Raw genomic sequence first — 57,671 nt, forward strand, 5'->3', positions numbered from 1 at the left:
TGTCGCGTTGGCTTCAATATAGCCGTGCTTTAGTGGCATAAACAGGCGTGTCAGCGTCCATTTTCCTTGTTCGCTATTCATTTCAACTACGGGTTGAACACTGACAATATTTTGATAGCTTGCATCGTTGGCGCTAACCATCAACTTGCCTTGCCACAGCCCTAACTTTCTCTGTTGCAGCAGCTGAACCTGATGTCCTTCTACATGCAGCCCTGAGACCTGCCAGTAGGGTTTGGTTGCGAGTTGGATAAGTTGGCTACGTTCTATATTAAGTCTGTCAATAGAGGCTTGCTGAAGCTGTGTCAGCCAAGGCAATAGGCGAGCGGATGGTAGAACTTTATTTTTGCTTTCCGTAATCCACTTTATGCCTTGCAGGTCGAGCTGCGCTAATTGAATGCTGTTAGGGGTTACTTCGCCATTAAGTTGAATAGTGCCTTGTAATAATTGAGTATAGAAATCTTCAATCAGAATCTGGTTCGGATCTAAATTGAGCTTGATACTTGGCTCTATGAACATGTCATCATCAATGGTCACTCCCTCTGCTTGCAGAGAGAAAATGGCCTTCTGTTGCTTCCACAGCTCAAAAGGCAGTTGGATATTTTCTAGTGACGCATCAAAAGCGGTTAAGTGGCCATCTTGCCATTCCACGTCGCTGCGCAGAATATCTAAGCTATTGATGTGATTGATCTGAATACCTGCTATATCCCACTCTTTGCTTAGTAGGCTTTGGGTCTGTTTCTGATTGAGTCGTAAGCTATCGACGGTCACATTCACCAACGACCAATCTTGCTGATACTGCTCTGCTTGTCCTGAAATCTTGGCACCGCGCCAGTCAAATGAAGCGCCATAAAGCGTGCTGTCGCTAGGTTTTAAGTCTAGGTCAAACAACAGGTTATCGAAGGCTTCTCCTTGCCAATACAGCTGCGTGGCTGAGAGTTGGATTTTGCCATAAGGCAGCAATGCGTTGTTGTCATCCCACGTTGGATCGGAGATCTGGAGGTCGATGCCTCGCGCATTAAAGTCTGGGGTCGAAAAGTCGAGATTATTGATGGCTAGCTGATGGAGCTTGATGTTTGGTTGGGTGAATAACGGCGTGAATGTCTCTAGATCGCTTACCTCCAACTGTAGGCCACTGATCAAGACGGAGTCCAAGACCAGTTTAGCTTCTGTAATCGAGCTGGGACTGAACCAAAGATCGATCTTGTCGATATAGAGAGGTTTTTGTTTATCAGGTTGGCTTTGGGTAATGCCCATCAAGGTGATGTGATAAGGCGCCTGATACTCAACGTCTTCAATGAGTACAGGTTGTTCAAGCGTATGCTTGATAAAAAAGTTAGCAACATCCGATCGGTATTGAGTTTGTAGGCTTAATAACAACGCTGCGATAGTCGCAACGATGATTGCCACCACAATGCCAATCACCATGAATACCTTTTTCATTCCCTGAAAGCCTTAAATTTCAATAGTCTCAAAACAGAGTGGAACAAAAAGGGGCAAGCAGCAACAAAAAAGCCCCTCAAAAGAGGGGCTTGCTACAAAAATATCACTTTAAATTGGGCGTTCGCTTTTGGCTTGGCCCGAGCAGATGTTGGGTTAGTCTAGTTGAGGGCCTGCCGCAACCAGTGACTTACCTTCAGCATTGTCTGTGTACTTATCAAAGTTGTTGATGAAGCGCTCTGCTAGATCTTTCGCTTTGCTTTCCCATTGTAGTGGGTCAGTGTAAGTATCACGTGGGTCAAGAATCGCTGGGTCAACATCGTGCAACGCTAGCGGTACTTCTAGGTTAAACATAGGGATAACCTTAGTTTCAGCTTGGTCGATTGAGCCATCTAGGATAGCGTCGATGATGCCACGAGTATCTTGGATTGAGATACGTTTACCTGTGCCATTCCAACCTGTGTTCACTAGGTAAGCTTCAGCGCCAGCTGCTTCCATACGCTTCACAAGCACTTCAGCGTACTGAGTTGGGTGAAGAGTTAAGAATGCCGCACCAAATGCCGCAGAGAACGTTGGTGTTGGTTCAGTAATACCGCGCTCTGTACCTGCTAGCTTAGCTGTGAAGCCAGATAGGAAGTGGTACTTAGTTTGCTCCGGAGTCAGCTTAGATACTGGTGGTAGCACACCAAACGCATCCGCTGTTAGGAAGATAACTTTTTGAGCGTGACCTGCTTTTGATACTGGCTTAACAATGTTGTCGATGTGGTGAATCGGGTAAGAAACACGAGTGTTCTCTGTTTTTGAACCGTCATCGAAATCGATAGAACCATCACCACGAACCGTTACGTTTTCTAGCAGAGCATCGCGACGGATTGCATTGTAGATTTCTGGTTCTGCTTCTTTAGATAGACGAATCGTCTTCGCGTAACAACCACCTTCGAAGTTGAAGATACCATCGTCATCCCAACCGTGCTCATCATCACCGATTAGCTCACGCTTAGGATCGGTTGATAGGGTTGTTTTACCTGTACCAGACAGGCCGAAGAAGATGGCTACATCGCCTTTCTCGCCAACGTTTGCACTACAGTGCATTGAAGCAATGCCTTGCAGAGGAAGCAGGTAGTTCATCATTGCGAACATGCCTTTCTTCATCTCACCGCCGTACCAAGTACCACCGATGATTTGAACGCGCTCTGTTAGGTTGAAAGCAACGAAGTTTTCAGAGTTTAGACCCTGCTTTTCCCAGTTAGGGTTAGTTGTTTTAGCACCGTTCATTACCACGAAATCAGGTTCGAACGTTGCTAGCTCTTCGTCAGTTGGACGAATGAACATGTTCTTAACGAAGTGCGCTTGCCACGCTACTTCAGTGATAATACGCACACTTAAACGCGTATCTGGGTTAGCACCACAATAACCGTCGATGACAAACAGGCGCTTGCCAGATAGCTGAGTTGTCACAAGCTCTTTCAGCTCACTCCAAACTTCAGTTGTAATCGGTTTGTTGTCATTTTTGCCTTGATCTGACCACCACATGGTATCGCGCGTAGTGTCATCTTTAACAATGTACTTATCTTTTGGTGAGCGGCCAGTAAAGATACCAGTGTCAACCGCAACAGAGCCTAGTTCCGTTACTACGCCTTTTTCGTAGCCTTCCAAACCTGGCAGTGTCTCTTCAACGAATAACTGCTCGTAGCTAGGATTACGAAGAACTTCAGTAACGCCAGTCAGTCCGTGCTTAGTTAGATCAATTTGTGCAGCCTTAGTATGTTCCATAACGGTCATAGGTGCTCCTTGTAGGATATTTTGTAGGGATTTTGTATTAATTTTTTATTGTTATCTGCTCACCATGCTAGCAACGAGACTCTGGGGAAACAGGGATACAGCTCAAAAAGTATCCATATTAATCTTGGGGTTTTAAGCGTCTCGTCACATATTGGCCTAACTAGTCTATCCTGTACGCAAACCTTTGCGCTAGGGGCGAGAACATTATTAATTGATTAAAATTAAGCGGTGATTTTATTACGAGATGTTACGGAGTTTGCGCTATTTTGATCACAAAAAAGGCCAGCTTAGTGCTGACCTTTTTGGGGTAAATTACGTGTTTTTGGTACGCTGTAAATTAATGAACCGTATTGTCGCCTTTATCTGCTGCTTCTGCGTACAGTGCATCAACGTCGCCCTTATCGAACGAGTAGTTTGTGCCACAGTAATCACAGTGAAGAGCAACACTACCTTCCGTACTCAGGATGTCGTAGATCTCCTCTTGAGCAACGGTAATGATAGCGGCACCACTGCGTTCACGAGAACAACCACAGAAGAACTCGACAGGTTGAGGGGTAAATACCTGAACCTTCTCTTGGTTATATAGGCGGTATAACAAATCATTTGCTTCTAGAGAGAATAGCTCTTCGTTTTTAACCGTGTCAGTTAACTGCTCCAGGTGCTCGAAGTCATCTGGCGTGCCGGTGCCGTCTGGCATAACCTGCAGTAACATACCTGCAGCGTGTGCTTTGCCTTCATGTTCACCCGTACGTAGCCACAGACGAGTCTTAAGCTGTTCTGAGTTAGCAAAGTAACCTTCAAGAACGTCAGCAAGTGTTTCGCCTTCAAGACCAACGATACCTTGGTAACGCTCACCTTTTTTAGGATCGATAGTGATCACTAGGTGGCCTTTACCTATAAGGTCGTGCAGGCCAGCGTCGTCAGCAATATCACCGTCAAAGCGCGCAACACCACGAATCTTCTGATCGTTATCGCCATTAATAACAGCGAGAGTTACTGGGCCATCACCTTGCAGTTGCATCGTGATAGAGCCTTCAAACTTTAGGGTCGCCGTTAGCAGCGTCGTTGAAACCAGTAGCTCACCCAACAGCTTTTGTACTGGCGCTGGGTATTCCTTGCTAGAAATAATCTGTTGGTACGCTTCGTCCATCTGTACCAATTCACCACGTACTGATAGGTCTTCAAATAGGTAGCGATTTAAAACATTACTTGTAGACATTGGGTCTGCCATTTGGCTATTCCTTCTAGCTTATTGAGTCTTGAACTTGATGATGTCACGACGTTGCTTTTTATCTGGACGACGTTCTGGTGCTGGGCTATGAGCATTTAGCTTGCGTTGTTGTGCAAACTCTTCTCTTTTTGCCAAGCTTTCGGTGGTTTCTTCATAGAGGGTTTGAGCGACTGGCGCTCCGCCGCGGTGTGCGGATATTTTCTCTATGGTGACCGTCTTTTCTTCATTCCCTTGGCGCAGGGTAATCACTGCCCCAAGTTCTACGATTTTGCTGGGTTTGCTGCGCTGACCATTATAGTGGACTTTACCACCATCGACCATGTTGCGAGCAATTGAACGAGTTTTATAAAAGCGTGCTGCCCACAACCATTTATCGAGTCTGACAGCTTCATTAGTCGTTTTCATATAGGACAGTGCCTTTTCAGTTAGAAATGATGCGGTTTAACTGTTATTCACAGCATGCAACTTATGTTGTTTGATGACGCTTATCACACTTAGTAGAAGCTTATGTGGAGGCGATTGGCTTTTTTTTCAAGGAAGATTACAAAATAGCTCAGGTAATGCCGATTTATAGATTTGCTATGATATAGTTCAGGATCTTATGCTTTCAATAAGCAGGAACAGAATGTATGAACAAAAAAGCTGATAGTTTAGTAGGTTACAGCTTTATTCGTTATAGAAAGGGTTAGGGAACGTGAACTTTTTAGAGCTCAAACTTCGCATGGATAACTCTCCGGTGCTGAGCCGATTTTTAGAGAATGGATTTTTACTCCAGCAGAAACTGAGCCTTGTTCTTTGTTGTGTGTTGATCGCAGCTTCCGCATGGATTTTAGGACAGCTTGCATGGTTTATTGAACCTGCTGAGCAAACCGTCGTGCCATGGGCAGCAACGGTTTCATCGTCTTCAACGCCTCAATCGACTCTTGATATCTCTTCTTTGCAGCAGAGCAACATGTTTGGTGCTTATAACCCAACCACGCCTGCTGTGGTTGAGCAGCAAGTTATCCAAGATGCGCCAAAGACGCGACTGAACCTCGTTTTAGTGGGTGCAGTAGCCAGTTCTAATCCAAAACTGAGCTTGGCGGTGATTGCCAATCGCGGCACACAAGCGACCTACGGAATTAACGAAGAGATTGAAGGCACTAGAGCTAAGCTCAAGGCCGTATTGGTCGATCGTGTGATCATCGATAACTCTGGGCGAGACGAAACCCTGATGCTTGAAGGTATTGAGTACAAGCGTTTGTCTGTATCAGCGCCTGCGCCACCTCGTACCTCTTCTTCTGTGCGTGGCAACAACCCAGCTTCTGCAGAAGAGAAGCTAGATGAAATTAAAGCGAAGATAATGAAAGATCCGCAACAAATCTTCCAATATGTTCGACTGTCTCAGGTGAAACGCGACGATAAAGTAATTGGTTATCGCGTGAGCCCTGGCAAAGATTCAGAACTTTTTAACTCTGTTGGGCTCCAAAACGGAGATATTGCCACTCAGTTAAATGGACAAGACCTGACAGACCCAGCCGCTATGGGCAACATATTCCGTTCTATCTCAGAGCTGACAGAGCTAAACCTCGTCGTCGAGAGAGATGGTCAACAACATGAAGTGTTTATTGAATTTTAAAACTTTGCGTCTAACGAAGGACGAAAGTGTAGGAGAAGTACGTGAAGCATTGGTTTAAGAAAAGTGCATGGTTATTGGCAGGAAGCTTAATCTGCACACCCGCAGCCATCGCGAGTGATTTTAGTGCCAGCTTTAAAGGCACGGATATTCAAGAGTTTATTAATATTGTTGGTCGTAACCTAGAGAAGACGATCATCGTTGACCCTTCGGTGCGCGGAAAAATCGATGTACGCAGCTACGACGTACTCAATGAAGAGCAATATTACAGCTTCTTCCTAAACGTATTGGAAGTGTATGGCTACGCGGTTGTCGAAATGGACTCAGGTGTTCTTAAGATCATCAAAGCCAAGGATTCGAAAACATCAGCAATTCCAGTCGTTGGAGACAGTGACACGATCAAAGGCGACAACGTGGTGACACGTGTTGTGACGGTTCGTAATGTTTCAGTACGTGAACTTTCTCCTCTGCTTCGTCAACTAAACGACAATGCAGGCGCGGGTAACGTTGTGCATTACGACCCAGCCAACATCATCCTTATTACGGGCCGAGCGGCGGTAGTAAACCGTTTAGCTGAAATCATCAAGCGCGTTGACCAAGCGGGTGATAAAGAGATTGAAGTCGTTGAGCTAAAGAATGCCTCTGCGGCAGAAATGGTACGTATTGTTGATGCGTTAAGCAAAACCACAGATGCTAAAAACACACCTGCCTTCCTACAACCTAAATTAGTTGCTGATGAGCGTACCAATGCGATTCTTATCTCAGGCGACCCTAAAGTACGTAGCCGTTTAAGAAGGCTGATTGAACAGCTTGATGTTGAAATGGCGACCAAAGGCAACAACCAAGTTATTTATCTTAAGTACGCAAAAGCAGAAGACTTAGTCGATGTGCTTAAAGGCGTGTCGGACAACCTGCAATCAGAAAAGCAATCTTCAACCAAAGGCAGCTCATCGCAACGCAACCAAGTGATGATCTCCGCTCACAGCGATACCAACTCTCTGGTTATTACCGCTCAGCCGGACATTATGAACGCGCTGCAGGATGTGATCGCACAGTTGGATATTCGTCGTGCTCAAGTCTTGATTGAAGCTCTGATTGTTGAAATGGCTGAAGGCGACGGCGTTAATCTTGGTGTGCAATGGGGTAACCTAGAAACGGGTGCCATGATTCAGTACAGCAACACTGGTGCATCGATTGGCGGCGTAATGGTTGGTTTGGAAGAAGCAAAAGATCAAACGAGTACTGAATACTACACTGACAATAATGGTAATCGAGTCCCTTATAGCGTGACCGAATCCGGTGACTACTCATCTTTAGCTTCTGCACTTTCTGGCGTTAATGGCGCCGCAATGAGCGTAGTGATGGGCGACTGGACTGCATTGATCAGTGCGGTAGCAACCGATTCAAATTCAAATATCCTATCTTCTCCAAGTATCACCGTGATGGATAACGGCGAAGCGTCGTTCATTGTGGGTGAAGAGGTGCCTGTTTTAACTGGCTCGACCGCAGGTTCAAGCAACGACAACCCATTCCAAACGGTTGAACGTAAAGAAGTGGGTATCAAGCTGAAAGTGGTGCCACAAATCAATGAAGGTGACTCGGTTCAGCTGCAAATAGAACAAGAAGTATCGAACGTATTAGGCGCCAATGGTGCGGTTGATGTGCGTTTTGCTAAGCGTCAGTTAAATACGTCAGTGATTGTTCAAGACGGTCAAATGCTGGTGTTGGGTGGTCTGATTGACGAGCGAGCATTGGAAAGTGAATCTAAGGTGCCGTTCTTGGGTGATATCCCTGTTCTAGGGCACCTGTTCAAATCAACCAGTACTCAGGTTGAGAAAAAGAACCTAATGGTCTTCATCAAACCAACCATTATTCGTGATGGTATGACAGCCGATGGTATCACGCAGCGTAAATACAACTTCATCCGTGCTGAGCAGTTGTACAAGGCTGAGCAAGGACTGAAATTAATGGCAGACGATAACATCCCTGTATTGCCTAAATTTGGTGCCGACATGAATCACCCGGCTGAAATTCAAGCCTTCATCGATCAAATGGAACAAGAATAATGGCTGAATTGGTAGGGGCGGCAAGTACTTATCAGCGCTTGCCGTTTAGCTTTGCGAATCGCTATAAGATGGTGTTGGAGTATCAACATCCAGAGCGCGCACCGATACTTTATTATGTTGAGCCACTGAAATCGGCGGCGATCATTGAAGTGAGTCGAGTGGTGAAAAATGGTTTCACGCCACAAGCGATTACTCTCGATGAGTTTGATAAAAAACTGACCGATGCTTATCAGCGTGACTCTTCAGAAGCTCGTCAGCTCATGGAAGACATTGGTGCTGATAGTGATGATTTCTTCTCACTAGCGGAAGAACTGCCTCAAGACGAAGACTTACTTGAATCAGAAGATGATGCACCAATCATCAAGTTAATCAATGCGATGCTGGGTGAGGCGATCAAAGAGGGTGCTTCGGATATACACATCGAAACCTTTGAGAAGTCGTTGTCGATTCGTTTCCGTGTTGATGGTGTGCTGCGTGATGTTTTAGCGCCAAGCCGTAAACTGGCTCCGTTATTGGTTTCGCGTGTCAAGGTTATGGCTAAATTGGACATTGCGGAAAAACGCGTGCCACAGGATGGTCGTATTTCTCTGCGTATTGGTGGCCGAGCGGTTGATGTTCGTGTTTCAACCATGCCTTCTTCGCACGGTGAGCGTGTGGTAATGCGTCTGTTGGACAAAAACGCCACTCGTCTAGACTTGCACAGTTTAGGTATGACAGCAGAAAACCATGAAAACTTCCGTAAGCTGATTCAGCGCCCACACGGCATTATCTTGGTGACCGGCCCGACAGGTTCAGGTAAATCGACGACCTTGTATGCTGGCCTGCAAGAACTCAACAGTAATGAACGAAACATTTTAACCGTTGAAGACCCAATCGAATTCGATATCGATGGCATTGGTCAAACACAAGTGAACCCTAAGGTTGATATGACCTTTGCGCGAGGCTTACGTGCCATTCTTCGTCAAGATCCTGATGTGGTTATGATTGGTGAGATCCGTGATTTGGAGACCGCTGAGATCGCTGTTCAAGCTTCTTTAACGGGTCACTTAGTTATGTCGACCCTTCATACCAATACAGCAATCGGTGCGATCACGCGTCTGCGTGATATGGGCATTGAACCTTTCTTAATCTCTTCTTCGCTGCTGGGTGTTTTGGCTCAGCGCTTGGTTCGTACTTTATGTAACGAATGTAAAGAACCTTATGAAGCCGATAAAGAGCAGAAGAAACTGTTTGGGTTGAAGAAGAAAGAAAGCCTGACGCTTTACCATGCCAAAGGTTGTGAAGAGTGTGGCCATAAGGGATACAGAGGCCGTACCGGTATTCATGAGCTGCTGATGATTGATGACTCAGTACAAGAGTTGATTCACAGTGAAGCGGGTGAACAGGCGATTGAAAAAGCAATTCGTGGCACAACACCAAGTATTCGAGATGATGGCTTGAGCAAAGTTCTGAAAGGGGTAACGTCCCTAGAAGAAGTGATGCGTGTGACCAAGGAAGTCTAGTATGGCGGCATTTGAATACAAAGCACTGGATGCCAAAGGCAAAAGTAAAAAAGGCTCAATTGAAGCAGATAATGCTCGTCAGGCTCGCCAAAGAATCAAAGAACTTGGCTTGATGCCGGTTGAGATGACCGAGGCTAAGGCAAAGACAGCAAAAGGTGCTCAGCCATCGACCAGCTTTAAACGCGGCATCAGCACGCCTGATCTTGCGCTTATTACTCGTCAAATATCCACGCTCGTTCAATCTGGTATGCCGTTGGAAGAGTGCTTGAAAGCCGTTGCCGAACAGTCTGAGAAACCTCGTATTCGCACCATGCTACTCGCGGTGAGATCTAAGGTGACTGAAGGTTATTCGTTAGCAGATAGCTTGTCTGATTATCCCCATATCTTCGATGAGCTATTCAGAGCCATGGTTGCTGCTGGTGAGAAGTCAGGGCACCTAGATGCGGTATTGGAACGATTGGCTGACTACGCAGAAAACCGTCAGAAGATGCGTTCTAAGTTGCTGCAAGCGATGATCTACCCAATCGTGCTGGTGGTGTTTGCGGTGACGATTGTGTCGTTCTTACTGGCAACGGTAGTGCCTAAAATCGTTGAGCCGATTATTCAGATGGGCCAAGAACTTCCTCAATCGACACAATTTTTATTAGCATCGAGTGAATTTATCCAGAATTGGGGCATCCAATTACTGTTGTTGACCATTGGTGTGATTGTTCTGGTTAAGACCGCGCTGAAAAAACCGGGCGTTCGCATGAGCTGGGATCGCAAATTATTGAGCATCCCGTTGATCGGCAAGATAGCGAAAGGGATCAACACCTCTCGCTTTGCACGAACACTTTCTATCTGTACCTCTAGTGCTATTCCTATCCTTGAAGGGATGAAGGTCGCGGTAGATGTGATGTCGAATCATCACGTGAAACAGCAAGTACTGCAGGCATCAGACAGCGTTAGAGAAGGGGCAAGCCTGCGTAAAGCGCTTGATCAAACCAAACTCTTTCCCCCGATGATGCTGCATATGATCGCCAGTGGTGAGCAGAGTGGCCAGTTGGAGCAGATGCTGACAAGAGCGGCTGATAACCAAGACCAAAGTTTTGAGTCGACCGTAAACATCGCCTTAGGCATTTTTACCCCAGCCCTTATCGCTTTGATGGCAGGCTTAGTGCTGTTCATTGTGATGGCGACGCTGATGCCGATGCTTGAAATGAATAATTTGATGAGCGGTTAATCAGTCGCTCATAGGACGTTAGTTTTTGGATTATCGAGACGAAGGACATCATTACCTTCAACTCGCTGTCTGTAATTTGGAGAAAATAATGAAAAATAAAATGAAGAAACAGTCAGGCTTTACCCTATTAGAAGTCATGGTTGTTGTCGTTATCCTTGGTGTTTTAGCAAGTTTTGTTGTGCCTAACCTGTTGGGCAACAAAGAGAAGGCGGATCAACAAAAAGCCATCACTGATATCGTGGCGCTAGAGAACGCGCTCGACATGTACAAACTGGATAACAGCGTTTATCCGACAACGGATCAAGGCCTTGATGGATTAGTTTCTAAGCCAAGCAGCCCAGAGCCTCGTAACTACCGTGACGGTGGTTACATCAAGCGTCTGCCTAACGACCCATGGGGTAACGAGTACCAATACCTAAGTCCTGGCGATAACGGCACAATTGATATCTTCACTCTTGGCGCTGATGGTCAAGAAGGTGGTGAAGGTATTGCTGCGGATATCGGCAACTGGAACATGCAGGACTTCCAATAAGCTTCGGCTTGTTGTCGGTTGATACGTTCCTGTTGTTTGATTCGTTATTGTCGCTTGATACGTTATTGATGGTAGTACGCAAAAAATGGAGTCTACAAGGTGAAAACTAAGCAAACACAGCCAGGTTTCACCTTGATTGAGATTCTTTTGGTGTTGGTATTACTGTCAGTATCGGCGGTCGCGGTGATCTCGACCATCCCTACCAATAGCAAAGATGTTGCTAAAAAATACGCTCAAAGCTTTTATCAGCGAATTCAGCTACTCAATGAAGAGGCTATTTTGAGTGGCTTAGATTTTGGTGTTCGTGTTGATGAAAAAAAATCGACTTACGTTCTGATGACTTTGAAGTCTGATGGCTGGCAAGAAACTGAGTTCGAAAAGATCCCTTCTTCAACTGAATTACCGGAAGAACTGGCACTGTCGCTGACATTAGGTGGTGGCGCGTGGGAAGACGATGATCGTCTTTTTAATCCGGGAAGCTTATTTGATGAAGACATGTTTGCGGATCTGGAAGAGGAAAAGAAGCCCAAGCCACCACAGGTCTACATCTTGTCGAGTGCTGAAATGACGCCATTTGTATTGTCGTTTTACCCTAACACGGGTGACACAATACAAGATGGTTGGCGCATTCGAGTGTTGGATAATGGTGAGATTCGATTACTTGAGCCGGGAGAAGAAGATGAAGAAGAATAACCGTTCTCCTTATCGTTCTCGCAGTATGCTTCTTGGTTCTCGAGGAATGACTCTGCTTGAAGTATTAGTTGCGCTGGCTATTTTTGCGACGGCGGCGATCAGTGTGATTCGTGCTGTTACTCAGCACATCAATACACTCAGTTATCTCGAAGAAAAGACCTTCGCGGCGATGGTCGTTGATAATCAGATGGCCTTAGTCATGCTGCATCCTGAGAAGCTAAAAAAAGCGCAGGGCACGCAAGAGTTAGCGGGAAGAGAGTGGTTCTGGAAGGTGACTCCCATCGATACAAGTGATGATTTGTTAAAGGCATTTGATGTGAGTGCGGCAACCAGCAAGAAAGCGTCTCCAGTCGTTACGGTGCGCAGTTATGTGGTTAATTAAGAGAATGTGGTTAACTAAGATCGTGTCGCTAACTAAAAGCATGTCGGCAAATAAGCGTACGCCGCGTAAACAAGGTCTATCTTCCAAAGGGAGAGGCTTTACCTTAATTGAAGTCTTGGTCTCGATCGCTATCTTTGCCACGTTAAGTATGGCGGCTTATCAGGTGGTTAATCAGGTGCAGCGAAGCAACGAGATCTCGATTGAGCGCAGTGCTCGTTTGAACCAACTGCAACGCAGTTTAGTCATTTTAGATAATGATTTTCGCCAGATGGCGGTGCGAAAATTTCGTACCAACGGTGAAGAAGCATCATCTAAGCTGATTTTAATGAAAGAGTATTTACTGGATTCCGATAGTATTGGCATCATGTTTACTCGCCTTGGTTGGCATAACCCGCAACAGCAGTTTCCTCGAGGTGAGGTGACGAAAGTGGGTTACCGCCTCAAAGAAGAAACACTTGAGCGAGTGTGGTGGCGCTATCCCGATACACCAGCAGGCCAGCAAGGCGTAATTACTCCTCTGCTTGATGATGTCGAAAGCTTGGAATTTGAGTTTTATGACGGCAGTCGTTGGGGTGAAGAGTGGCAAACCGATAAATCATTGCCTAAAGCTGTACGACTAAAGCTGACCTTGAAAGATTATGGTGAGATAGAACGTGTTTATCTCACGCCAAGTGGTACGTTAGACCAAGCCGATGACGCTGATGACTCTTCAAATAGTGAGGGGAATAATGGCTAATCGAATCAATCGCCTTACTAAGAGAAGCTCTGCCTTAGGTCGTAAGCAGCGTGGTGTGGCACTGATCGTGATCCTGATGCTACTGGCGATCATGGCCACCATTGCGGGCAGTATGTCCGAGCGTTTGTTTACCCAATTCAAGCGCGTTGGCAACCAACTGAATTACCAACAAGCTTACTGGTATAGCATTGGTGTAGAAGCGTTGGTGCAAGACGGTATTAGGCAAAGTTACAAAGACAGTGATACCGTGAACCTAAGCCAACCATGGGCGTTAGAAGAGCAGGTATACCCATTGGATTATGGCCAAGTCAAAGGTCGTATCGTGGATGCACAGGCTTGCTTTAATCTTAATGCCTTAGCCGGAGTGACGACCACTTCAAGTAACCAGGCTCCTTATTTAATCACGGTTTGGCAAACCTTACTGGAAAACCAAGACGTTGATCCTTATCAGGCTGAGGTTATCGCAAATTCAACGTGGGAGTTTGTTGATGCTGATACACGAACTACCTCTTCGTCTGGCGTAGAAGACAGCACCTATGAAGCGATGAAGCCCTCTTATTTAGCGGCGAATGGCTTGATGGCCGATGAATCCGAGTTACGAGCGGTTTATCAGGTCACTGGTGAGGTGATGAATAAGGTTCGCCCCTTTGTTTGCGCTCTGCCAACCGATGATTTCCGTTTGAACGTGAATACACTCACGGAAAAGCAAGCGCCTTTATTGGAAGCGATGTTTGCGCCGGGCTTAAGTGAGTCGGATGCCAAACAGCTGATAGACAAACGCCCATTTGATGGCTGGGATACGGTGGATGCTTTTATGGCTGAATCTGCCATTGTTGGTGTAAGTGCCGAAGTCAGCAAGAAAGCGAAAGCATATTTAACTGTAGATAGCGCCTATTTTGAGCTAGATGCAGAGGTATTAGTTGAGCAGTCACGTGTACGTATACGGACGCTTTTCTATAGTAGTAATCGAGAAACAGTGACGGTAGTACGCCGTCGTTTTGGAGGAATCAGTGAGCGAGTTTCTGACCGTTCGACTGAGTAGCGAACCACAGAGCCCTGTGCAGTGGTTAGTTTGGTCGACAAGCCAACAAGAAGTGATAGCAAGCGGTGAACTGTCTAGCTGGGAACAGCTTGACGAGTTAACGCCTTACGCTGAGAAGCGCAGCTGTATCGCTTTATTGCCGGGAAATGAATGCTTAATTAAGCGTGTTGAGATCCCTAAAGGTGCTGCTCGCCAGTTCGACTCTATGCTGCCGTTTTTGTTAGAAGACGAAGTCGCACAAGATATCGAAGACTTACATCTGACCATTTTAGATAAAGATGCCACTCACGCTACCGTGTGTGGTGTGGATCGTGAATGGTTAAAACAAGCTTTAGACCTGTTTCGCGAAGCCAATATAATCTTCCGCAAGGTGCTACCAGATACACTAGCCGTGCCTTTTGAAGAACAAGGCATCAGTGCATTACAGATCGACCAACATTGGTTATTACGCCAAGGTCACTCTCAACGTCAAGGTAACTATCAAGCCGTATCAATCAGCGAAGCATGGTTACCGATGTTTTTGCAAAGTGATTGGGTTGTCGCTGGTGAGGAAGAGCAAGCGACGACTATCTTCAGCTATACCGCGATGCCGAGCGACGACGTTCAACAGCAAAGCGGTCTCGAGTGGCAAGCAAAGCCTGCCGAGTTGGTGATGTCTTTATTGAGTCAGCAAGCGATCACAAGCGGCGTAAATTTACTGACTGGCACCTTTAAAACCAAATCTTCATTCAGTAAATATTGGCGTGTTTGGCAGAAAGTGGCGATTGCTGCTTGTTTGCTGGTGGCCGTGATTGTGACTCAACAAGTGTTGAAGGTTCAGCAATACGAAGCGCAAGCACAAGCCTACCGCATGGAGAGTGAGCGTATCTTTAGAGCGGTGCTGCCTGGTAAACAACGCATTCCGACCGTGAGTTACCTCAAGCGTCAGATGAGCGACGAAGCCAAAAAATACGGTGGTTCAGGCGAAGGTGATTCCTTACTTGGTTGGTTAGCTTTGCTGCCTGAAACCTTAGGGCAAGTGAAGACGATCGAAGTTGAAAGCATTCGCTACGATGGCAACCGTTCTGAGGTTCGACTGCAGGCTAAAAGTTCTGACTTCCAACACTTTGAGACCGCAAGGGTGAAACTCGAAGAGAAGTTTGTCGTTGAGCAAGGGCCATTGAACCGCAATGGCGATGCCGTATTTGGCAGTTTTACTCTTAAACCCCATCAATAACCTGCGTAAGGAGATCAGTGATGAGAAATATGATTGAACCACTCCAGGCGTGGTGGACTTCAATAAGTCAAAGAGAGCAACGATTAGTTGTTGGTTGCTCAGTTTTATTGGTGTTGGGTGTCGTTTATTGGGGGTTATTACAGCCACTCAGTCAGCGAGCTGAACTTGCACAAAGTCGTATTCAAAGTGAGAAGCAGCTTCTTGCTTGGGTAACGGACAAAGCGAATCAAGTGGTTGAGCTACGAGGCAGTGGTGGCATCAGTGCGAGCCAGCCTTTGAACCAATCTGTGCCTGCTTCTATGCGCCGTTTTAATATCGAGCTGATACGCGTGCAACCACGTGGTGAGATGCTGCAAGTGTGGATTAAGCCTGTGCCCTTTAATAAGTTCGTTGACTGGCTGACATACCTGAAAGAAAAGCAGGGTGTTGAGGTTGAGTTTATGGATATTGATCGCTCTGATAGCCCTGGGGTTATTGAGATCAACCGACTACAGTTTAAACGAGGTTAATGTGAAACTCGGTTTATCTTTCAAATATGGCCTGTTATTCAGCGTCATTTTTATCGTTTTTTTCTCGGTAAGCTTGTTGCTGCATTTGCCTGCCGCTTTTGCTCTCAAGCATGCACCCGTCGTGCGTGGTTTAAGCATTGAAGGTGTTGAGGGTACAGTTTGGCAAGGTCGCGCTAACAATATTGCGTGGCAGCGTGTCAATTATGGCTCAGTGCAGTGGGACTTCCAGTTCTCGAAACTATTCCAAGCCAAAGCAGAACTGGCGGTTCGCTTTGGCCGTAACAGCGACATGAACTTATCAGGTAAAGGACGTGTCGGATATAGCATGAGCGGTGCTTACGCGGAAAACTTAGTGGCATCAATGCCTGCCAGCAACGTGATGAAATATGCGCCTACTATCCCAGTGCCAGTGTCTATTGCAGGGCAAGTTGAACTGACAATCAAACATGCTGTTCATGCTCAACCTTGGTGCCAATCGGGCGAAGGTACGCTTGCTTGGTCTGGTGCAGCTGTCGACTCGCCAGTGGGTTCATTAGACCTTGGTCCTGTGATTGCGGACATAACCTGTGAAGACAACACAATTGCAGCCAAAGGCATTCAGAAGAGCGAGCAAGTGGACAGTGAGTTTTCCGCGAGCGTAACGCCTAACCAACGCTACACATCAGCGGCGTGGTTTAAACCTGGTGCTGAGTTCCCTCCCGCGATGCAGAGTCAGCTTAAGTGGTTGGGCAACTCTGATAGCCAAGGTAAATACCAATTTACTTATCAAGGCCGCTTTTAGCCCGGAATCTACTTCTGAGCTAGTATCTGTTGGTTAGTACATTTGGCGATCAAATCGCAAGATATAAAAATGGGCACCTCACTGAGGTGCCCGTTTTTTTTGTTCTGAGAATCTAGAGGATATCTGACGGTTAAAGAGAGCAAACTCGCCTAATCTTTACCTTGTAAGATCTCTGCCCAAGGTAAGTCTGCATCACCAAGAACAATGAAGTTCGGGTTCTCAAGCGTCTCTCTTTCATTGTACGAGAGTGGTTCTAATTGAGTGCTTAGGATTCGGCCTCCCGCTTCTTCAACAATGCATTGGGTTGCCGCGGTATCCCACTCTCCGGTTGGTCCAATACGTAGATAACAGTCCACAGCGCCTTCGGCAACCAAGCATGCCTTCAGCGCTGCTGAACCTAGAGGAACCAAATCATAGTTCCAAGCAGAGCTCATACGGTTAGTGATGCGATTGATGTCTTGGCGACGGCTGATTGCCATCGCGATGGATTGGTTTGGCAGCTCGTGACGATGCGTTTTGATTTTTACACTGTCATTGAGGTCTGGGATCTTCCAAGCGCCTTTGCCACTGTAAGCGTAATAGCTCACGCCTGAAACAGGTGCGTACACGACGCCCATTACCGGCTTGTTATGCTCAATTAAGGCGATGATTGTTGCAAAGTCGCCACTTCTTGCGATGAACTCCTGCGTGCCATCGAGTGGGTCAACCAACCAGTAGCGATCCCATTGAGAGCGTTGCTCTAGGCTGATGTCGGCGTCTTCTTCGGATAATACGGGAATATCAGGCGTCAATTCACTGAGTTTTTTTAATATCAGCTTATGTGCTGCAAGATCAGCACTGGTTACTGGAGTGTCATCACTCTTGGTGAACTCTTCGTAATCCTTTTTCTCGTAGATCTCTAAGATGAGTTGGCCTGCAGATCGAGCAATCTCAATGATAGAGGGTAGGAGGTGAGACAAATCTTTTGTTATTGGCATAAATATTCTCTTACTCTTCGAGCGAGCCTAAATGTTCTAATTATTGTTTAATACACGAAGGGCTAATAGTAGGGCTGTAATACTGCGAGCCTCACAGAAGTCGAGATGCGTTAACAGTTCTTCTGCTTGAGCAAGTGGCCAGCGCACAATATCTAGTGGCTCTGGCTCATCACCTTCTAGTTTCTCTGGGTAGAGTTCTTCTGCGATAAACAGCGTCATTTTGCTAGAGAAATAAGAGGGTGCAAGGATCACTTCTTTAAGAGGAGTGAGCTTGTTGGCACCGAAGCCAATCTCTTCTTTTAGTTCACGAACGGCGGCTTGATTGGGCTGCTCACCTGGATCAATTAGCCCTTTTGGGAAGCCGAGTTCATAGCGCTCTGTGCCCGCTGCGTATTCACGCACTAACAGAATATCGCCTTGTTCAGTAATCGGAACCATCATTACTGCGTTGCGGCCGCTGGGCTTCATGCGTTCGTAGGTACGCTCTACACCGTTGGAAAAGCGTAAATCGAGGGACTCGATAGAGAATAGTTTTGATTGAGCGACAGTTTGTTGAGCCAAAATTTCTGGCTTGGTCCTTTTTGTCATTGCGCTCGCTCCTTAGCTCATTGGAATTCTTTCTTATAAAGTCATTCTAATATAGGGGAAATAGAGTTGAGTTCCTAGATCCGAGTTTTCATATCCTGGAATTATTGGATCAGGAACCGATTGCGATCACTTGAATACCTTACTGCAAATGGTAACGCGCCCGTCATTATTGGCATTGAACGAGAAATAGACGGTTCGGAAGTGCTCTGCTGTTTTAAACATAAAAAAAGGTTGATGCTTGCGCATCAACCTTTTGATTGAATCTTTAACTTTCTACTGGCTAAGACTTCATGAGTACTTAGTCGTAGTAGCACTTAGTTGTAAGGCACTTGGTTGTGAAGTAGCTAGTCATGAAGTACCTAGTCGTAAAGTGATTAGTAGTAAGAGTGCTCACCGCGATCGTGCTCAGTTGCATCACGAACGGCCGTCAATTCACCTTCGAATTGTTGAAGAAGTTCTTTCTCGATGCCTTCTTTAAGCGTTACGTCAACCATAGAACAACCGTTACAACCGCCGCCGAATGCAACGATAGCTGCGCCTTCTTCAGTGATCTCTACTAGGCTAACGTGACCGCCGTGGCCAGCAAGCTGTGGGTTCACTTGTGTTTGGATTGCATACTCAACACGCTCTATCAGAGTTGCGTCGTCTGATACTTTACGCATTTTAGCGTTTGGTGCTTTTAGCGTGAGTTGAGAGCCCATTTTGTCAGTTACGAAGTCAATCTCAGCTTCGTCTAGGAATGGTAGGCTTAGCTCATCAACGTATGCCGAGAAAGCGTCGAAAGAAAGCTTAGTGTCAGATGCTTCGATAGCATCTGTTGGGCAGTAAGAAACACCACACTCAGCGTTTTGTGTGCCTGGGTTTACCACGAACACACGAATGTTTGTACCTTCAGGCTGCTGTGACAGCAGATTGGCAAAGTGAGTTTGAGCTGTTTCTGTAATAGTAATATTTGACACGACGAATACCTGAGTAGATTTGTAGGTTATTAGCGCCATTCTACTCCTGTCAGATTTGTAATTCAGCCCTTTTTTGTTGGATTGCTGTACAAGTAGCGATTCACAGCAATTATCCAGAGGGCTCAGGAGTGCGGCAGATGCAGTAAATATCAATTCTTTTCACGCCCACTTCAAGTAGTAATTGGCATAATTGATACACTGTACTGCCTGTGGTTACAACATCATCAATTATCGCGATGTGAGAAGGGACAGTTCCTTGAAAGTCTTGTTTTCGAAGCGTAAAAGCGCTCTTTAGATTATGTAAGCGTGCGGATTTAGTCAGCCCTTGCTGAGAAGCGGTTGAGCGAATTCGACGGAACAGCACCTCATCTTTAACGCCAAGTTCTTGAGCTGTGTAATTAGCGAGCAGCTGACTTTGATTAAAGCCTCGATGAATATATCGACGCCAATGTAGAGGTACGCTGGTGATCAGCGGAGCAGGATGCTCGATACGTGAAGCCAATAACTTTGATAGATCACGTGCAAACCAAAACTTATCGGCGTACTTCATTTGTTGAATGTAACGTGCTGTTGGAAAGGTGTAGTCCCCAACGCAATAGAGACGATGCCAAGGTGGAGGTTGAGATAAGCACTGACCACATTGCTCGACGGTAGTTAGGGTTTTTAAGCCACACTGCTGGCAACGCGGCACTGGCTCGAAGAGATTAAGGCAATCATTACACCATCGCGGATGATCATCATGAGAGGATTTATCCAATTTACATAGGTGACATTGAGGTGTGACCAGCCGTGGTGTGTGTTTTTGTAGCCAATCAGATAACATAGCTCGCAGTGCTTTTGGGTTATGGTGTTCTTTGTACTCACCATACTGAAACGTACCCTTGATGGTGGATGAAATAAGTAGGGAATAATGAGAATGAGTGACGCGTTGTATTGGCATGTTTCAGGGCAAGGACCTGATTTAGTTCTGGTTCACGGCTGGGGTATGAATGGTGCGGTATGGCAGCAAACTGTTACCGCTTTAGAAGCTGACTTCCGAGTGCATGTTGTCGATCTTCCAGGGTATGGACACAGTGCTCACAGCCACGCTCAAGATCTTGAAGAGATTGCTCAACAACTGTTGGTCGACGCGCCCAAGCAAGCGATTTGGGTTGGTTGGTCGCTGGGTGGTTTGGTCGCGACGCACATGGCTCTCCATCACTCAGATTATGTAAGCAAATTGGTGACTGTCGCTAGCTCCCCTAAATTCGCAGCCGCAAAAGAACCCGTATTATGGCGAGGCATTCAGCCAAACGTATTAACCGCATTCACTGAGCAGCTAGTTGAAGACTTTCAGACCACCATCGAACGTTTTATGGCATTGCAAGCTATGGGCAGTCCTTCAGCAAGGCAAGATGTAAAACAGCTCAAGCAAGCGGTGCTGTCTCGTCCGCTACCGAATCCAGATTCTTTGTTAGCGGGTTTGAAAATGCTGTCAGACGTTGACCTCCGTGAACAATTACCGCAGATCTCTGTGCCTATGCTGCGCTTATACGGTCGATTAGATGGGCTTGTGCCAATCAAGGTTGCAAAAGACTTGGGCAAAGCCTTACCTCATACCGAACAATACATCTTCACTCAGTCTTCACATGCGCCTTTTATGACTGAAGCCGACGCCTTTTGCGGTGAACTGGTCAGCTTCGCGCGAAATAATCGCTAAATTTATCGCTGGCTTGGTCGATATATAACCTAATACCAATCACAGTAAGTAAGTGTTCAAAAATAGCGTAGGAAAAAGGCTTTGAGAACAAGGCAGAGCTTTTTGATAAGTAGTTATTCTACAATCAAAAGTTCTAACGCCGTTATCGAGCATTTTAATAAGCTAGGATGAGCAGTTATTTACTACGATTGGTATAACACCAAGGCGTTGCATGATACTCAGACCTAACTCTCTCCTGAGTTGATTGCGGTAAGTTTTGGGCTATGCCTGCTGTGTAACTCAGTAAAGCAGTGTTATAGCAATAACGATGGGCGATTCTTGAGGAGTTCGCGATGATTGTGTCACCTGCAACTGCAGTGAGTGTGCCACTGATCGCCCCATCCGTTAATGTGCAAACAGAGCAAGTTGCGCGTGATAATAGAGTTCGAGAACCTGTCGCTCCCGCCGTAGCATTGGCGAAAACCAATGCAGAGCGAAAGGTAAAACCGGACGATAAGCGAAGGCAGCAGTCGGCTTGGGATCCTTCAGACCATCCTGGTTATGAAATGGAGAACGAGTCAGAGGCCAATTCGATTAGCCAAGAAGAGCCTCAAGATCCTTTTGATAGGTTGTTCAGCTTATTGGCACTGAGAACATACAGTGCCGATCAAGGAAAAGGTTATACCATGCGTTTCCGCCTGCCAAAGCATGTTTTAGATGCGGCGATTCAAGAGGGACAGATGGAGAAGCGACGTAAGGTCATAAAATATCATTATGGTCATGCTGTTGCGCCTCATGCTCCATCAGGAATGCTGGTCGTGTTATAAATCGAAAACTTATGACCCAACCAAACTTCGATGTCTTTTTTGAACACATAATAAAAAAACCTGCATACCCTAAGGGATGCAGGTTTTCTGTTTTTACAGGCTATTTATTTCGCGACACGCAGTCGTTTCATTGACCTATTATTTCTTCGCTTTAGCAAAGGCAGCGGCAAAAGCACCACCCATCGCCGCGTTTTGTTGCGGTTCTTCACGGCGGCGTTGTCCACCTTGCGAATTTTGATTCGGGCGGTTTTGCGTGCGAGGTGCACTTGAACGTTGTGCGCGGTTGTCTTGGCCGGGTTCATCTTTCATACGCATGCTTAGCGCAATACGTTTGCGTTGAACATCGACTTCCATCACCTTCACTTTGACGATTTCCCCCGTTTTCACGACTTCATGAGGATCAGAGACAAAACGATCGGTTAGCGCTGAAATGTGCACCAAGCCGTCTTGGTGAACACCAATGTCAACGAAGGCGCCAAAGTTGGCTACGTTTGAAACTACACCTTCTAAGATCATGCCGGGTTCTAGGTCAGACATGCTATTTACGCCATCGGCGAAGGTTGCTGTCTTGAATTCAGGACGAGGATCTCGACCCGGCTTATCCAGCTCTTTGATGATGTCGGTTACCGTAGGTACACCGAAGTTCTCATTGGTGTAATCAACCGCATGTAAACCACGTAAGAAGCCTGTATTACCCACCAGAGACTTGATGTCTTTCTGGTTCTTCTCGGCGATGGCTTTCACCAATGGGTAAGCTTCTGGGTGAACTGAAGATGCATCTAGTGGATTCTTACCATCCATGATTCTTAGGAACCCCGCACACTGTTCAAACGCTTTTGGCCCTAAACGAGCGACTTTTTTGAGTGTTGTACGCGCTTCGAAGCGACCGTTTTCATCACGGAAGTCCACGATGTTCTGAGCGATGGTGTTAGAAAGGCCAGCAACACGAGTTAACAGGGCGGCAGAGGCCGTATTCACATCAACACCAACCGCGTTTACACAGTCTTCGACAATCGCATCTAGGCGCTTAGCGAGCATAGTTTGGCTCACGTCGTGTTGGTATTGGCCCACACCGATCGATTTAGGGTCAATCTTCACCAGTTCTGCCAGTGGATCTTGCAGACGACGCGCAATAGACACCGCACCACGAATCGATACATCCATGTTTGGAAATTCTTTCGCTGCTAACTCAGAAGCAGAATAAACCGAGGCGCCCGCTTCGCTAACAATGATTTTTTGTGCTGTAAGGTTGCCACGCTTAATCACATCAGCAACAAAGCTGTCTGTTTCGCGTGAAGCCGTACCATTACCAATCGCAATCAAATCAACATTGTATTGGCGAACCATCTGCTCAACCACGTGCGCAGACTTGTCGTATTGCTTCTGTGGTGGGTGAGGGTAAATGGTTTCTGTTGCTAGAACCTTACCCGTTGAATCCACCACGGCGATTTTCGAACCGGTGCGTAAACCCGGATCCAAGCCCAAGGTTGCACGAGGGCCAGCCGGTGCCGCCATCAACAAGTCTTTAAGGTTGGTTGCGAACACTTCAATCGCTTCGATTTCACCGCGTTCTTTCATCGCGCCCATCAACTCAGTTTCCATGTGCATAGAAACCTTGATGCGCCATGCCCAGCTAATCACTTGCTTACGCCATGCATCCGCAGGAGCGCTGCTCAGGGTAATACCGTAGTGATCAGAGATGATGTTCTCGCAGTAAGAACCACGTACACCTTCTTCTTGCTCTGGGTCAGCATTCATTGCCAGCGTTAGGAAGCCTTCATTTCGGCCTCGCAACATCGCAAGCGCACGGTGTGAAGGTACTTTGTTGAGTGTTTCGTTGTGTTCGAAGTAATCTTTGAATTTCTCGCCTGCTTGTTCTTTCCCCGTCACGACACGTGAAACGAGTTCTGAGTTGCGCGTGAGGTGTTGGCGAATCTTTTCAAGTAGGTTTGCGTCTTCAGCAATGCGCTCCATGATGATCGCTCGTGCACCATCCAGTGCCGCTTTGGTATCAGCAATGCCTTTATCGCTGCTGATGAAGTTAACGGCTTCGGTTTCAGGATCGTGCTGTGGTTCATTCCAAAGTGTATCGGCAAGTGGCTCTAAGCCTGCTTCGATTGCGATCTGACCTTTGGTACGACGCTTTGGTTTGTATGGCAGGTATAGATCTTCTAGGCGCGTCTTGCTGTCGGCTTGAGTGATATCACGCTCTAATTCTGGCGTGAGTTTGCCTTGGTCTTGAATCGACTTAAGAATCGTTTGGCGGCGATCGTCAAGTTCGCGAAGGTATGAAAGGCGACTATCAAGGTTACGTAGTTGGGTATCGTCTAAGCCACCCGTGACTTCTTTACGGTAGCGGGCAATAAAGGGAACGGTGTTACCGTCGTCAATTAGGTTTACTGCGGCGGTGACTTGCTCTGAACGAACATTCAGTTCTTCAGCAATCAGTCGACAGATAGCTTGGCTCATCCGATGAATCTCTTATTTAATATCATGACAAATACATGGGGGTGAGCGTACGCTTTTTCTAGCTTTGGCTGTGTAATTATCCTGTCAGAAGTCGAATTTCCGTTTGTGATATCCGCTTTGTGCGAGATCTCTCACACGTGATGTAAGCCTAAGTCGCCTTAAACCTGTCAATATGTCTTAATTTAATTGTAAGTTGTTGATTTTTAATTACATGATGTTTTGATGCGTATTTCTCACCTGAAATGTTTTTTGGGACTATCTAGGAAACTCGCCCAAATACCGTAATATTTAACTTGTCGACAGGGAGTTGGCAGGAACAGGAAAAAGCCTAATGGACTAGGTATCTTCAGGATGAAGATTTGATTACTTAGGATGAGTGGTCAGCAAGGAAGTAATAATCTCTGGATGAGATTCGCCAGTCAGGATGACAGGCTAGAATGGACACCGCTAGGATGGCGATGAACAAAAAGGAAATTGGTTAAAGGATTTAGCCACTATCAAGGACAGATGCAGGGAGCACCTTATCTCGAAGAGATAAACAGTAGCCGGATTGCTGCGATAGAGACTTAACCCCGCCAGGCGCAAGCCTAGCGGGGTTTTCTTTTATCTGGAGTTTGAGTTTGTCTGCTCGACCTGTGATGGCCGGTTAATCACGCTAAGCCATAAGCCATAAGCCATAAGCCATAAGCCAAGGCATAAACTTTACGCGTCGTCTGCGTAGCGAATCGAGTTAATGAACCACTCTTTATCGCCTTCCGGTGTGGTTACCGTAAACTCATCATCCACTTCTTTCTTGAGCAGAGCTCTAGCCATTGGCGAGTCGATAGAGATATAACCTTTCGCATCACCGTAGATCTCTTCAGGGCCGACAATACGAAACTTCTTCATTTCCCCATCATCATTCTCAATTTCCACCCAAGCACCGAAAAATACCTTACCTTCTTGTTGCGGTGAGTAATCAACGATAGTCACATCAGGTAGGAATTTTCTTAAGAAACGGACTCGGCGATCAATCTGACGAAGCAAACGCTTATTGAAGGTGTAATCTGCGTTTTCTGATCGATCTCCAAGGCTTGCAGCCCAAGTGACTATTTTGGTTATTTCTGGGCGCTTCTCGTGCCATAAGTGGTCATGTTCTGCTTTGAGCTTGTTATAACCTTCGCGGGTGATAAGTTTGGTTTTCATAAATCTGACTTAATGAAATGATGATCTAAGATAGAATATATAGAAAGGCAACATACGTTAACAATTATTTAGGCGACTTTTTCCCCAATAATGTTACATTTTTAATGTCTTATACCAATATACAATTTACCAAGAATGCTTAACCTCAGGTTTAAGCTTTAATAGGTGGAACCATTACATGCAAGAAAACTACAAAATTTTAGTGGTCGATGACGATGCTCGTCTACGTGCATTGCTAGAACGCTATCTGTCAGAGCAAGGCTTTCAAGTGCGTAGCGTGGCAAACAGTGAGCAGATGGACCGCCTGTTAACCCGTGAAAATTTTCACTTGATGGTATTGGATTTAATGTTGCCGGGCGAAGATGGTCTTTCGATCTGTCGTCGTCTAAGAAACGCAAACAACTCGCTACCTATCCTTATGCTGACGGCAAAGGGTGATGAAGTGGATCGCATTGTGGGCTTGGAAGTGGGTGCGGATGATTACCTGCCAAAACCATTTAACCCTCGCGAACTACTAGCGCGTATCAAAGCGGTAATGCGCCGCCAAGTGATTGAAGCGCCGGGAGCGCCAAGCACAGAAGAATCTGTGGTTGCATTTGGTGAGTTCCGCTTGAACCTAGGTACACGTGAAATGTTCCGCGGCGAAGAGCCAATGCCTCTTACCTCCGGTGAATTTGCGGTTCTGAAGTCACTGGTCACTAACGCTCGTGAGCCAATGTCTCGCGATAAGCTGATGAACATGGCGCGTGGCCGTGAGTATTCAGCGATGGAACGTTCTATCGATGTTCAGATTTCTCGTCTGCGTCGTCTAGTTGAAGAAGATCCAAGTAAACCTCGTTATATCCAAACGGTGTGGGGCTTGGGTTACGTATTCGTTCCAGATGGCAAAGCAGTCTAAGCCGGTTTTGTAAGCTCTATATCAGCTTCATCGGTTCTGTGAATTTACGGGTCATCTCATTAAAATGCGATGGCCCGTTTTGTATTCAGCACAAGGGTTTAGAGTTATAGTTTCCATTATATCCCTTTATCATCCCCTCAATTTAGGTCTTCTATGCGCATACGTAGCTCCTTTACTCAGTCGATAGTGCTCTTCTTAACCCTGTTGGTTGCCAGCCAAATTTTTTCGTATTACGCGGTGTTCAATTATGCATTGATGCCGAGTTTGCAGCAGTTTAATAAGATTCTGGCTCACGAGCTAAACCTCGTCTTGGATCAAGGCAGTGATATCGAGATTGATGCACCACTACGTCAACGTGTGCTTGAGCAGCTAGGAGTGACGGTTCACGCCAAGGACAGCGAAGCTGCGGGTGAGTATTACCATGCAGTAGCAATCGACCTGATGAGTGAGGAGATGACCAAAGAGTTGGGCTCTGAAACCGAAGTGCGATTGATCTTGGGTAAAGATAGCTACGTGTTGTGGATGGACATCGCACAGCTGCCTAACTCCTTGATTCGTATTCCTCTGTCTGAGCTGCAAGAAGAAGACTTTGCGCCTCTTTTCCGTAACAGCCTGATCATGGCGATGTTGATTGTCGCGGGTGGCTGGCTGTTCATTCGCTTGCAAAACCGGCCTTTGATAGCGCTAGAGAAAGCCGCCCAAGGTGTGGGGCGTGGTGATATTCCACCACCGCTACCAGTACAAGGTGCGCAAGAGATCCGCTCGGTAACTCGAGCCTTTAATCAGATGTCGAAAGGTATCCAAGAACTCGAAGAAGACCGCGCTTTGTTGATGGCAGGTATCAGTCATGATTTACGTACTCCGTTAACGCGTATTCGCTTAGCGACCGAGATGATGTCACCAGAAGACAGCTATTTAGCGGAAGGGATCATCAGTGATACCGAAGAGTGTAATGAGATCATCAGCCAGTTTATGGATTACCTAAAGCCCGTTGATCGAGATTCATTCCAAGAGGTATTTGTCGATGATATTGCCCGAGAAGTTTCTAGCTCTGAAGGTGGCTACGAGGTACAAATTGAAACCGATATACCAGATTCGATGAAGCCTGCACTAGGGAACCCGATCGCGATGAAGCGTGCCGTGAGTAACTTGGTGGTGAATGCGCTGCGCTATGGCAATGGTTGGGTCAAGGTATCGACTGGCATGACGGCCGATAATAAACTGGCTTGGGTGACCGTTGAAGATAATGGCCCGGGGATCCCGCAAGACCAAGTCGGCAAGTTGTTTGAACCGTTCACGCGTGGTGACACCGCTCGTGGCAGTGAAGGTACCGGCTTAGGCTTGGCGATTGTGAAACGTATTGTCAGCCAGCACCAAGGTGCTGTTGTGGTTAATAACCGCAGTGAGGGCGGGTTAAAAGCGCAGATCAGTTTCCCTGTGAAGCCTTAAATACTATTGGGAGTTGGGGACCTGTATAGAGATCGTCGCTCTTGCTTGATGAAAGTAACGCACACTAAAAAGGCTTCCTTGAGGAAGCCTTTTTTACGTTTGAATGCGGTCTCAGTGTTAACTACGCCTTGGAGTAAACATCGCGCTCGCCTAGCCAGCGGTTGATGATCGCCTTGGCGTTGTCTGGGTAGCTATCGTGAATATGACGCGCAATACGCTGCACTTCAGGGATCAAACGTTGGTCTCGTACCAAGTCGGCAATCTTGAAATCCGCTAAGCCAGTTTGTTTGGTGCCAAGCAGTTCACCGGGGCCACGGATCTCTAAGTCTCGCTGTGCAATCACAAAGCCATCGTTACTTTCACGCAGCACACCTAAGCGCTTCTGAGCGGTTTTAGACAGCGGAGAGTGATACAGCAGTACACAATGGCTTGCGACCGAACCTCGGCCGACACGGCCACGCAGTTGGTGCAGTTGCGCTAGGCCAAGACGTTCTGGGTTCTCGATGATCATTAAGCTCGAATTCGGTACATCCACACCAACTTCAATCACGGTTGTCGCAACCAATAGATGCAGCTTGTTCTCTTTGAACTCTCGCATCACCGCTTGTTTCTCGGCGGGTTTCATTCGACCGTGCACTAAACCAATTTTTACGTCAGGCAGTTTGCGTTGCAGCTCTTCTGCCGTATCAGCAGCAGCTTGAGCTTCCAGTACTTCCGATTCATCAATCAGCGTACACACCCAATAGGCTTGTTTGCCTTCATTAAGACACGCATTTTTCACACGTTCGACAATGTCATCGCGCTTGGTATCAGGAATTGCCACGGTTTGAATTGGTGTTCGACCCGGTGGCAACTCATCAATAATTGAGGTTTCAAGATCGGCATAGGCCGTCATCGCTAACGTTCGTGGAATCGGTGTTGCCGTCATTACCAACTGATGGGGGTAATAACCTTGCTTTGCACCTTTCTCACGTAGCTCTAATCGCTGGTGGACGCCAAATCGGTGCTGTTCATCAATGATCACGAGACCAAGGTTTTTGAACTCGACATGCTCTTGGAATAGGGCATGAGTACCGACCACCATCTGCGCTTCACCACTGGCAATACGTTTTAGTTCAGTTTCACGAGCCTTACCTTTGAGTTTACCTGCCAGCCAACCGACTGGAATGCCCATCGCCTCAAACCAATTGGCAAAGTTAATCGCGTGCTGTTCTGCCAATAGCTCGGTTGGTGCCATCAGTGCCACTTGCTGACCATGTTCGAGTGCGCGAACGGCTGCCAGTGCGGCGACTAAGGTTTTACCTGAACCTACATCACCCTGTACTAAACGCATCATAGGGTGTGGCTTTTCAAGGTCGGCTTCGATCTCTTTAGTCACCCTTACTTGAGCATTGGTTGGTGAAAACGGAAGTTGAGCTAACAACTTATCTTTGAGGGTGTTTACCTGAGGGAAAGGCATCGCTTTGTCTTGCTGTCCTTTGCTACGAACAGACAACATCGATAAATTTTGAGCCAGTAGCTCTTCCATAATCAGGCGCAGTTGCGCAGGGTGCTTGCCTTCATCAAACAGCTCTAGATCAATACCCGGGGGCGGCCTGTGAATGGTATGCAGTGCTTGTGCGAGGGTAATTTGGTGGTCGTATAAACCTGATGGGAGAAGCTCATTAACTGCGGCCTTGTCGATTAACTCTAAAGCTTGATCGGTAAGATTACGCAGTGTGACTTGTCTTAGCCCTTCGGTGGTTGGGTACACCGGAGTTAGGTTGGCTTCAACGTCTGGCTGTTGCCTCGGCGCAAAGAATTTGTAGTCGGGATGGACAATCTCAAGCCCCATATTACCGCGCTTGATCTCACCATAAGCATGCACTTGTTTGCCTTCGGCAAAGTTATTCTTCATGCCTGCAGTGAAGTTGAAAAAACGTAGGGTAATAGTGCCATTACCATCACTGATCTTTACTGCGAGCATCTTACGTTTGCCGAAAATGGTATCGACGTGCATTACCTTGCCTTGCACTGCTGCCCATAAACCAGCATGCAGTTTTACGATGGGATAGATACGCGTTCGATCTTCATAGCGCAAAGGCAGGTGAAACAGCAGGTCTTGTACATTGTTAAGCCCAACCTTCTCTAGTTTCTCTGCGACTTTAGCGCCGACTCCAGATAAAGAGTTGAGAGGGATAGCAGATAAAAGCTGTGACATAACAAGGCTCATAAACGTAAGAGAGATAATCTATTCAAGCATTTTACTGGATTTTTGTACAGGGTAAAGCTTAGAAGCAGATGAGGGATGAGAGTGAACGAGATTCGAAGGGAATAAGAGTAGATGCGGGATACGGGTAAACGAGATGCGAAGAGATTAAGAGCAGGTTCGGGTTGCGAGTAAGCTAGATGCGAAGGGAATAAGAGTAGAGGCGGGATGCGGGTAAACGAGATGCGAAAAGATTAGAGTAGATACGGGATACGGGTAAACGAGATTCGAAGAGATAAGAGCAGATACGGGATGTGGGTAAACGAGATTCGAAGAGATAAGAGTAGATACGGGATGCGAGTAAACGAGATACGAAGAGATAAGAGCAGATTCGAGACTTGGGTAAGCGAGCTAAGAAAAGAACAGGGCGGTACAAAAAATTAAAGCAGACTCGAAATACGAAGAGTTGAGGTGGTGAAAAGCTTTTGCTCTTCGCATCTCGAGACTCGTATCTCTCATCTGCTTTATTTATCTGCTTTTAGATCAGTTCTTACGACGTTTTACTTTCAGCGCGTGTGGCATCACACGTAGCTTTTTCATAATACTTGCAAGATGAACACGATCTTTGGTCGTCAGCAAGATAGTCACTGTGTACAGGCGTCCATCACGTTCTTCGGTTGAAATACCGTGAATGTTTGAGCCCGTTTTCGAGATAACGTTCGTTAACTCTGCTAGTGCACCTTGGTGGTTCTGGATGTCGATCTGAAGTTCAGCTGTGAACTCTTGATCGTAATCGTCAGACCATTCCACCGCCATGTATTTGTCTGGTTCTTTTTGGTAGCCACGAACGTTTGGACACGTTTCGCGGTGAACCACAAGACCACGACCGGGAGATACATGAGCAATGATGTGATCGCCTGGGATCGGGTGACAACAATTTGCAAAAGTCAGTAGTAGACCTTCAGCTCCGCGGATAGCTAGTTTCTTCCTAGGCGCATCGCTGTTGTTTTTCACTTCAGTCAGTTCGTCAGCATCACCCAGTAGGCGACGAGCAATGACGATACTCATCAGCTCGCCAAGACCAATCGATGCTAGCAAGTCTTCAACGCTTTCTAGGCGTAAGTCAGACAATACATGCTCGAGGTTCTCTTGGCCGATATCGGCAATAGAGTGCTCACCAAGTGCGTGATTCAGTAGACGACGACCTAGGGTAATCGACTCTTCACGGCGCATGGTCTTCAGAACCTGGCGGATCTTAGTACGAGCGCGTGAGGTCACCACGTAGTTGAGCCATGCTGCATTTGGACGTGCGCCCGGAGCACTGATGATCTCAATAGTTTGACCATTCTTCAGCGATTTGCTGAGTGGGTAAGGGTTCATGTCGACACGAGCCCCTACACACATATTGCCGACGTCGGTATGTACCGCGTAAGCAAAATCGACAGCTGTTGCACCCGCAGGAAGTTCGACGATGCGACCTTTCGGCGTGAACACGAAGATCTCATCTGGGAACAGATCAGATTTAACGTTTTCAATGAATTCGAATGAGTTACCTGCGCTTTGTTGCAGCTCAAGTAAGCTCTGCATCCAACGCTGTGCTTTAACCTGTGCGGTTGTCCCATTGCTACTGCGTGAGCCACTGCCTTTGTAAGACCAGTGCGCCGCGACGCCTTTATCGGCCATTTGCTCCATATCTTCGGTACGGATCTGAACCTCTACAGGTACCCCGTGAGGGCCGATCATTGACGTATGAAGAGATTGGTAGCCGTTGGCTTTTGGTACCGCAATGTAATCTTTCATGCGGCCCGGACGTGGCTTGTACAAGCTGTGAGCCTGGCCAAGTGCGCGATAACAAGTGTCTGGGGTATCAACCACTACGCGGAAAGCGTAGATATCCATAATGGTGTGAAAGCGCTGTTCTTTGGTTTTCATCTTGTTATAGATGGAGAACAAGTTCTTTTCACGACCTACGACGCGAGCAGATAAACCGACTTCTTCAAGACGGCCTTCAATTTCGCTATGGATACGTTGGATCATTTCCTTACGGTTACCACGCGCAGCTTTCACTACATTTCTGAGTACGCGATAACGGTTAGGGTAGAGGGCTTCGAAGCCCAACTCTTCTAGTTCGGTCTTGATGTTATGAATACCAAGACGGTGAGCTAGCGGAGAATAGATCTCTAAAGTTTCACGAGCAATACGACGCTTTTTGTCAGGACGAAGTGCCCCAAGCGTACGCATGTTGTGAGTACGGTCAGCTAATTTGATCAAGATAACGCGGATGTCTTGCACCATGGCGAGAACCATCTTACGGAAGTTCTCTGCTTGCGCTTCTTTGCGATCACGAAATTTAAGCTTATCCAGCTTAGATACACCATCAACCAGTTCAGCAACGGTATTGCCGAATTGAGCTTCTAGCTCCTCTTTTGTAACTTCAGTATCTTCAATTACATCGTGGAGTAGTGCGGCTTGCAGGGTTTCGATATCCAGACGCATTTCTGCCAGGATTCTTGAAACAGCAACAGGATGGATTATGTATGGTTCACCCGTTGAACGGGTTTGCCCTTCATGGGCATTTCTCGCTACCACATAAGATTGACGCAGAGCCTCAATTTGAGGCTCTGTTAGGTATTCTTGGGCAACGTCTTTGAGGCTATCGAATAGATACAAATTAAAGGCCCGGAAGGTTAATTAGTTCGAATGACGTTGATTCTATCAGCGAGTGTGAGCGATGCTGCTTACTGCTGCAAGTTCAGCCGCTTCTTGCTCTTGTTGCTCTTGACGCTCACGAGCATCTAGTACGTCTTTAGTGATAAGACCTTCTTCGATTTCGCGAAGAGCGATAACCGTCGGCTTATCGTTTTCTTCAGGCACTAGTGAATCTTTGCCGCCAGTTTGCATTTGACGTGCGCGGCGAGCCGAAATAAGAACTAGGTCGAAACGGTTGCCAACTTTTTCAACAGCGTCTTGAACAGTTACGCGTGCCATGAGGACTCCAAATAGTAATTAACTAATAAATTTTATATGACGAGAAAGTATACAAGTTTAACTAGAGACTTTCTAGCTCACCGTATACTTATCTCAATGGAAAATCCAGTTATACCAATCACAGTAAATAAGTGCTCAGAGATAGCGCCGGAAAAAAGTTTGAGAACAAGGCAGAACTTTTCGATAAGTAGTGACCCTACAATCAAAAATTATAACGACGTTATCAGGCTTTTTAGCAAGCTAGAATGACCAGTTGTTTACTACGATTGGTATCAGAGATTATTCCGCTAGTAGTGCTGTAAGCATGCCGCTGTATTTAGCTGCTTGCTTATCTTCTTTTAAGCGCTCCGCACGAATGATTGCTCTGAAGTCCATTAAGGCTGCATCAAAGTCATCATTCACGATCACATAATCGTATTCTGCATAGTGAGAAATCTCAGATTTTGCTTCGCTCATGCGTTTCGCAATAACTTCGTCGCTATCTTGACCGCGAACATTCAAACGACGCTCTAGCTCACCATTTGATGGTGGAAGAATGAAGACACTCTTCGCTTGAGGCATTTGTTCACGGATCTGACGAGCACCTTGCCAGTCGATATCTAGGAATACATCGATACCGCGGTTTAGGTTTTCTTCAATCCAAACACGTGACGTACCGTAGTAGTTGCCGAATACTTCAGCATACTCTAGGAACTCACTCTTCTTGATGAGATCTTCAAAGTGATGTTTCTCTACAAAGTGGTAGTGAACACCATTTTCTTCACCAGGGCGCATACCGCGAGTGGTGTGTGAAACAGATACCTTCATTGCGTAGGTTGGATTGGTTTCCAGCATTGCTGAGATCAAGCTCGATTTACCTGCGCCACTAGGTGCAGATACGATGTAAAGAGTACCTATGCCCATCTGTATATTTCCACTGTTGGTTGGATTGAGTGAAGGCGATAAACCGACACTATAAAAGATAGCACTGACCCTAATTTTTGTTCCGGTGGTGCATCTACTAATTGTTTCGGTGGTTACATCTATAAAGAGGTAACGAGTGAAACTAATCGAGACAACTGGTGAAAATTAGGTCAGAAAAATGGAGGCGAAGAGTAGCATATTTAGATGATTGAGAACAACTGGCTTGATCGTTATTTATTCTCAAATGATCCTTTGTCTGATCTTCCTATAAATGTAATGACCTATCATGTTCAGTTTTTTATGTGATCTGAACAAAATTTGTTGAAGTTTTAATCTCAATCCTTACAATCCGCGCAAACGATTAAATGCTGTATATATCTAGTGATATGGACTAGATGTTTCTACTACCGAGCCTACCTTGGTGACTACAGTTTTTAGTGTAGAGACCCCTCTATTCTCACAGCATTTGAATCTCAAATTTTTTAATTTATTACATAGGTTTTGTTGTGAATACCGACTCCACCCTTAAAGCCCAGAAAACGTCTGGCTCGCTTGACACCATGTTCAAACTCTCAGAGAGAAAGACCACGATCAGCACTGAGCTATATGCAGGTTTTATTACCTTCTTAGCGATGAGCTACATCTTGGCGGTTAACCCAGCGATTTTAGGTGGCATACCAGGAATGGACAAAGGGGCTGTATTTACGGCTACCGCTCTTTCTGCTGCTATCGCAACGCTTATCATGGGCATTTGGGGTAACTACCCAGTGATGCTGGCTCCAGGTATGAGCATGAACGGCTTCTTCAAAGGCTTACTGTTAAGTGGTTCAGTCGCTGTACTTTGGAATGAAGCGCTATTTGGCATCTTCCTATCGGGTATCCTTTATCTCGCTTTCTCATTGACCAATATTCGTAAGTCGATGATTGAATCGATTCCTGAAGATTTGAAGTTGGCGATTACCGTATCTCTCGGCTTATTCATTGCTTTCTTAGGACTTAAGAATGCAGGCATCATCGTGTCTAACCCGTTTGTACTGGTTGGCTTAGGTGACATCTCAGACCCACAAGTGGTTATCGCTTATGTGAGTATCTTCATCGCTCTGGGCTGTATGGTTCGTGACATTAAGCTGGCAACGTTTATCTCGTTTGTTTCAGCGATTGCATTGACGATTTTGGCTGATGTGTTCTTAGGTACATCAAACGCACCAATCCCAGATCAATTCGTTTCTATGCCACCAAGTATGGCGGGCAGCTTCGGTGCGATCTTTGATTTCTCAGCTTTCACCCCTGAGAAAATGTTCGACCTATTGTTCATCGTCCTTATCTTCCTGATTGTCGATTTCTTCGATGGCTTAAGCACGATTGTTGGTGTTGGTCGTGATGCGGGTATCATCGACAAAGATGGCAAGGTACCAAATGCGAAATCGGCTTTAGTTGCTGATGCGGGCGGAACAGTGATTGGTTCGATTCTTGGTACCACATCGATCACTGCTTTCTCTGAATCGGGTATTGCCTCTTCTCAAGGTGCGAAAACAGGTTTAGCGGCAGTCATGGTGGCTGGCTTATTCCTAGTGTCTCTATTCCTATACCCAATCTTCTCTATCTTCTCAGCGGCAATGGTCGCGCCTGCGATGGTAGTGGTAGGCATCTACATGGTGGGTCGCCTTGGTCAGATTAACTGGGAAAAGAAAGAGTCACGCATTGCGGCTTTCTTCACCATCATGTTTACAGTGCTAAGCTTCTCACCAGCAAACGGCATGGCGATGGGCTTCATCAGCTACGCATTTACTATGGTTGTGGCAGGTAAGCGCAAAGAAGTACACCCACTTATCTACGGCCTGTGTGTGGTGTTCTTAACTTACCTGATTCTTCTATAAGGTTAATTCGCCACTACCAATTAGCCACTAAAAAGTCGCTAAGTAAAAGACAAACAGATGGCTCTGCAGTGAATGTGGGGCCATTTTTGTATCTGTTGTATCTGTTGTATCTGTTGTATCTGTTGTATCTGTTGTATCTGTTGTATCTTAAATTTATGCTCGTTCTTGCTGAACGTTGAGTTCAACTTACCGCCATTCTGCTGATGTTCATCTAAAAAGGGCGACGGTGGTCGCCTCTTTACGTTTACTAGCCAACGAAGTGTTCGTTATTAGAATTTGTACGTTGCGCCAGCGTAGAAGCTACCAAGTTGAACGGTCACATCATTGTATAACCAGTGGCCAGTATCAACGCTGAAGGTATCAACTTCGTAAGCCACACGGAAGTTTAGGTTCTCAAGGCTTGCTGGTGTGTATTCTACACCTGCGCCCAGACGCAATGCTGTTTCATCTTTGCTACCATAGTCATCAACATCAAATGAAAGCTGCGTTAGACCTATGGTACCAAATGGACGCCAACCGCTATCAAAGGTGTAGCCAAGGTTTGCAGCAATAGATATGCCTGCTGTCTCGATAGCATAACCTGACAAGCCTGATGCTGTTATATTACTGTATTTGGTGAATTGTGTTTCAACGCCAACAATGCGGTTAAATTGATAGCCACCAATCAACTTAAGCGTTGAGTATTTTGTTTCTAGTGTAGAAAACGCGGCATCGTCATCGTAAGTTGTGGTACCAAAACCACCACCTAGGTAAAAGCCAGATACGTCTTTCTCAACTGCTTGCTCTTGGGCACTGGCAAAGGCAGAAAATGCTGCCAGAAGGATCACTGCTTTTTTCATTAGATTCATCTCATCGGGGATAAAAAGTGGTGCGCATTATGTGTTCAATGGCAATATAAAACTAAAGATGGAATTCATATAAACTTCATGAGTTGTCGGTTTATTGATAATTCCCCTTTTATATATTTTTATCTTTATTGCATAATTCATTGATATAGTTGATGTTGTATTTTTTCTGTAAGAACTTTTGCTTTAGGTAGATGGATTGTACTCAATGCTTACGCAGTTGACTTGGTAATGGTAGGATCCAGCTCTTCACGCGTGTGTTTTTTGGTTGTGTGAGCCCTAATTTCAGTAATAGTGAGTGTATGCATAGAGTCTGTTTTTCCAATTTGATTCTCGATCCAACGACTCTAACTTTATCGAATGCCGATGGTGAATGTATTCAATTACGCCCGCTTCCATATGCAGTGTTGAGTTTGTTACTTGAAAACCAGGGTGTTCACGTTACTCGTGAACGACTATTTGAAACGTGTTGGGGGGGCGCATTAGTCACTGACCAAGCGATCACTAATGTCATTTCAGGTTTAAGGAAAAACTTCGAGCAGTTGGGCGCGCGCGATGTCACCTTGAAAACAGTCAGCAAAATTGGCTACGTTCTGAACATTCACAGTGGCAAAGAGCCGATTAAGAAAATAGGAAACCGAGCAATTCGGGTTAGCCAAGAGCAAGAAATCGTTTTAGAAGAGGTGAGCCTTAAGCCTGCCCCTACCTTGAAAATGAACATGTATTCTTGGCATGGGTTTGTAACGGTATTGCTGCTAGCCTGTTTGGTGTTCGTTTTTTTTACTAAGCCTTTTATCCGAAAGCCACAGTTTCTCCAGCCTAGTGAGTATCAACATTTTCAGATTGGCGTGACCGATTTTTATCTTTATGACAGTGCTTATTTAATAAGTGACGGTCGACTGCTCGCATATGAATTAGCGACTCAATCGTTTCCAACCTGTCATGCGGATATGTATCTGCGAATCGCAGAGTCTGCTTATGACGACGACGTTTATATGATTAAAACTTTTGCTTTTGCGAAACACGGCAGTAAGAACGCAAGCTACGTGAATCATTCGGTGAGTATTGATGATTTATCAGAGACGGTGGTGAAAGCAATTAGGAGGGCTCGATCAATATGCGGATAAAATCGGTCGTCGTTTTCAATATTGCGCTTGCTACCTGTGTCATCGGTGTGGCGTTGTATCAGTGGAAGTTTGAGCAACAACAGTTAGCGGGTAGTCGTTGGGCATGTGTTCAGCTTGATGAGGGGTTTGTTTCGCAAGGGTATCGTCACTATCAAGAGATCGCTGATCGCTCTATTTTAGAGTTTACCTCAAATGACAGTTTGCTGATTTTTCAGAAAGGTTATGTTCAGACACTTGTCGGAGAAACCAAGCCCTACGAAGTCTATTATGAAGCAAACTACATTGCTGAGAATGGTCTCCTATCGGTTGCCTATCAACATATCGACTGGAATCTAAAGCCAACTGGCAATGAGATCTTTGTTCGTGATATGGACGCTCTGGTAAGAGCTAAAATTGAACTGATGTATAAAGTGAAAGGTGACCAGTTGTTTTTGTTCAGTAAAGGGCATGCAGAAGAGAGGAATCATATCTGCTATTCCAAATGACGATTTTGAACCATATTCACTCCGATATCAGCGTGTACTATTATGACACTTTCAAACTTAGGCACTTAATTTAATTGAGTTTATTTTTAGTGGTTTTGATTTGTATAAAGAAGTGTATCTACTTATCTACGGCCTGTGTGTGGTGTTCTTAACTTACCTGATTCTGCTTTAAGGCTATTAGCCACTAAAAAGCCGCTAAGTAAAAGACAAACAGATGGCTCTGCAGTGAATGTGGGGCCATTGTTTTATCTGTTGTTTCTTACCTTTGCTTCTTACTGGTGGTTACCGATGAATTGATGGCGATGCTTTGACAGTACGCGACTTATATTGATGCATGCTATTGTAGAGACTGGATTAATTATTTTTTGAAGAGTGACTATGCCTTCTAACTTGCCTAAATCTTTTAGTAAGCCGTTTTTAAAAGTATTCCACATTATGGAAGCGGTATTGCTGGTGGCGATCACACTGGCGACCTTGTTTGCGATGGTCGAAGAGTTCATGCATGTCTTCGCTGAACGCCGAGTGCAATTGACCGACATTCTGCTGATGTTTATCTATTTAGAAGTGTTGGCGATGGTTCAGCAGTTTGTGATGAACGGTAAGATCCCAGTGCGATACCCCATCTACATCGCGATGATGGCAATTGCTCGTTACATCACTTTAGGCATGAAAGAACTCGATGCGGTATTGATCGTTTGGTTATCTTTAGCGGCATTTATCTTGGCCGCAGCAACACTCTTGATTCGTGTTGGGCATCATTATTGGCCATATGTCGATCTAAGAACCAAGCAGCCGGATGAGTAAATCAATCAGGTTATAAGCTAATAAGAGCCCAGCCATGTTGCTGGGTTTTTTATTGTCCTTAGTGTGTCTAAAAGACATAAACATGTCTCTTTTTTTACTGAAATTGTGCTGTCAATAAGACTCTAATTGTTGTTTTTACCTTGATGTACAAGGCTTTGTGTCTTGGCATGAATGTTGATTAGTAAGTATTAGACTCATATAAGGAACACGCTATGCATTTTGAAAGCACTCATTATAAACCTGAAATCTTCTCCGAAAAGGTTGCACTTCTTGTTACTCGACTTCTCAAAAAGACACTTAACTTGTTTTATGGAAAACACTTAGCCAAACGAGCCATGTTGTTGGAAACCATAGCGGCGGTGCCGGGCATGGTGGCGGGAGTGTTCAATCACCTCAAAGCTCTGCGTCGCATGAAAGACGATGGTGGTTGGATCAAAGAGCTACTGGACGAAGCGGATAATGAACGGATGCACTTGATGATTTTCCTTACCGTTACCAACCCGTCCATTATAGAGCGCATTTTAGTGATGCTATTACAGTTCATCTTTCTACTCATCTATGGATTGATTTACTTAGTCTCATCTAAAACGGCACATAGGATCGTTGGGTATTTTGAAGAGGAAGCTTGTAATAGTTACTCCGAACATATCTCGAAAATTCAAGATGGCACGTTGCCCAATCATCCCGCACCTGAAATTGCGATTAAATATTATCGCTTACCCGAGAATGCTACGTTTTTGGATGTGCTTTTCTGCATAAGGGAAGATGAAGCTAAACATAGAGATAAGAATCACGACATTGCCGATCTCTATAAAACCCAAGACTTACCCGATCATCAGTGCTAATCATCAAAAAGACATAATGATGACAAATAAAGCTCAACAACCAGAAAATAAGGTCGTCTTAATTACTGGTTCAAACCTGGGATGGGGTTGAGCTTTTCTATGCATACTAGAAATACGGACTTACCTGAGGGGGAGTGCTTAGAGAGTCGTACTATGAGTAAATTTCTTAAGATCAAAGCGTTATAAATGAGCTTAATGGCGTAGTAGGGCTGTAATTTAAGCCAACCGAACAAAAAAACATCAATTATTTTCAAATAAAGCTTTACAACCCGACCCAGATCACCAAGAATGGCCTCGCTCTGTTTTCAGAGTTATTAAATGAAACATCAGTTGTAAAGTAAAACCCTTAGTATTGCTTCATTGTTATTCTCAGTGTTTCCCTTGGCTTCATAGATACATTAAATAATTCAAGCTTTCAGCGCATCGCACTTTTGGCGATTAATTTTTTATTTTTATATAAGGGACACATCATGTCTAACAAAACAAACGGCGTAGTAAAATGGTTTAACGAAGAGAAAGGTTTCGGTTTCCTAACTCAAGACAACGGCGGCGCTGACGTATTCGTTCACTTCCGTGCTATCGCATCTGAAGGTTTCAAGACTCTTAAAGAAGGCCAACAAGTGTCTTTCGAAGTAGAGCAAGGCCAAAAAGGTCTTCAAGCTGCAAACGTTGTAGCTCTATAAGATTTTAAGTCGGCGCAGGTTGCATTAGCAACTTGCGTCACTTTCTCCCTTAAATCTTTCCCCTCTAGTTCCACCTGTAATACCCCCTCAAAATATTCTAAAATCCTTTGCTAAATCCGCTTCTCTGTTCTATCTATAGCTGTATCTATCTCTTGCTCCAAACAAATCTCCTGCGTAACAACCTGCTCACTTACTCATCCTGATTGGCATTATTGTATCCATAAAAAAAGCCCCTAAAACTAGGAGCTTATCTTGATCTAATCAACACTGATTCAGCTAATGGCTTATTCACAGCGTGTTACTGACAAACTGTTATTCAATATTCTGGATCTGCTCACGCATCTGTTCGATAAGAACCTTAAGCTCTACGCCTGATGCTGTGATGTCTGTGCTGATAGACTTAGACGCTAGCGTGTTTGACTCACGGTTGAACTCTTGCATCATGAAGTCAAGCTTACGGCCACAAGCACCACCCTTCTTCAATACGACATTTGCTTCTTTCACGTGAGAGTCTAAACGGTCTAGCTCTTCTGCTACGTCTGACTTCTGCGCAAGTAGGATAAGTTCTTGCTCAACACGAGAACCTTCAAGTTCAATTTTAGCATCTTCAAATTTGGTAAGAAGGCGCTCACGTTGCCATTCTAGGATCTCAGGCATGCGTGTGCGAACTTTAACCACTTCTTCAGTGATCGCATCTAAGCGCTGTACGATTAGCGCCTTCATGTTCTCGCCTTCACGAGCACGAGCATCAATGAACTCTGCGATGGCATCGTTGAATGCTTCCAGTAGATCTTTGTTGATGGCATCCATGTCTTGCTCTGGCGTTTCCATCACGCCAGGCCAGTTCATAACTTGGAATGGGTTCAGACGGCTGTCTTCACCTGTCATGGTCATTACTTGGTTAGCGGCGTTGATTACTTGCTGAGCCAAACCTTCGTTAATGCTTAGCTCGCCTTTCGCTGCTGGGTTTGCTTCAAAACGTAGGTTACATTCAACCTTGCCGCGAGCTAGACGCTTACGGAAACGCTCACGTAAGATTGGCTCTAAACCACGGAACTGTTCAGGCATACGGAAGTAAGTTTCAAGGTAGCGTTGGTTTACACTACGGATTTCCCATACTGCTGTACCCCAATCGCCTTTTACTTCTTTGCGTGCATACGCGGTCATACTATAAATCATCGAATTTTCCTGTCTTTTATCATTCTGAAAATAACGCGCACGCATAGTATCACGATACGGGGTGCACCCGAAGCTTGTCTCTTTTCCGCGATAAATAGCCTTTCACGGTAAGTACCTTTGAGTCGTAAGTCTCTTTAAGTCGTAAGTCGCTTTGAATGGTAAATAGATTTGAAAGATAAACTGCTATATAATCTTGCCCCAATCAAAACTGTCTCACCCCTTTCTTAGGTGATGCACTCTTTCGATAGTAAATCACTTCAGACTGTTAATAAGGTAGATACCAATGCGTCCAAATGACCGCGCTGTAGATCAAATTCGTCCAATTAAAATTACTCGTAACTACACAGCTTATGCTGAAGGTTCTGTATTAGTTGAGTTCGGCAACACTAAAGTTCTATGTAATGCGACGGTAGAAGAAAACGTGCCGCGTTGGTTAAAAGGCCAAGGAAAGGGTTGGGTAACCGCTGAATACGGTATGCTTCCACGAGCAACACACACTCGTAACCGTCGTGAAGCGGCGAGCGGTAAGCAAGGTGGTCGTACGATGGAAATCCAACGTCTGATCGCGCGTAGCCTACGTGCTGTTGTTGACCTGAAAGTAATGGGTGAAATCATGATCACTGTCGATTGTGATGTTATCCAAGCAGACGGCGGTACTCGTACTGCTTCTATCTCAGGTGCAAGCGTTGCAATGGCTGATGCTATCAACAGCTTACTTGCAAGCGGTAAACTGAAAAAGAACCCAATGAAAGGCCACGTAGCGGCAGTTTCAGTGGGCATCGTTGGTGCACAAGCACTGTGTGACCTTGAGTACGTTGAAGACTCAGCAGCTGATACCGACATGAACGTTGTAATGACGGAAGACGGTAAGATGATTGAGATTCAAGGCACCGCAGAAGGCGAACCGTTCAGCCACGAAGAGCTGATGCAGCTTTTAGCCCTAGCGAATAAGGGCATTACCGATATCGTCGAAGCGCAGAAAGCTGCGTTGGCCGACTAGTTTTTAGATAGCTCCCACATTGGGGGCTATTTTTTTATCTTCGTCGTATTCGCGCCCTCCGCGTTGTTAACTGCGCTTACTCACCCGAATCACTTACTACTCGTAAGCTCACGGGGTTCGCGAGCTTGTTGCCTAGCGGAAAGCACGACTACTTAGAAGATACTGAGATGAGTTTAAGTTAATTAAGTTTTATTGAATAAACGTAGAGGAAAAACATGAAAGCATATCAACGTGAATTTATTGAATTTGCACTAGAGAAAGAAGTACTTAAGTTTGGTGAGTTTACTTTAAAGTCTGGCCGTAAGAGCCCTTACTTCTTCAATGCTGGATTGTTTAATACAGGTCGTGACCTAGCACGCTTAGGTCGCTTCTACGCAGCAGCATTGGCAGATTCAGGCATTGAGTTCGACGTACTATTTGGCCCTGCGTACAAAGGTATCCCAATTGCAACGACAACAGCGGTTGCACTTGCTGATCACCACGATGTGGACACGCCTTACTGCTTCAACCGTAAAGAAGCGAAGAACCACGGTGAAGGTGGCAACCTAGTGGGTAGCGAACTTGAAGGTCGTATCATGCTAGTGGATGACGTGATCACTGCAGGTACAGCGATTCGTGAGTCGATGGAAATCATCCAAGCAAACGGCGCTGACTTAGCGGGCGTGCTTGTTGCGATTGACCGTCAAGAGAAAGGCAAAGGCGAATTGTCTGCGATTCAAGAAGTAGAGCGTGACTTCGGTTGTGCGATTATCTCAATCGTTAGCCTGACTGATTTGGTGACCTTCCTTGAAGAGAAAGGCACCGACGCAGCACATCTTGAATCTGTAAAAGCGTACCGCGCTCAATACGGTATCTAATTCGTAAGCTGAAGAAGTTGAACCTGATGGTTTAGCGCTCTAGGTTAAGAATCGAAAAAGCAAAAAGGCCCGAGAGAGATAACTCTTTCGGGCCTTTTACTTTTCTATTGAGATGAGCTGCTTTCTTATCTATTTATAACGAATGCCGCGTTCCATTTCTGGGTCTTCCATGGTTTTGAAGCGCTTGTGTAGCCACATCCATTGTTCTGGTGCTCGTAAGATAATTTTCTCAAGATAGCGGTTTAGATAAGCGGCTGCGGCTTTTTCATCTTTGCGTGGATAGTCATCTTCTATTGACTCATCCGCCATGATTTCATACTTACCATCGGCATTTCTAAACCCTGAACCCGGAACAAGAGCGCATCGGCTAGTGTAAGCCAGAATACTGGTGCCTGTTGTGGTACATGCATCTTCTACTGCGAAGAAAGGCACAAACACAGACTTGTTACGGCCGTAGTCATGATCCGGCAGATAGAAAAGGATCTCACCCTGACGCAGGATTCGAATCATACGCTTAACGTCTTTACGATGGATAAGGCGGTTGCCGTTCTGAGTACGACCACGGTATTGAATGAATTCGTAAGCTGGGTTGTTGTGCGGGCGATAAACACCTAAACCAGAAATACCAAGAACGGCCATTGCTCGCGCAGTGATCTCTAGGTTCAAGGCATGCACACAGCACAACAAAACACCTTTACCGTTGGCTTTGTGAGTTCGTAGTGTTTGGGTGTCTTTATCTACTAGGATTATTTTGAAGCGCCACGTCGGCCAAAACCAAGTAATGCCGGTTTCGATCAGCGCCATACCAGTATTCTTAAAATTCTCACTGACCATGGCAGCGACTTCGTCTGCTGGCTTATCTGGGAAGGCGAGTTCCAAGTTACGTGTTGCGACCGCTACGCGCTTTTTACCATAACGAGCCCCAAGAGACCCCAATGAACGACCTAGCAGTAATAATATACGGTAAGGGAGAACATTAACGATAAGCGCCAATAACCCAAAACCGAACCACACTCCCCAATATTTAGGGTGGAGCAGTGCCAGAGTAAAAGGTGGCTTAGTAATAACGTGTTGTGCAGTGCTGTTTGTCGGAGAAGTTTTCGTCGTCATAACCATCACTTAAGATTTGATTGCTACTTAATTTGATTGCTACTTAATCTGAGCGCTTAACAGAGCCCAGTAAGCATCAAAATTTTCGGTTGGTTGATATTTGAAGTCAGAACGTACAAATCGATTCAGACTGCCTTCAACCTGACCGAGCAGTTGAGCCGCTAAGATCTTCTCATCAACAGGGAACGATTTCCCTTCACGAAGCTTCCTTTCACGTAAGATCTGGCGAAGTTGAGTCTCAATACGCTCAAAAAGCTGATTGATGCGTTCACGCAGGCGCTCATTCTCAAACATTAGGGCATGGCCCGACAAAATACGAGTCAAACCAGGGTTGCGCTCAGAAAAGACTAAGATAAGTTGCATCACGAGGCGGATACGCTCAAGAGTGTCTTTTTCTTCATCGAGAATACGGTTGATTCGAGACATCAACGCTTCTTCAATGAACTCTATTAGGCCTTCAAACATGCGAGCTTTGCTTGGGAAGTGGCGGTAGAGCGCAGCTTCAGATACGCCGACTTGCTTGGCCAACTTTACCGTTGTGATACGAGAAGCACCTTCGGTCGATTCCAACATTTGTGCGAGAGCTTGTAGGATTTCTTCACGACGGTTTGATTTTCGAGTACCAGCCATCTATTTACTTCCTTTCCTAAAGATGAGGATTGAGTGAAGCAGGATTATAAACACCATTCAATTCTGTTTCCTAGTTTTGTGAGCCCTAGGTCAACAGAATCGAGAGGTGTCAGCAGATTGTCAGAGCAAATTTGTGCGTTTATGCACCAATAAGCTGTTGGATCTGATCGAGGATCTGGAAACCAAGTGTGTCTTTACTATCCAGTGGCAGAGATTTATCACCGTCTTTCCAATAAAGGTGCAATTCATTACTGCTGCTATTGAAGCCTTGGCCTTCGACAGAGACATCGTTAGCACAAATCATATCGAGGTTCTTTCTTTCCAGTTTGCCGCGCGCGTACTTCTCAACGTCTTGAGTTTCTGCAGCGAAGCCGACAGTAAATGGACGGCCTTCTGTCATTGAGGCAACAGAAGCGACAATGTCTGGGTTCTTAACCATTTGAATGGTCATGTCGTCTTTACCATCGACCTTTTTAAGCTTTTGGTCTGCAATGGACTGTGGACGATAGTCGGCTACTGCAGCGCAGCTAATGAATATATCGTGTTGAGCTGCATTGGTACTCACAGCATCAAACATCTGTTGTGCGCTGTCGACATCAATGCGATTAACCTTGTTTGGCGTCGCAAGTGAAACAGGGCCACTGATTAGAGTCACTGTTGCACCTTGTTTAGCGGCCGCTTCAGCCAGTGCATAGCCCATCTTGCCCGAACTGTGGTTAGTAATGTAACGCACAGGATCGATAGCTTCGCGAGTTGGACCTGCAGTAATCAACACAGAACGGCCAGCAAGAGGCTTAGGTTGGAAGAAGTCTTCGCAACGGTGCACTAGCTGCATTGGCTCTAGCATGCGCCCCATGCCGACATCGCCACACGCTTGTTCGCCTGCAGCAGGGCCCCAGATTTCACAGCCACGACGTTTTAGCGTCGCGATGTTTTCTTGAGTTGCAGGGTGGCTGTACATCTGTTGGTTCATTGCCGGAGATACCGCAACTGGCGCATCGGTTGCTAAAACCAAAGTGGTCAGTAGGTCGTTACCCATGCCTGCGGTCATGCGTGCAATAAGATCAGCGGTTGCGGGTGCTAATAAGACTAGGTCAGCCCATTTCGCCAGTTCGATGTGCCCCATGGAAGCTTCAGCAGCAGGATCAAGCAAACTATCAGACACTGGCCTTCCAGAGACGGCTTGCATGGTGAGAGGAGTGATGAACTCCTTGGCTGCATTCGTCATGACGACTTGTACCTGCGCACCACGTTCAATTAAGCGTCGAGTCAGTTCGGCACATTTATACGCAGCGATACCACCACTAATGCCAAGGAGGATTTTTTTCCCTGCTAGGCCTTGTTGGTCAGCGCTGCTCAGTTGATTAACCAATGTTTGCATGATTCTGTTCCTTAATTTCTCTGGGACTTACGATATCAGAACAAAGGATTAGTGCCTAGAAGCAGAATTCGAACAGACTTGATGCTCATCAAGTTGGTGTTATCAAACCTATCAATTACACGGTTTTGCTAGGCATTAGTCTTCTTTATAACGCTGTGGAAGCTCTCCGTAGACAAACGGATTAGGGTGATGGATCGTATTCATCACCCTAAATAGCCTTTATATGCCTATAAGTAAGATGCCGGTTGAGTCGATGCCAAGAGAAAAGTTACTGAGTCGAGGGCCAGATTCTCTAAGTGATGCGGAGTTGTTAGCGATATTTCTTCGAACGGGTACACAAGGAATGAATGTTTTAGAGCTTTCTGACAAGTTGATCAAAGATTTTGGTTCGCTGCGCCAACTTTTTTCTGCAACCGAGACAGAGTTTTGTGCTCATAAAGGGATGGGGCAGGCGAAATATGTCCAGTTGCAGGCCGTTTTAGAGATGACGCAACGTTATTTGGCCGAAACTTTATCTCGAGGTGATGCACTCACTAGCCCAAGCCATACCAAGTTGTATCTTTCGAGTATATTGCGTGATCGTCAGCGAGAAGCCTTCTATATCTTGTTCTTAGATAACCAAAACAGAGTAATAAAGGATGAAGTGATGTTTGAAGGAACCATCGATGCAGCATCAGTTTACCCTAGAGAAGTAGTGAAACGGGCACTTCATCATAATGCAGCGGCATTAATCCTAGCGCACAACCATCCTTCTGGTGTTGCGGAGCCAAGCCAAGCAGATAGGCGAATTACACGCAGATTAACCGACGCATTGGCGCTGGTGGACATCCGAATTCTCGACCATTTTGTGGTTGGAGATGGCGAAGTTATCTCTTTTGCAGAGCGCGGATGGATTTGAATCACATTTTAGGTTGTTAGTTGCGTTAAATCTGCTATCATTCCGCCCACATTTTAGAACCTTAAATCAGCTCTGATTACTCAAATAGCTGCCCTGTTCAAAAAAAGATCACGAAATCCTTAAAAAGGATCTGTTCGGGTCTTGAGCAATGCATGTCAAGTTAGTATAATACGCGACCTTTGATAGCCTTGAATGGATTTTCCATTATGGTTTTTACCTCTATTTTCAGAATTGATAGAGAGGTTCGGCCACCAAGGTTGATATCGAGCTGAAACGATTTGGAGAGACATTCATGTCCCGAGTATGTCAAGTAACTGGTAAGCGTCCAGTAACGGGTAATAACCGTTCACACGCACGCAATGCTACCAAGCGTCGTTTTCTGCCGAACCTACAAACTCACCGTTTCTGGGTAGAGAGCGAAAAACGTTTTGTTAAACTACGTCTAACTGCTAAAGGCATGCGTATTATTGATAAGAAAGGCATCGATGCTGTTCTTGTTGATATCCGTGCACGTGGCGAAAACGTTTAAGAGGAATTAAGCAATGGCTAAAGGCATTCGTGAGAAAATCCGTCTAGTATCTTCTGCTGGAACTGGTCACTTCTACACAACTGACAAGAACAAGCGTAACATGCCAGGCAAATTTGAGATCAAAAAGTTTGATCCAGTAGTTCGCCAGCACGTTATGTACAAAGAAGCTAAAATCAAGTAATTGATAGCCCCTTTGTCTCTTCTTTTATAGAAGAATAAATTAAAAACCCAGCTTATAGCTGGGTTTTTTTATGCCCAAAATTTAGGAAGCCCCAGTATTTTGAGAAACCTGAGGTTTTTTGAGAAGCTTAAGCTTTTTCGAGAAGACTAAGTGTTTTTGAGAGGCGTAAGTTTCATTGGCTCAATTTGGCACCTACCGCACAGACGTTACACTTGCCGATGGGCTTATGTGATAGAAAACAGCGCAACATAGCAAGTATCGCCTTTTTCACGATATACTGAACACTCAATAGGTTAGATGAGCAGAATCAGATGAGATATCGTGGACGCCGATGGAACAACATACTCATGTTCAGTGTGATTGCTTTTATTGGGGTGTTAAACCTTCCAACATTGATCAAGGCTTATTTGATCGAGCCCGAACCTGAAGTTACGGTCAGCAGCCCTTATCCTTCTCTTTTAAATCCAGCCGCTGAGCTTCAAGCTTTGCACTTTGCTAATTGGTCAGTTGTGCTAGAAGACGATCATTGGGTTTATCAATTTAAAGATACAGCACTTCCTCAGACTACCAGTGCGCGAGAGTTGTCGCAGCGATGGAAAGAGCTTGTGGGCACCGAAGTCGATTCTCAAACCTATACCGACCTCTCACCACAACTGAATACCCCGCACACCATCGAGGTGTGGTATCAAGATCAAGAAGAACCACAACGCATTACCTATTATCAACTACCTCAGTTCTGGCTGCTAAAAAACTGGAATGATCAGTGGTTGGCGGTGTCTATTGAAGAGAGCTACTTGTTTCCAAGCTTTGGCTCAGACCAGTCATTTAAGTCAGACAAGCTATCTATATCAGACAAACCACCTAAATCGGACGACTAACTATGCCTGAATTACCCGAAGTTGAAGTAAGCCGTATGGGGATCTCGCCTCATTTAGTCGGTGAGAAGATTAAATCCCTGACTTTTCGCACGCCTAAGCTGCGCTGGGATATCCCTCAAGAACTTAAGAAATTAGAAGGGCAGTTGATTCGATCAATCTCGCGTCGCGCAAAGTACCTATTGATTGAAACCGATATGGGCACAGCCATTGTTCACCTTGGTATGTCTGGTTCACTGCGTGTTTTAGATGCCGATTTTCCGCCAGCAAAACACGATCACGTGGATCTTAAGTTAACCAATGGCAAGATATTGCGTTACAACGATCCGCGCCGCTTTGGTGCGTGGCTCTGGTCGGCGCCTGATGAGATACATACTGTATTACTGGGATCTGGCCCTGAGCCACTAACCGATGACTTCAACGCTGATTACATTGCTGAGAAAGCAGAAAAGCGTAAAGTGGCCGTCAAACAGTTCATTATGGACAACAAAGTAGTGGTCGGTGTGGGAAACATCTACGCCAATGAAGCGCTGTTTTCTTCACGAATTCATCCACTTCGCCCTGCTAATAAGATAACTCAAGCCGAGTGGGTCTTGTTAACTCAAGAGATTAAAGAGGTGCTTGCGACTGCTATCAAACAAGGTGGCACCACTTTAAAAGATTTCGCGCAAGCAGATGGCAAGCCGGGGTATTTCGCTCAAGAACTGCAAGTTTATGGGAAAGCCGGTGAAAAGTGCCCTACCTGTAAAGCTCTAATCCAAGAGTTAAAAATAGGGCAGCGGAATACGTTCTTTTGTGAACACTGTCAAATCTAGCTGTTTTGGAAAGGTCACTTTTTGATTAATGAGCCGAGTGTAGAACTCGGCTGTGGTAGCATGATCCGTTATATTTCAAACCACTTTATCCACAAGCATATCATATGGATTTTGACCAAAACTATCGTAAGTTAACTCGCACCCTCATAGTGCTTTTTTTTACTGGCATTGCACTCTTATCGCTTTCTCGTGCAATGTTCTACTTTCAGATCGTCGACTCTTCAGAACTGATAGGTATTGAGGCGGATGTCTGGCGTGCCTTTTGGGTTGGTTTTCGTTTTGATGCTAAAGTTGTTGCAATAGGTTTTGCACCACTGTTACTTGTTGGACTTATCCTTTCTAGTTTTTCTTATCTATATCAAAAATTCATCCGGTTTATACCTAACTACAGCGCATTGATATTTTTTCTACTTTCAGCAATGTCTATTGCCAACTATTACTACTATGTCACTTATGGGACTTATATTGATGTCTTTGTTTTTGGCTTAGTTGATGATGATACTGAGGCCGTTCTTGAGAATGCTTGGGCAGACTATCCGATATTGCGCTCTTTTCTTACCGCTATCTTCATCGGATTGTTAGGCTATTTGGGTTCAAGTAAATTAACCACCTATTTTAATGAAAAAAAGTGGGCTGATCGTCGATGGTGGCAAGTTGTAGTGTCAGTCGTTATGGTCATTGGGGTCACAGTGATGATAGCTCGTGGTTCTATCGGGACGTTACCTTTGAAGCGCTATCATGCAAATGTTTCACAATACGCACCTTTAAATAATATTACCCCGAATGCGTTTATGGCGCTTGATTGGGCCAAGAGTGACTATAAAAAACAATCTAAATTTGAGCCTATTTCTAAGCAAGCACTAGAGCAGCAAATGCTCAAGGTATTGGGGCAGCCTAATCCGATTTATACGACGCCTAAAAATGATTACCTAGAAGCCCATCAACCTCACGTCGTAATGGCATTGATGGAGGGGCTTGGAAGCAATGTGCTTGTGGAAGATGACCCAGAAAACAATGATCTTTTGGGCTCTTTAAGAAAACACTTTGATGAAGATTTTGTCTTTGAGCGTTTCATGGCGGGTACATCTGCGACGATAGACAGCATTGTTATGATGCTGTTCCATAGTGCTATACCGACAATCAGCCACTCAAATGCACAACGCGTTGAGTTGCCAAGTTCTGCTGTCTTGCCGTATAAACAGGCGGGCTATGATGTCGTGTTTATATATGGTGGTAACAGTATGTGGCGTAATTTGGCAAATTATCTACCACGTCAAGGTTTTGATGCTGTTTATGACGAAAATAGCATCATCAAAGCATTCCCAGAAGCTAAAGAGGAAACGGATACCTGGGGGGTTCCAGATGAATTTATCTTTAAGTTTGCTCGTAAATTGCTTGATGAAGCGGACAAGCCGCAGATGATATATATCATGACGGTGACCAATCACTCCCCATTTAGATCACCTTCAGACTATCAAGTTAAGCCTGTACAAGAAAGCTATCGACTAAAACAATTACTCGGCCCAATGGAAGAGGAAGCGAAAGATCTACTTCAGGTTTACCAATATGCGAACGACTCTTTGGGGCAATTTATTACTGGTGTTAAGGCATCACCGTTAAGTAAGCAAACCTTGATAGCTGCTTCAGGTGATCATCGTGTACGTTATTTAGCGACGAATACTAAGGAAGAGTTCGGTCTTACGTTTGGCGTACCATTCTATATGTATGTCCCAGCTGAAATTTTAGACAATACAGACTATGTGTATGATCAATATCGGATTGGTTCACATCGAGATGTCTATCCAACCTTGTATCATTTCAGTTTGTCTAGCCAAGATTATGTCTCTCTAGGCGGTGAAAACATGCTATCTCAAGATGGTGTGAGTAATATTGGTTACAACAGCTCTCGAACAATTACTCAAAAAGGGGCTTTCGCTAATTCTAATGCGGAACAATTGTATCCTTGGCGAGATGACAATAAGTTGCTAAATCACAAAAAGTCGACGGAAAACCCCGACTCTAATTGGGCTAAAGATTATCGTAAGTTACAAAATTATTATTTGCGCTATCAAATTACGTCAGCTCCTTAGGTTGTAGAAAAACATCAGCCCTTCCATAGTGGAGGGCTGATTGTACTTAGGCGTGTTTCTTAGTGTGAAGTGCTTTTGCAATAACTGTTGGAACGAATTGAGTAACATCCCCACCATGAATAGCGACCTCTCTGACTATAGTAGACGAGATAAAGGCATACTCTTCAGCAGGTGTTAAGAACACACTTTCCAAACCTGGCATTAACCTACGATACATGTTGGTTAGTCCAAATTCGTATTCAAAGTCGACTGTAGTACGCAAACCTCTAATTAATATATTTGCTTCTACTTCTTTGGCGAAATCGACCATGAGTCCGTTGAACCCTTGTGCTGTAACGTTACCTAGGTGCTTAGTGACTTCGATACAAAACTCTACACGTTCTTCTAATGTGAACATGGTGTTTTTACTCGGGCTAGCAGCTACGGCAATGATCACCTCATCGAACATTTCAGCTGCTCGTTCTATTAGATCAAGGTGTCCATTGGTGAGTGGATCAAAAGTACCAGGGTAAAGAACTTTCTTGTTCATAATTGTTTCTCAAACTGTTGGTAGAGTGATTGATAAGTTTGAGCCGTGGTTTCGATCTCAAATTTACTTAGATGCTGAGCCGCACCATCGATGAGCCTATCTCGCAGCTCTTTCGAGTGGTAGATAGATTGAATGTGTGCGCTTAATTCTTTGGCATCTGCTATTTCAAACAACAATCCAGATTCATCATGTGTAATAACATCAGGGATTCCTCCTGCTTTTGAACCCACGACGGGTAACCCTGCTGCCATAGCTTCCAAAATGACAGAGCCCATCCCCTCGGTGTGAGATGTATGAATCAGTAAATCGGCAGCTTCAAACCAGTTACCGACCTCTTTCTGGTTCCCCATGAAATAAACATTCGATGCACCAGCTGCTTGTGCTTTAAGTGCTTCGAATTCAGGGCCATCACCAAGCAGAGCGAGCTGTATATCATCGTTTATTTCATTCAGTAATTTTGCAGCTTCAATCGCTATGTCGAAGCCTTTATGTTTGTACATTTTTGCCGCTTTTATGACAAGAAACTTGCCTTTAAATTGTTCACGTATTTTTTTAACTTCGATTGGATTTGATGTATATCTTGCTGGAGAGTCCGGTATGAAGACAGCGTGAGCCTTGGGGTGCCTTTGCTTGACCACTTCTACGACTTTGTTACTGACACCTGTAATAGCAGACGCTGCTTCATAAGCTCGTAGAGATAGGGCCTTTTTTTTCAAAGGGTTGTCAATGCGACGGGTGATAATGTAAGGCTTTTTGAAGAGTTTTTTTTGTATGTAGGCCCAGTAAATTGCTCGACCTTCATGTACATGCATTAGGGTACAATCTTTAGTAATTATAGAACGATGCCCTAACAAAAAGTGCTTAGAAGGGAATACGCGACAGTTGAGTCTTTCAACTTCTACAAAAAAAGGGCTGTTAGGGTTAGCAACAACAGTCAGAGTATAGCCGAGCTTAATTTGTTCTTTAATTAAGACTAACGTTTGTCGTTCTCCACCGCTAAATCCAGTAGCAAGATTGACATGGCAAATGTTCATTTTTATTTCTCGCTTACTTCGTATCTTGATTTTGGTAATTATGCTGGTTGTGTTTTTTTGTTGATGTTCTGATCCACAGGTCGGAATACTTCACAATAGTGTAGTGTGTCGAGAGCATCGATAGTAATAGCCCTTGCTTACCATCTAAGAATCCCGCTTTTAGAATGTACATCTTAATGAAGCAAGATAAAGCATGAGTAATGATGCTAGAAAAACGACCTTTTTTACCTTGTTTAGCTTTATCAGCACTCCAAGCCAAAGCATAAGAATTGGACTTTTTGAGGTAATGCTCAAGGTCGTTATAGGTATAGTGAATCGCGTCACCAGAAAGATTTTTTACCACCATTGATGTACCAACAGATACTTTTTCATGGACTTGAGCAGTATTATATTGAGTTAGGTTTGTCGGGTATAAACGTACAACGCGATCAGGATACCAACCACAATGGCGAATATAACGACCGAATACCCAGCTCAATCGGCAAATACTGTAAAGTGTCCGAGCTTCATTTTTCGTAACGGCTTCTTGGATGCTGACCTTTAATTCATCGGTCACTCGCTCATCAGCATCAAGCCAAAGCACAAAATCTGATTCTACGAATTCTTGTGCGATGCGACGCTGTGGTCCAAAACCAGGCCAATCGGTATTGATATGAAACTTCTCAGTATATTGGCGTGCAACCGCTTCTGTATCATCAGTACTTCCTGAGTCGAGTACAACAATCTCATCTACCCAATCCGCGACAGTTCGTAAGCAGGCATCAAGGTTTTGAGACTCATTTTTTACAATGAGTGCGACAGCGAGGGTCGGCTTTGAATTAGTTTGCATTAAGCGGTTTACCTTGTGTAATGATAGTGAATGATTGCACCACAGCATCAAGTGAGATTTCAGCCATAACATGTTCACCTTTGACTCGAGTACTCCATGGTAATTCAGAGGCTAGTTTTTTATGCTGTAGTTGTACGTGTTTTTCATACACACTCACGACAGAGGATAAGTTGTTATATGGGCCAGTTCTTAGAGGGTTACTATGCCCATACAGTCCAATCACAGGTGTACCTTGGGTGGTGGCCAAATGTGCAGGGCCTGAATCAGGAGCAATAACAACAGCGGCTTCTTTTAGAATAGCTGTCAGTTGTTTTAATGAGGTTTTTCCTACAAGGTTTAGAGCTGGTTGAGTCATCTTTTCTGTGATCACCTTCGCTAGAGTGACTTCCCGTTCAGCAGGAGAGCCACAAATTGCCACTTGATAACCTTGAGATACAGCGTAGTCGGCAAATTCTGCATAGCGTTCAGGTAACCAGTTACGTTCATCTTTACTTGCTGCTGGACTAATGACGACAGTGGGGCCTTGCCCTAGTGACTCTTTAGCAAATTGAGTATCTTCAACACTGATAGGTAAATTCCATTCAGGTATAGAACGAGGCACACCAAGATAGTTAACAAAAGAATAAAAACTGTCGAGAACATGTTGAGATTCAACATCCTCGAGCTTCTTATTGGTAAATAGCCACTGAGCTTCCTTTGCCCGTTTAAAATTAAAGCCGACCTTATACGTTGCTTTGATTCCTAGAGTGAGTAAGCTAGCTCTTAGGGCGAGTTGCATATGAACTAAAACATCAAATTTTCGACCAGATAGTTGCTTCCATACGGATTGCATTCCGGATAGCCCAGCCTTTTTATCAAATATGACCAGTTCGACGCCTTCTAGCCCTTCTAGCAATTGAGCTTCAATCTTTCCGATAATCCAGGTGACCTTCGTTGTAGGCCATTGTTTTTGCAAAGCTTGTATAACTGCTACCGCATGGCAAACGTCACCAATCGCTGACAAACGCAAAAAACAAACAGATTCAGGTGGTTGAGTAAAAAGGGGCATAAAAAACGCTCATAAATTTAATTGTCTAAGATTATGCAGACAGCGCCGATAAATGTAAAATAGTGCTCGTTTTACACTTACCAAATAGCAGATGGCTCACATATGACAGCAGAAAACCAAGGAAAACCAGGAAATACTGGTCTTAAAAGGATCATTAAAGCCACGGGCTACTCTATCAAGGGCTTGAAAGCTGCCTTTAGATATGAAGCAGCAATTAGGCAAGAGTTGGTTCTGTTGTGTGTCGCGATTGTTGCGTTGGTTTGTTTGAATTTCAGCGTGATAGAAACCATTTTGTTGTTGGGTGTTGTGGTATTGGTTTTGATTGTAGAGTTGATCAACTCCGCGATAGAGGCGGTTGTCGATCGGGTTGGCGTTGAACATCATGAGTTAAGTGGTAGGGCAAAAGATATCGGTTCAGCTGCTGTGTTAGTTGCGCTACTATTCGCGGGTTTTACTTGGGCTTTCATTTTGTTCAATAACTATTGGTAACAATGACTAATGATCAAAACTATCCGAACAAATAACTCTATGATTTGGTTTGACGACCAACTATTAGCACATCCTCCGGAGCAGGTATTTGATATTAGATACTGGCAAGATCGAAAGCGAGTGATGGGCAGTGCAACAGGCCGCGGCACTACATGGTTTGTTGATACAGGCAACCTTCCTGCCGCTCTCAGACACTATCGACGCGGTGGATTATTTGGAAAAGTTGTTCATGACAGTTACTGGTTTAATGGTTGGGAAAATACTCGTAGCTTCATGGAAATGATGCTGCTTAATGAGTTGATTGCGGCTGGCGTGAATATTCCGAAACCTATAGCGGCAAGAGCGGTCAAAAGTGGAACCACATATACAGCGGACTTGTTAAGTGAAAAAGTTGCTGATGCCACAGACCTTGTGGATATCCTGACAACAACCCCAGTCTCGGCAGGCCTGTATCGAGAAATTGGACACCAAATAGCGAAGATGCATAGTGTGGGTGTTAATCATACCGATTTAAATATTCATAATATTCTTATCGACCAGCGTGATCGAGTTTGGATTATCGATTTCGATAAGTGTGGTTATGGTAAAGGAAGTTCTTGGAAGCAATCCAATCTCGAACGTCTGAGGCGATCTTTCTTCAAAGAATTGAACAAACGTCAAATTCATTGGCAAGAAGAGGAGTTCGATACTCTTCTTGCTGGGTACAATGATTATTTTGCTAAATAGTCATCTATAAAATTAGTTAGGATAGTAAATATGTCTTTGAAACAGAGGCTACATGCGCACGGGTGGTTTATTCTGGTGAATGCTCTCGTTGCCATGTTGATTGCATGTCGTTATTTCTCTTTTTTGCCTGAGTTTCCATCTGAGCCACTAGCAGTCGTTTTTATTATTGTGTCTGTTTTTGGACAGATGACGCTGATTGCGGCATTAATCGGTTTAGTCGCGTTACCTAGTTTGTTTCTACCGAAGAATTCAAGAAACCTAGTGCAAGCAATCACCGCTTCAATTGGCGTCACAACACTTTTCATCGATACAATTGTTTTTGCACAGTACCGTTTCCATATCAATGCAGTTGTTCTTGAACTGGTACTCTCCGGGCAAATTGTCAGCTTCCCATTGATCACTTGGGTTATGGTTATTGGTGGTATCGCTTTACTGCTTGGACTTCAGTGGGCTTTGATCCGTTGGTTGGAAAACGATGCACCAGTACGTTCGTACAAGCTAGGTCGTAAGTTTGCTTGTATTACTTTCCTAACACTATTAGCAACTCATGGTATTCACATTTGGGCAGCTGCGCATGCGTATCAGCCCGTGACAATGGTGAAGCGCTACTTACCTCTGTTCTATCCAGCGACGTCAAACAGCATGATGAAAAAGTATGGTTGGATAGATGAAGAAGCGATTACTCGCCAAAAGTCACTGACGTTAAATCGTAAGAGCGACCTTAACTATCCGCTATCTCCTTTGAAAATAGAGAGTGTTGAAAAACCAGTCAACATTATGTTCCTTGTTGTCGATTCTTGGAGATATGACACATTTAATGCTGACAATACACCCGCTATGTGGGAGTTCGCTCAAGACGGTTTAATCTTTGAAAACCATATGGCTGCAGGTAATGCGACTCGCACCGGTATTTTTGGTCTGTTTTACGGTATTCCTGGTACATACTGGCA

General features: G+C 45.1%; 56 protein-coding genes and 1 riboswitch (2 of these 57 running past the window's edge). Of the genes, 33 read left to right on the forward strand and 23 right to left on the reverse strand.

Going from position 1 to position 57,671, the window contains the following annotated elements; genetic code table 11:
- The 4 genes from AC3CID_RS00510 to hslR all read right to left on the reverse strand — a co-directional run.
- On the reverse strand, positions 1-1,440 hold the 5' portion of the coding sequence (locus AC3CID_RS00510; RefSeq protein ID WP_488526772.1) for an AsmA family protein. 531 nt of this gene lie to the left of the window's left edge; only the first 1,440 of its 1,971 coding nucleotides appear in the window; the start codon lies at positions 1,438-1,440; its stop codon lies beyond the left edge, outside the window.
- A gap of 153 nt (positions 1,441-1,593) precedes the next feature.
- On the reverse strand, positions 1,594-3,219 hold the full coding sequence (pckA, locus tag AC3CID_RS00515; RefSeq protein ID WP_017091441.1) for a phosphoenolpyruvate carboxykinase (ATP): 1,626 nt from the start codon (positions 3,217-3,219) through the stop codon (positions 1,594-1,596).
- 337 nt (positions 3,220-3,556) lie between these two features.
- Entirely contained in the window at positions 3,557-4,450 is an 894-nt protein-coding gene (gene hslO, locus AC3CID_RS00520) for an Hsp33 family molecular chaperone HslO (RefSeq protein ID WP_108194016.1), read from the reverse strand.
- A gap of 18 nt (positions 4,451-4,468) precedes the next feature.
- Positions 4,469-4,855 carry a ribosome-associated heat shock protein Hsp15 gene (gene hslR / locus AC3CID_RS00525; RefSeq protein ID WP_004735595.1) on the reverse strand — a complete coding sequence of 129 codons (387 nt, stop codon included), beginning with the start codon at positions 4,853-4,855 and terminating at the stop codon, positions 4,469-4,471.
- A 316-nt stretch (positions 4,856-5,171) separates the two neighbouring features.
- Between hslR and gspC the strand changes: the two genes are divergently transcribed.
- From gspC to AC3CID_RS00585, 12 genes are all read left to right on the forward strand, one after another.
- Positions 5,172-6,068, forward strand: coding sequence for a type II secretion system protein GspC (gene gspC, locus AC3CID_RS00530; protein ID WP_237290929.1), 897 nt, complete (start codon positions 5,172-5,174; stop codon positions 6,066-6,068).
- Between the two features lie 41 nt (positions 6,069-6,109).
- Positions 6,110-8,131, forward strand: coding sequence for a type II secretion system secretin GspD (gspD, locus tag AC3CID_RS00535; protein WP_017086960.1), 2,022 nt, complete (start codon positions 6,110-6,112; stop codon positions 8,129-8,131).
- Entirely contained in the window at positions 8,131-9,633 is a 1,503-nt protein-coding gene (gene gspE, locus AC3CID_RS00540) for a type II secretion system ATPase GspE (RefSeq protein WP_076676018.1), read from the forward strand. Before gspD ends, gspE begins: the two co-directional genes overlap by 1 nt.
- Position 9,634: 1 nt before the next feature.
- Positions 9,635-10,855 carry a type II secretion system inner membrane protein GspF gene (gspF, locus tag AC3CID_RS00545; RefSeq protein ID WP_372244860.1) on the forward strand — a complete coding sequence of 407 codons (1,221 nt, stop codon included), beginning with the start codon at positions 9,635-9,637 and terminating at the stop codon, positions 10,853-10,855.
- A gap of 88 nt (positions 10,856-10,943) precedes the next feature.
- The gene (gene gspG, locus AC3CID_RS00550) at positions 10,944-11,387 is read left to right on the forward strand and encodes a type II secretion system major pseudopilin GspG (protein WP_009848023.1); all 444 of its coding nucleotides are present in this window, start codon (positions 10,944-10,946) and stop codon (positions 11,385-11,387) included.
- Between the two features lie 99 nt (positions 11,388-11,486).
- Positions 11,487-12,080 (forward strand): type II secretion system minor pseudopilin GspH, encoded by a 594-nt coding sequence (gene gspH / locus AC3CID_RS00555; protein WP_017079328.1) that lies wholly within the window; start codon positions 11,487-11,489, stop codon positions 12,078-12,080.
- Positions 12,067-12,462 carry a type II secretion system minor pseudopilin GspI gene (gene gspI, locus AC3CID_RS00560; protein ID WP_171312285.1) on the forward strand — a complete coding sequence of 132 codons (396 nt, stop codon included), beginning with the start codon at positions 12,067-12,069 and terminating at the stop codon, positions 12,460-12,462. The genes gspH and gspI overlap by 14 nt, the downstream gene beginning before the upstream one ends.
- Positions 12,449-13,198 (forward strand): type II secretion system minor pseudopilin GspJ, encoded by a 750-nt coding sequence (gene gspJ, locus AC3CID_RS00565; RefSeq protein ID WP_488526773.1) that lies wholly within the window; start codon positions 12,449-12,451, stop codon positions 13,196-13,198. Before gspI ends, gspJ begins: the two co-directional genes overlap by 14 nt.
- Positions 13,191-14,240, forward strand: coding sequence for a type II secretion system minor pseudopilin GspK (gene gspK, locus AC3CID_RS00570; RefSeq protein WP_428783980.1), 1,050 nt, complete (start codon positions 13,191-13,193; stop codon positions 14,238-14,240). Before gspJ ends, gspK begins: the two co-directional genes overlap by 8 nt.
- Positions 14,209-15,456: a type II secretion system protein GspL gene (gene gspL / locus AC3CID_RS00575; protein WP_146454077.1), complete on the forward strand. Its 1,248-nt coding sequence runs from the start codon at positions 14,209-14,211 to the stop codon at positions 15,454-15,456. Before gspK ends, gspL begins: the two co-directional genes overlap by 32 nt.
- Before the next feature lie 20 nt (positions 15,457-15,476).
- Positions 15,477-15,965 (forward strand): type II secretion system protein M, encoded by a 489-nt coding sequence (locus AC3CID_RS00580; protein WP_017086954.1) that lies wholly within the window; start codon positions 15,477-15,479, stop codon positions 15,963-15,965.
- 1 nt (position 15,966) lies between these two features.
- Positions 15,967-16,746: a type II secretion system protein N gene (locus AC3CID_RS00585; RefSeq protein WP_488526774.1), complete on the forward strand. Its 780-nt coding sequence runs from the start codon at positions 15,967-15,969 to the stop codon at positions 16,744-16,746.
- A gap of 149 nt (positions 16,747-16,895) precedes the next feature.
- Here AC3CID_RS00585 and cysQ read toward each other — a convergent pair whose 3' ends face one another.
- The 4 genes from cysQ to AC3CID_RS00605 form a co-directional block, all read right to left on the reverse strand.
- Positions 16,896-17,723, reverse strand: coding sequence for a 3'(2'),5'-bisphosphate nucleotidase CysQ (gene cysQ, locus AC3CID_RS00590; RefSeq protein ID WP_004735610.1), 828 nt, complete (start codon positions 17,721-17,723; stop codon positions 16,896-16,898).
- A 36-nt stretch (positions 17,724-17,759) separates the two neighbouring features.
- Positions 17,760-18,311 (reverse strand): ADP compounds hydrolase NudE, encoded by a 552-nt coding sequence (nudE, locus tag AC3CID_RS00595; protein ID WP_017079321.1) that lies wholly within the window; start codon positions 18,309-18,311, stop codon positions 17,760-17,762.
- Between the two features lie 374 nt (positions 18,312-18,685).
- Complete coding sequence (gene nfuA, locus AC3CID_RS00600; protein ID WP_004735612.1) at positions 18,686-19,270, reverse strand: Fe-S biogenesis protein NfuA; 585 nt, start codon at positions 19,268-19,270, stop codon at positions 18,686-18,688.
- A gap of 109 nt (positions 19,271-19,379) precedes the next feature.
- Positions 19,380-20,093: a ComF family protein gene (locus tag AC3CID_RS00605; RefSeq protein WP_488527263.1), complete on the reverse strand. Its 714-nt coding sequence runs from the start codon at positions 20,091-20,093 to the stop codon at positions 19,380-19,382.
- A gap of 93 nt (positions 20,094-20,186) precedes the next feature.
- Here AC3CID_RS00605 and bioH point away from each other — a divergent pair, with 93 nt between their 5' ends.
- The gene (gene bioH, locus AC3CID_RS00610) at positions 20,187-20,969 is read left to right on the forward strand and encodes a pimeloyl-ACP methyl ester esterase BioH (protein WP_488526775.1); all 783 of its coding nucleotides are present in this window, start codon (positions 20,187-20,189) and stop codon (positions 20,967-20,969) included.
- Between the two features lie 332 nt (positions 20,970-21,301).
- On the forward strand, positions 21,302-21,775 hold the full coding sequence (locus AC3CID_RS00615; RefSeq protein WP_004735616.1) for a hypothetical protein: 474 nt from the start codon (positions 21,302-21,304) through the stop codon (positions 21,773-21,775).
- Between the two features lie 138 nt (positions 21,776-21,913).
- Here the strand turns inward: AC3CID_RS00615 and AC3CID_RS00620 are convergent, their stop codons facing one another.
- Both AC3CID_RS00620 and greB read right to left on the reverse strand, forming a co-directional pair.
- The gene (locus tag AC3CID_RS00620) at positions 21,914-24,244 is read right to left on the reverse strand and encodes a Tex family protein (protein WP_488526776.1); all 2,331 of its coding nucleotides are present in this window, start codon (positions 24,242-24,244) and stop codon (positions 21,914-21,916) included.
- Positions 24,245-24,946: 702 nt separating this feature from the next.
- On the reverse strand, positions 24,947-25,429 hold the full coding sequence (gene greB, locus AC3CID_RS00625) for a transcription elongation factor GreB (RefSeq protein WP_017079316.1): 483 nt from the start codon (positions 25,427-25,429) through the stop codon (positions 24,947-24,949).
- Positions 25,430-25,607: 178 nt separating this feature from the next.
- Here greB and ompR point away from each other — a divergent pair, with 178 nt between their 5' ends.
- Both ompR and envZ read left to right on the forward strand, forming a co-directional pair.
- On the forward strand, positions 25,608-26,327 hold the full coding sequence (gene ompR, locus AC3CID_RS00630) for an osmolarity response regulator transcription factor OmpR (protein ID WP_004735642.1): 720 nt from the start codon (positions 25,608-25,610) through the stop codon (positions 26,325-26,327).
- Positions 26,328-26,480: 153 nt separating this feature from the next.
- A complete protein-coding gene (gene envZ / locus AC3CID_RS00635; RefSeq protein ID WP_488526777.1) occupies positions 26,481-27,776 on the forward strand; it encodes a two-component system sensor histidine kinase EnvZ in 1,296 nt (431 codons plus the stop codon).
- Between the two features lie 121 nt (positions 27,777-27,897).
- Here envZ and recG read toward each other — a convergent pair whose 3' ends face one another.
- The 4 genes from recG to gmk all read right to left on the reverse strand — a co-directional run bounded on the left by recG (position 27,898) and on the right by gmk (position 33,855).
- Positions 27,898-29,976 carry an ATP-dependent DNA helicase RecG gene (gene recG / locus AC3CID_RS00640; RefSeq protein ID WP_488526778.1) on the reverse strand — a complete coding sequence of 693 codons (2,079 nt, stop codon included), beginning with the start codon at positions 29,974-29,976 and terminating at the stop codon, positions 27,898-27,900.
- Between the two features lie 531 nt (positions 29,977-30,507).
- Positions 30,508-32,634, reverse strand: a complete 2,127-nt coding sequence (gene spoT / locus AC3CID_RS00645; protein WP_004735646.1) for a bifunctional GTP diphosphokinase/guanosine-3',5'-bis pyrophosphate 3'-pyrophosphohydrolase — start codon at positions 32,632-32,634, stop codon at positions 30,508-30,510.
- A 45-nt stretch (positions 32,635-32,679) separates the two neighbouring features.
- On the reverse strand, positions 32,680-32,952 hold the full coding sequence (gene rpoZ / locus AC3CID_RS00650; RefSeq protein ID WP_004735648.1) for a DNA-directed RNA polymerase subunit omega: 273 nt from the start codon (positions 32,950-32,952) through the stop codon (positions 32,680-32,682).
- A 279-nt stretch (positions 32,953-33,231) separates the two neighbouring features.
- Positions 33,232-33,855 (reverse strand): guanylate kinase, encoded by a 624-nt coding sequence (gene gmk / locus AC3CID_RS00655; RefSeq protein ID WP_017109197.1) that lies wholly within the window; start codon positions 33,853-33,855, stop codon positions 33,232-33,234.
- 348 nt (positions 33,856-34,203) lie between these two features.
- A riboswitch (purine riboswitch) is annotated at positions 34,204-34,303 on the forward strand.
- A gap of 58 nt (positions 34,304-34,361) precedes the next feature.
- Between gmk and AC3CID_RS00660 the strand changes: the two genes are divergently transcribed.
- Entirely contained in the window at positions 34,362-35,732 is a 1,371-nt protein-coding gene (locus AC3CID_RS00660) for an NCS2 family permease (RefSeq protein ID WP_065207346.1), read from the forward strand.
- A 269-nt stretch (positions 35,733-36,001) separates the two neighbouring features.
- Here the strand turns inward: AC3CID_RS00660 and AC3CID_RS00665 are convergent, their stop codons facing one another.
- Positions 36,002-36,571 (reverse strand): outer membrane protein, encoded by a 570-nt coding sequence (locus AC3CID_RS00665; protein ID WP_171328759.1) that lies wholly within the window; start codon positions 36,569-36,571, stop codon positions 36,002-36,004.
- A 308-nt stretch (positions 36,572-36,879) separates the two neighbouring features.
- Here AC3CID_RS00665 and AC3CID_RS00670 point away from each other — a divergent pair, with 308 nt between their 5' ends.
- From AC3CID_RS00670 to cspE, 5 genes are all read left to right on the forward strand, one after another.
- Positions 36,880-37,704, forward strand: coding sequence for a winged helix-turn-helix domain-containing protein (locus AC3CID_RS00670; RefSeq protein WP_488526779.1), 825 nt, complete (start codon positions 36,880-36,882; stop codon positions 37,702-37,704).
- Positions 37,695-38,189 carry a hypothetical protein gene (locus AC3CID_RS00675; protein WP_054547976.1) on the forward strand — a complete coding sequence of 165 codons (495 nt, stop codon included), beginning with the start codon at positions 37,695-37,697 and terminating at the stop codon, positions 38,187-38,189. The genes AC3CID_RS00670 and AC3CID_RS00675 overlap by 10 nt, the downstream gene beginning before the upstream one ends.
- 378 nt (positions 38,190-38,567) lie before the next feature.
- On the forward strand, positions 38,568-38,993 hold the full coding sequence (locus tag AC3CID_RS00680) for a phosphate-starvation-inducible protein PsiE (protein ID WP_017079068.1): 426 nt from the start codon (positions 38,568-38,570) through the stop codon (positions 38,991-38,993).
- A gap of 212 nt (positions 38,994-39,205) precedes the next feature.
- A complete protein-coding gene (locus AC3CID_RS00685) occupies positions 39,206-39,838 on the forward strand; it encodes an alternative oxidase (protein ID WP_488526780.1) in 633 nt (210 codons plus the stop codon).
- 470 nt (positions 39,839-40,308) lie between these two features.
- Positions 40,309-40,521, forward strand: a complete 213-nt coding sequence (gene cspE, locus AC3CID_RS00690) for a transcription antiterminator/RNA stability regulator CspE (RefSeq protein ID WP_004735656.1) — start codon at positions 40,309-40,311, stop codon at positions 40,519-40,521.
- 312 nt (positions 40,522-40,833) lie between these two features.
- Here cspE and AC3CID_RS00695 read toward each other — a convergent pair whose 3' ends face one another.
- Entirely contained in the window at positions 40,834-41,700 is an 867-nt protein-coding gene (locus AC3CID_RS00695; protein WP_114634198.1) for a YicC/YloC family endoribonuclease, read from the reverse strand.
- A 283-nt stretch (positions 41,701-41,983) separates the two neighbouring features.
- Between AC3CID_RS00695 and rph the strand changes: the two genes are divergently transcribed.
- Positions 41,984-42,700, forward strand: coding sequence for a ribonuclease PH (gene rph, locus AC3CID_RS00700; RefSeq protein ID WP_004735726.1), 717 nt, complete (start codon positions 41,984-41,986; stop codon positions 42,698-42,700).
- A gap of 215 nt (positions 42,701-42,915) precedes the next feature.
- A complete protein-coding gene (gene pyrE / locus AC3CID_RS00705; protein ID WP_004735727.1) occupies positions 42,916-43,557 on the forward strand; it encodes an orotate phosphoribosyltransferase in 642 nt (213 codons plus the stop codon).
- Between the two features lie 129 nt (positions 43,558-43,686).
- Here the strand turns inward: pyrE and lpxL are convergent, their stop codons facing one another.
- The 3 genes from lpxL to coaBC form a co-directional block, all read right to left on the reverse strand.
- On the reverse strand, positions 43,687-44,667 hold the full coding sequence (gene lpxL / locus AC3CID_RS00710) for an LpxL/LpxP family Kdo(2)-lipid IV(A) lauroyl/palmitoleoyl acyltransferase (RefSeq protein ID WP_488526781.1): 981 nt from the start codon (positions 44,665-44,667) through the stop codon (positions 43,687-43,689).
- Between the two features lie 39 nt (positions 44,668-44,706).
- Positions 44,707-45,297 carry a nucleoid occlusion factor SlmA gene (gene slmA, locus AC3CID_RS00715; protein ID WP_016768952.1) on the reverse strand — a complete coding sequence of 197 codons (591 nt, stop codon included), beginning with the start codon at positions 45,295-45,297 and terminating at the stop codon, positions 44,707-44,709.
- 139 nt (positions 45,298-45,436) lie between these two features.
- The gene (gene coaBC / locus AC3CID_RS00720; protein ID WP_171312308.1) at positions 45,437-46,678 is read right to left on the reverse strand and encodes a bifunctional phosphopantothenoylcysteine decarboxylase/phosphopantothenate--cysteine ligase CoaBC; all 1,242 of its coding nucleotides are present in this window, start codon (positions 46,676-46,678) and stop codon (positions 45,437-45,439) included.
- Between the two features lie 223 nt (positions 46,679-46,901).
- Here coaBC and radC point away from each other — a divergent pair, with 223 nt between their 5' ends.
- The 6 genes from radC (at position 46,902) to AC3CID_RS00750 (ending at position 52,066) form a co-directional block, all read left to right on the forward strand.
- Positions 46,902-47,576 carry a RadC family protein gene (gene radC, locus AC3CID_RS00725; protein WP_026012282.1) on the forward strand — a complete coding sequence of 225 codons (675 nt, stop codon included), beginning with the start codon at positions 46,902-46,904 and terminating at the stop codon, positions 47,574-47,576.
- 292 nt (positions 47,577-47,868) lie between these two features.
- Complete coding sequence (rpmB, locus tag AC3CID_RS00730) at positions 47,869-48,105, forward strand: 50S ribosomal protein L28 (RefSeq protein WP_004728407.1); 237 nt, start codon at positions 47,869-47,871, stop codon at positions 48,103-48,105.
- 13 nt (positions 48,106-48,118) lie between these two features.
- Positions 48,119-48,286 carry a 50S ribosomal protein L33 gene (rpmG, locus tag AC3CID_RS00735; protein WP_002535344.1) on the forward strand — a complete coding sequence of 56 codons (168 nt, stop codon included), beginning with the start codon at positions 48,119-48,121 and terminating at the stop codon, positions 48,284-48,286.
- 311 nt (positions 48,287-48,597) lie between these two features.
- Positions 48,598-49,164, forward strand: coding sequence for a hypothetical protein (locus AC3CID_RS00740; RefSeq protein WP_488526782.1), 567 nt, complete (start codon positions 48,598-48,600; stop codon positions 49,162-49,164).
- Positions 49,165-49,166: 2 nt separating this feature from the next.
- Positions 49,167-49,976, forward strand: a complete 810-nt coding sequence (gene mutM / locus AC3CID_RS00745) for a bifunctional DNA-formamidopyrimidine glycosylase/DNA-(apurinic or apyrimidinic site) lyase (protein WP_488526783.1) — start codon at positions 49,167-49,169, stop codon at positions 49,974-49,976.
- 104 nt (positions 49,977-50,080) lie between these two features.
- Positions 50,081-52,066: an LTA synthase family protein gene (locus AC3CID_RS00750; RefSeq protein ID WP_488526784.1), complete on the forward strand. Its 1,986-nt coding sequence runs from the start codon at positions 50,081-50,083 to the stop codon at positions 52,064-52,066.
- A gap of 46 nt (positions 52,067-52,112) precedes the next feature.
- Here the strand turns inward: AC3CID_RS00750 and coaD are convergent, their stop codons facing one another.
- The 4 genes from coaD to AC3CID_RS00770 are packed head-to-tail and all read right to left on the reverse strand — an operon-like array spanning position 52,113 to position 55,506.
- Positions 52,113-52,595: a pantetheine-phosphate adenylyltransferase gene (gene coaD, locus AC3CID_RS00755; protein WP_488526785.1), complete on the reverse strand. Its 483-nt coding sequence runs from the start codon at positions 52,593-52,595 to the stop codon at positions 52,113-52,115.
- Positions 52,592-53,629 carry a glycosyltransferase family 4 protein gene (locus AC3CID_RS00760; protein WP_488526786.1) on the reverse strand — a complete coding sequence of 346 codons (1,038 nt, stop codon included), beginning with the start codon at positions 53,627-53,629 and terminating at the stop codon, positions 52,592-52,594. The genes coaD and AC3CID_RS00760 overlap by 4 nt, the downstream gene beginning before the upstream one ends.
- Before the next feature lie 13 nt (positions 53,630-53,642).
- Positions 53,643-54,458 carry a glycosyltransferase family 2 protein gene (locus AC3CID_RS00765; protein WP_488526787.1) on the reverse strand — a complete coding sequence of 272 codons (816 nt, stop codon included), beginning with the start codon at positions 54,456-54,458 and terminating at the stop codon, positions 53,643-53,645.
- Positions 54,448-55,506, reverse strand: a complete 1,059-nt coding sequence (locus AC3CID_RS00770) for a glycosyltransferase family 9 protein (RefSeq protein WP_488526788.1) — start codon at positions 55,504-55,506, stop codon at positions 54,448-54,450. Before AC3CID_RS00770 ends, AC3CID_RS00765 begins: the two co-directional genes overlap by 11 nt.
- A 102-nt stretch (positions 55,507-55,608) precedes the next feature.
- Here AC3CID_RS00770 and AC3CID_RS00775 point away from each other — a divergent pair, with 102 nt between their 5' ends.
- The 3 genes in view from AC3CID_RS00775 to AC3CID_RS00785 are tightly spaced (at most 30 nt apart) and all read left to right on the forward strand, a layout consistent with a single transcriptional unit that may run on beyond the window.
- Positions 55,609-55,995: a diacylglycerol kinase gene (locus tag AC3CID_RS00775; protein ID WP_488526789.1), complete on the forward strand. Its 387-nt coding sequence runs from the start codon at positions 55,609-55,611 to the stop codon at positions 55,993-55,995.
- Positions 55,996-56,004: 9 nt separating this feature from the next.
- Positions 56,005-56,721, forward strand: a complete 717-nt coding sequence (locus tag AC3CID_RS00780) for a 3-deoxy-D-manno-octulosonic acid kinase (protein ID WP_488526790.1) — start codon at positions 56,005-56,007, stop codon at positions 56,719-56,721.
- 30 nt (positions 56,722-56,751) lie between these two features.
- On the forward strand, positions 56,752-57,671 hold the 5' portion of the coding sequence (locus AC3CID_RS00785) for a DUF3413 domain-containing protein (RefSeq protein WP_488526791.1). The gene runs 916 nt beyond the window's last position; 920 of the gene's 1,836 nt are visible here — the first part of the coding sequence; it begins with the start codon at positions 56,752-56,754; the stop codon falls past the right edge of the window.

Source organism: Vibrio sp. QJM3NY_21, assembly GCF_057785975.1.

Excerpts from the sequence above, each read along its gene's own strand:
- pckA (WP_017091441.1), bottom strand. The coding sequence starts at position 3,219 with ATGACCGTTATGGAACATACTAAGGCTGCACAAATTGATCTAACTAAG.
- hslO (WP_108194016.1), bottom strand. The coding sequence starts at position 4,450 with ATGGCAGACCCAATGTCTACAAGTAATGTTTTAAATCGCTACCTATTT.
- hslR (WP_004735595.1), bottom strand. The coding sequence starts at position 4,855 with ATGAAAACGACTAATGAAGCTGTCAGACTCGATAAATGGTTGTGGGCA.
- gspC (WP_237290929.1), top strand. The coding sequence starts at position 5,172 with ATGGATAACTCTCCGGTGCTGAGCCGATTTTTAGAGAATGGATTTTTA.
- gspE (WP_076676018.1), top strand. The coding sequence starts at position 8,131 with ATGGCTGAATTGGTAGGGGCGGCAAGTACTTATCAGCGCTTGCCGTTT.
- gspF (WP_372244860.1), top strand. The coding sequence starts at position 9,635 with ATGGCGGCATTTGAATACAAAGCACTGGATGCCAAAGGCAAAAGTAAA.
- gspG (WP_009848023.1), top strand. The coding sequence starts at position 10,944 with ATGAAAAATAAAATGAAGAAACAGTCAGGCTTTACCCTATTAGAAGTC.
- gspI (WP_171312285.1), top strand. The coding sequence starts at position 12,067 with ATGAAGAAGAATAACCGTTCTCCTTATCGTTCTCGCAGTATGCTTCTT.
- gspJ (WP_488526773.1), top strand. The coding sequence starts at position 12,449 with ATGTGGTTAATTAAGAGAATGTGGTTAACTAAGATCGTGTCGCTAACT.
- gspK (WP_428783980.1), top strand. The coding sequence starts at position 13,191 with ATGGCTAATCGAATCAATCGCCTTACTAAGAGAAGCTCTGCCTTAGGT.
- AC3CID_RS00580 (WP_017086954.1), top strand. The coding sequence starts at position 15,477 with ATGAGAAATATGATTGAACCACTCCAGGCGTGGTGGACTTCAATAAGT.
- cysQ (WP_004735610.1), bottom strand. The coding sequence starts at position 17,723 with ATGCCAATAACAAAAGATTTGTCTCACCTCCTACCCTCTATCATTGAG.
- nudE (WP_017079321.1), bottom strand. The coding sequence starts at position 18,311 with ATGACAAAAAGGACCAAGCCAGAAATTTTGGCTCAACAAACTGTCGCT.
- AC3CID_RS00605 (WP_488527263.1), bottom strand. The coding sequence starts at position 20,093 with ATGTTATCTGATTGGCTACAAAAACACACACCACGGCTGGTCACACCT.
- bioH (WP_488526775.1), top strand. The coding sequence starts at position 20,187 with ATGAGTGACGCGTTGTATTGGCATGTTTCAGGGCAAGGACCTGATTTA.
- AC3CID_RS00615 (WP_004735616.1), top strand. The coding sequence starts at position 21,302 with ATGATTGTGTCACCTGCAACTGCAGTGAGTGTGCCACTGATCGCCCCA.
- AC3CID_RS00620 (WP_488526776.1), bottom strand. The coding sequence starts at position 24,244 with ATGAGCCAAGCTATCTGTCGACTGATTGCTGAAGAACTGAATGTTCGT.
- greB (WP_017079316.1), bottom strand. The coding sequence starts at position 25,429 with ATGAAAACCAAACTTATCACCCGCGAAGGTTATAACAAGCTCAAAGCA.
- ompR (WP_004735642.1), top strand. The coding sequence starts at position 25,608 with ATGCAAGAAAACTACAAAATTTTAGTGGTCGATGACGATGCTCGTCTA.
- envZ (WP_488526777.1), top strand. The coding sequence starts at position 26,481 with ATGCGCATACGTAGCTCCTTTACTCAGTCGATAGTGCTCTTCTTAACC.
- recG (WP_488526778.1), bottom strand. The coding sequence starts at position 29,976 with ATGTCACAGCTTTTATCTGCTATCCCTCTCAACTCTTTATCTGGAGTC.
- rpoZ (WP_004735648.1), bottom strand. The coding sequence starts at position 32,952 with ATGGCACGCGTAACTGTTCAAGACGCTGTTGAAAAAGTTGGCAACCGT.
- gmk (WP_017109197.1), bottom strand. The coding sequence starts at position 33,855 with ATGGGCATAGGTACTCTTTACATCGTATCTGCACCTAGTGGCGCAGGT.
- AC3CID_RS00665 (WP_171328759.1), bottom strand. The coding sequence starts at position 36,571 with ATGAAAAAAGCAGTGATCCTTCTGGCAGCATTTTCTGCCTTTGCCAGT.
- AC3CID_RS00670 (WP_488526779.1), top strand. The coding sequence starts at position 36,880 with ATGCATAGAGTCTGTTTTTCCAATTTGATTCTCGATCCAACGACTCTA.
- AC3CID_RS00675 (WP_054547976.1), top strand. The coding sequence starts at position 37,695 with ATGCGGATAAAATCGGTCGTCGTTTTCAATATTGCGCTTGCTACCTGT.
- AC3CID_RS00680 (WP_017079068.1), top strand. The coding sequence starts at position 38,568 with ATGCCTTCTAACTTGCCTAAATCTTTTAGTAAGCCGTTTTTAAAAGTA.
- AC3CID_RS00685 (WP_488526780.1), top strand. The coding sequence starts at position 39,206 with ATGCATTTTGAAAGCACTCATTATAAACCTGAAATCTTCTCCGAAAAG.
- cspE (WP_004735656.1), top strand. The coding sequence starts at position 40,309 with ATGTCTAACAAAACAAACGGCGTAGTAAAATGGTTTAACGAAGAGAAA.
- AC3CID_RS00695 (WP_114634198.1), bottom strand. The coding sequence starts at position 41,700 with ATGATTTATAGTATGACCGCGTATGCACGCAAAGAAGTAAAAGGCGAT.
- rph (WP_004735726.1), top strand. The coding sequence starts at position 41,984 with ATGCGTCCAAATGACCGCGCTGTAGATCAAATTCGTCCAATTAAAATT.
- pyrE (WP_004735727.1), top strand. The coding sequence starts at position 42,916 with ATGAAAGCATATCAACGTGAATTTATTGAATTTGCACTAGAGAAAGAA.
- lpxL (WP_488526781.1), bottom strand. The coding sequence starts at position 44,667 with ATGACGACGAAAACTTCTCCGACAAACAGCACTGCACAACACGTTATT.
- slmA (WP_016768952.1), bottom strand. The coding sequence starts at position 45,297 with ATGGCTGGTACTCGAAAATCAAACCGTCGTGAAGAAATCCTACAAGCT.
- coaBC (WP_171312308.1), bottom strand. The coding sequence starts at position 46,678 with ATGCAAACATTGGTTAATCAACTGAGCAGCGCTGACCAACAAGGCCTA.
- radC (WP_026012282.1), top strand. The coding sequence starts at position 46,902 with ATGCCTATAAGTAAGATGCCGGTTGAGTCGATGCCAAGAGAAAAGTTA.
- rpmB (WP_004728407.1), top strand. The coding sequence starts at position 47,869 with ATGTCCCGAGTATGTCAAGTAACTGGTAAGCGTCCAGTAACGGGTAAT.
- rpmG (WP_002535344.1), top strand. The coding sequence starts at position 48,119 with ATGGCTAAAGGCATTCGTGAGAAAATCCGTCTAGTATCTTCTGCTGGA.
- AC3CID_RS00740 (WP_488526782.1), top strand. The coding sequence starts at position 48,598 with ATGAGATATCGTGGACGCCGATGGAACAACATACTCATGTTCAGTGTG.
- mutM (WP_488526783.1), top strand. The coding sequence starts at position 49,167 with ATGCCTGAATTACCCGAAGTTGAAGTAAGCCGTATGGGGATCTCGCCT.
- AC3CID_RS00750 (WP_488526784.1), top strand. The coding sequence starts at position 50,081 with ATGGATTTTGACCAAAACTATCGTAAGTTAACTCGCACCCTCATAGTG.
- coaD (WP_488526785.1), bottom strand. The coding sequence starts at position 52,595 with ATGAACAAGAAAGTTCTTTACCCTGGTACTTTTGATCCACTCACCAAT.
- AC3CID_RS00760 (WP_488526786.1), bottom strand. The coding sequence starts at position 53,629 with ATGAACATTTGCCATGTCAATCTTGCTACTGGATTTAGCGGTGGAGAA.
- AC3CID_RS00765 (WP_488526787.1), bottom strand. The coding sequence starts at position 54,458 with ATGCAAACTAATTCAAAGCCGACCCTCGCTGTCGCACTCATTGTAAAA.
- AC3CID_RS00770 (WP_488526788.1), bottom strand. The coding sequence starts at position 55,506 with ATGCCCCTTTTTACTCAACCACCTGAATCTGTTTGTTTTTTGCGTTTG.
- AC3CID_RS00775 (WP_488526789.1), top strand. The coding sequence starts at position 55,609 with ATGACAGCAGAAAACCAAGGAAAACCAGGAAATACTGGTCTTAAAAGG.
- AC3CID_RS00780 (WP_488526790.1), top strand. The coding sequence starts at position 56,005 with ATGATCAAAACTATCCGAACAAATAACTCTATGATTTGGTTTGACGAC.